A 55,790-nucleotide genomic window follows, 5' to 3' on the forward strand; every position below is an offset into this window, starting at 1 on the left:
AGCTGTACGCCTCCTCCAAGGCCATCCTCAAGGAGGCCGGCTACGTCGGCGCCGGCACCGTGGAGTTCCTCGTCGGCGCCGACGGCACCATCTCCTTCCTGGAGGTCAACACCCGCCTGCAGGTCGAGCACCCGGTCACCGAGGAGGTCGCCGGCATCGACCTGGTGCGCGAGATGTTCCGCATCGCCGACGGCGAAGCCCTCGGCTACGGCGACCCCGAACTGCGCGGCCACTCCCTCGAGTTCCGCATCAACGGCGAGGACCCCGGCCGGGGCTTCCTGCCCGCCCCCGGCACCGTCACCGCCTTCGCCCCGCCCACCGGCCCGGGCGTCCGCCTGGACGCCGGCGTCGAGTCCGGCAGCGTGATCGGCCCGGCCTGGGACTCCCTGCTCGCCAAGCTGATCGTCACCGGCGCCACCCGTGAGCAGGCCCTGCAGCGCGCCGCCCGCGCCCTGGAGGAATTCACCGTCGAGGGCATGGCCACCGCCCTCCCCTTCCACCGCGCGGTCGTCACCGACCCGGCCTTCGCCCCCGAACTCACCGGCAGCCCCGGCCCGTTCACGGTCCACACCCGCTGGATCGAGACCGAGTTCGTCAACGAGATCAAGCCGTTCGCCGTCCCCGCCGCCCCCGAGACGGAGGAGGACACCGACCGCGAGACGATCGTCGTCGAGGTCGGCGGCAAACGCCTGGAGGTCTCCCTGCCCTCCTCGCTGGGCATGTCCCTGGCCCGCACCGGACTGGCCGCCGGCGCCAAGCCCAAACGCCGCGCAGCCAAGAAGTCCGGCCCCGTCGCCTCCGGCGACACCCTCGCCTCCCCGATGCAGGGCACCATCGTCAAGGTCGCCGTCGAGGAGGGCCAGGAGGTCAAGGAGGGCGACCTGATCGTCGTCCTGGAGGCCATGAAGATGGAACAGCCCCTCAACGCCCACAAGTCCGGCACCATCAAGGGCCTGGGCGCCGAGGTCGGCGCCTCCATCAGCTCCGGCGCCGCGATCTGCGAGATCAAGGACTGACACAGCAGCACGGTCGTTCCGTACGACATCCCGAGGCGCCCGGCGGACTGGAGCAGTCAGTCCGCCGGGCGCCTCGTTTTTTCCCCCGTTCCCCCGATTTCCCCCGTCCCCCGAGTCGGTGGTCTACGCGTACTGTTCGAGCACCGTTGCGTCGTCGCGCCCCTCAAGGGGCGCGGGGCTGTGTCTATATGCGGCTCCGCCGCGATGGGGGTCCCCCCGCTCGAGCGAAGTCGAGACCTGGCTCACTCCCTTGTCGAACGCGCCGAGCGCCACGATGTCGAGCGACGGCGTCACTGTGACCGCGAGCAGACCGGTGCCGAAGAGCACGAGCCCGTCCGCGGGCGTGCGTGATGGTGTCGTGGTCATCGGAGTCCCCCTCGGCGGCCGCCCCCGAGCGGAGCGCCTCAGGCAAGTGAAGCGGCGGGACGCGGCCGACCACCATCCGTCAATTCTGACGGATCGCGCTATATCGCATCAGTCCGCATCAGTCCGCATCAGTCGCCGATCAGCCCGAGATCCAGCCCACGACGCAGCAGCGCCGCCGTGTGCCCCGCCTCCAACTTGCGGTGCAGGGAGGCGATATAACCCCGCACGGTGACCGGCGACAGCCCCATCCGCCGGGCCGCCTCGGTCGCCGTACGCCCGTCGTGGAGGTGGAGCAGTGTGCGGTGCTCCTGCTCGGTGACCCCGAACCGGCGGGCGATCGCACGCCGCCGGGCGAGGTCCTTGAGCAGGAGCAGGGCGGGCAGTCCGGGTCCGGCCGGCGGCACGTACCGCACCTCGATGTCCCGCGCGGTGAAGGATTCGCGCCGCCCCAGCCGCGGATCGTCCCGTACGACGGCCAGCAGCCCGGCGGCGACCGCGTTGAGGGCCTGCGGGTGCCCGTTCTCGTCGAGGGAGGCGACGCCGCGCGCATGGCTGCCGGCCAGCTCCAGCGCCACGGCGGCCAGCGCGCGCAGCTGCTCACGCTCACGCAACGCCCGTTCCACGAAGCCGAGTTGGAGGTGGACCAGGCCGAAGAGATCACGCTCGTGCTCGGTGAAGTCCTGCCCCGAGCGGACCAGGGCGTATCCCTCGACCACGCCGGTGTCCGAGCCGACCGAGGCCACCAGGTGCCGGCGCATCCCGAAGGGCCGGAAGTCCAGGTTGAAGCAGTGCGTCCGCTGCCACTGCCGGTCCCCGGCGACATCGCTCACCCTCCAGGCCTCCGGGGTCGGCGTCTCCAGCATGATCTCGGTGAGCGGATGATCGAGGGGATGGTCGAAGATGACCATCGGATCCTCGTGGAAGGACTCCTGCGGCAGCGACAGCGTGGACAGGCCCACCCCGTCGACCGAGAGCCGGTAGCACTGGGCCGCGTCGGCATCGATCAGCCCCAGCAGTTCGGGCAGCGCCCGCTCGTGCAACTCCTCGACGGAGTCCGACTCTTCAAGACCGTGCACGAGCGTCAACGCGCGCCGCGCGTCCGCACCGCTGATGTCCATCGCAATTCCCCCGGCGCTGCTCCCGCCTGAGAAGACGGTACGGCCTGCGGGCGGTCCGGGAGGCCCGCTCGGGCATCCTCGATGGCATGCTGGAGGCAGACGGGGGCGCACGAGAGGGCAGGTGGGAGGCATGGTGGGCACGACGTCGGCGGGGACGGCGGCGAACGGCGACACAGAGGTGACACCCGCGCCCGCGCGCGTCATGCGTGCCGACGCCCGCCGCAACTACGAGCGGCTGCTCACCGAGGCCCGCGCCGCCTTCGCCGCGCACGGCACGGACGCGTCCCTGGAGGACGTGGCCCGCCGCGCGGGCGTCGGCATCGGCACTCTGTACCGCCATTTCCCCAACCGGCACGCGCTGCTCAGCGCGGTCTTCGAGGAAGCGGTGAGCGACCTGCTGGCCCGCTCGCACCAGCTACTGGCCGCCCCCGAGCCATGCACGGCCCTGGTGACCTGGCTACGCGAGATCGTCACCCACGCAGGCGAGTACCGAGGCCTCGCCCACGCCCTGATGTCCGTAACATCCGACGACACCTCGGCCCTGTCCCGCTGCAGCGGACCGATCCGGGAAGCGGGCGGCGCGCTACTGGCACGGGCTCAGGAAGCCGGCACGGTCCGCCCGGACGTAGCAATCGCGGACCTGCTCCAGCTGACGAATGCGATCGCCCTGGCAGCGGAGGAGTCCCCGGGCGAACCGGCCTTGGCAGACCGCTTGCTCACCCTCACCCTGCGGGGCTTGAAAGCCCCAGGCTGAGGCCTCGCTTTTCAGGGGCGCGGGGAACGGCGCGACCAGCCACAAACAACCGGCACCCACAAGACGAGACGAACCCCTACGGCGAATAGGCACGAAAACAAAACCTAACGCCGCCGCAAATCCGCAACCCGAGCCCGCTCCCGCTCACCTCCGGAGGAATCAAGCACCGCCGCCGCCCGAAGGCCGGAGGCCCCTTGCCCGCGGCGAGGCCCCGGCAGGGCCACGTCCCGGCGCGCCTGGCGCGGGGGGACGGGATCAGCGCCCGAACTTCCCGACGCCCCGGCCACGGCAATCTGCACACCCTGATCGGCAAGAGCCTGCAACTCGGTGCCGGCACGGTCGTCATGGGGCGGCGGCTCGTCCGTCACCAGGCGGGTGATCACATCCGTGGGCACGGTCTGGAACATCGTGTCCGAACCGAGCTTGGTGTGATCGGCGAGCACGACGACCTCGGCGGCCGCCTGGACCAGCGCCCGATCCACCGATGCCGACAGCATGTTGGACGTGGACAGCCCGCGCTCGGCGGTGAGCCCGCTCCCGGAGAGGAAGGCCCTGGACACCCGCAACCCCTGCAGGGACTGCTCGGCACCCGAGCCCACCAGGGCATAGTTGGAACCACGCAGCGTACCGCCGGTCATCACGACCTCCACGCGGTTGGCATGGGCCAACGCCTGGGCGACCAACAGGGAGTTGGTGACGACTGTCAGCCCGGGCACCCGCGCGAGCCGACGTGCCAGCTCCTGGGTGGTGGTACCCGCCCCGACCACGATGGCCTCGCCCTCTTCCACGAAGTTGGCGGCGAGGTCGGCGATGGCCGTTTTCTCGGCGGTCGCGAGATGTGACTTCTGCGGAAAGCCGGACTCCCGCGTGAACCCGCCCGGCAGTACCGCACCGCCGTGCCGGCGGTCGAGGAGTCCTTCTGCCTCCAGTGCGCGCACGTCCCGCCGTACGGTCACTTCGGAGGTCTGGACGACGCGGGCGAGCTCACGGAGCGACACGGCCCCGTTCGCTCGCACCATTTCGAGGATCAATTGGCGACGTTCTGCAGCGAACACGAAACTGACAGTAACCCCAACGACCGTCTGCTTTCAGCTGTTTGCGCCGAATAGCAGAAGTTGTTCGCACAGGAGGGCGGGAAGTGGTATAGAGCCTACCCGCCCCGACTATGCCGTACGCATGCTCGACAACTCCCTGTGACCAGCGGGGAGTCGGTTTCGGCCGTCAGACTTCGCCACCGGTCTTGCGGGTGTGGAGCTGTCGGGCGACCTCGGCGATCGACCCCGAAAGAGACGGATACACGGTGAACGCGTTCGCGATCTGTTCGACCGTCAGATTGTTGTCGACGGCGATCGAGATCGGATGGATCAGTTCCGAAGCGCGCGGGGACACGACCACACCGCCGACCACGATGCCTGTGCCCGGCCGGCAGAACAGCTTCACGAAGCCGTCGCGGATGCCCTGCATCTTGGCGCGCGGGTTGCGGAGCAGGGGGAGCTTCACCACCCGGGCGTCGATCTTGCCGCCGTCCACGTCGGCCTGCGTATAGCCGACGGTGGCGATCTCGGGGTCGGTGAAGACGTTCGACGAGACGGTCTTCAGATTCAGCGGGGCCACCGCGTCGCCGAGGAAGTGGTACATGGCGATACGTCCCTGCATGGCGGCGACGGAGGCGAGGGCGAAGACGCCCGTCACGTCACCGGCGGCGTACACGCCGGGCGCGGTGGTCCGGGACACCTTGTCGGTCCAGATGTGCCCGGACTCGCGCAGCTTGACGCCGGCCTCCTCCAGACCCATGCCCTGGCTGTTCGGGATGGCGCCGACGGCCATCAGACAGTGCGAGCCGCTGATGACACGGCCGTCGGCGAGGGTGACCTCGACGCGGTCGCCGACCCGCTTGGCGGCGGCGGCGCGGGAGCGGGCCATGACGTTCATGCCGCGGCGGCGGAAGACGTCCTCCAGGACGGCGGCGGCGTCCGGGTCCTCGCCCGGCAGCACGCGGTCGCGGGACGACACGAGCGTGACCTTGGAGCCGAGGGCCTGGTAGGCGCCGGCGAACTCGGCGCCGGTGACACCGGAACCGACCACGATGAGCTCCTCGGGGAGCTCGGTGAGGTCGTACACCTGCGTCCAGTTGAGGATGCGCTCGCCGTCGGGCTGGGCGTCAGGCACCTCGCGCGGGTGGCCGCCGGTCGCGATGAGCACGGCGTCGGCGACGAGGGTCTCCTCGGTGCCGTCGGCGGCGGCGACGATCACCTTGCGGGAGCCGTCGAGGGCCTGCATGCCCTCCAGCCGGCCGCGGCCGCGCATGACCCGGGCACCGGCGCGCGTGACCGAGGCGGTGATGTCATGGGACTGGGCAAGGGCGAGCCGCTTCACACGGCGATTGACCTTCCCCAGATCAACCCCCACCACCCGGGCCGCCTGCTCCAGCGGCGGAGTGTCGTCGGCGACGATGATGCCGAGCTCTTCGTACGACGAGTCGAAGGTGGTCATCACCTCGGCCGTAGCGATAAGGGTCTTCGACGGTACGCAGTCGGTCAGCACCGACGCCCCGCCCAGACCGTCGCAGTCGACGACGGTCACCTCCGCGCCGAGCTGCGCGGCCACCAGCGCCGCCTCATAGCCGCCGGGTCCGCCACCGATGATCACGATCCGAGTCACGTACCCCATTGTCCCGCACCGTTCAAGGTGCTACTGCCCGGGGGCGGGGCAATGGGTTGGCAAGGGGCGACTGATACGGCCGGGGCAGGTGCGGCGGCTGCCGTACCCTTCGACGCATGTCGCTCTACGCCGCGTACGCCGGCAACCTCGACGCGCGGCTGATGACCCGCCGCGCCCCGCACTCGCCGATGCGCGCCACGGGCTGGCTGAACGGGTGGCGGCTGACGTTCGGGGGCGAGCACATGGGCTGGGAGGGTGCGCTGGCGACGATCGTCGAGGACCCCTTCTCACAGGTCTTCGTCGCGCTGTACGACATCGCGCCGCCCGACGAGGAGTCCATGGACCGCTGGGAGGGCGTCGGCCTCGGCGTCTACCGCCGGATGCGGGTGCGGGTGCACACGCTGGAGGGCGAGGAGTCGGCGTGGACGTATGTCCTCGACGGCTACGAGGGCGGGCTGCCGTCGGCGCGGTATCTCGGCGAGATCGCCGATGCCGCCGAGTCCGCGGGAGCTCCGCACGACTATGTGATGGAGCTGCGGAAGCGGCCCTGCTGAGGACAGCAGGTTCACAGTTGAACCACAGCGGCCACAAAGGTCCCGTTGTGTCACAACCTTCGTTGGAAACGACAAGACAACGATCGCCAACCCGTGAGCTCTGTCATCTACGCGCGTAGGCCCGGAGCGGCTACTCTCGACCGCGTGAACGCATCTCTTCTTCCGGACGACATCCAGGGCGCCACCCCCAATGATCCAAGGGTCGCCGCCGACGCCGCCGCCTCGCGCCTGCGCGAACTGACCGGCGCCGAGACCCACGACGTCGCCCTCGTGATGGGCTCCGGCTGGGCACCGGCCGTGGACGCCCTCGGCGCACCCGACGCCGAGTTCCAGGTCACCGAGCTGCCCGGTTTCCCGCCGCCGGCGGTGGAGGGGCACGGCGGCAAGGTCCGCTCGTACAAGATCGGTGACAAGCGGGCCCTGGTCTTCCTGGGCCGTACCCACTACTACGAGGGCCGCGGGGTCGCCGCCGTCGCGCACGGCGTCCGTACCGCCGTCGCCGCCGGCTGCAAGACCATCGTGCTCACCAACGGCTGCGGGGGGCTCCGCGAGGGCATGCGGCCCGGGCAGCCGGTGCTGATCAGCGACCACATCAACCTGACGGCGACATCCCCGATCGTCGGCGCGAACTTCGTCGACCTGACCGATCTGTACTCGCCGCGGCTGCGCGCCCTGTGCAAGGAGATCGACTCCAGCCTGGAGGAGGGTGTCTACGCCCAGTTCCCCGGCCCGCACTACGAGACGCCGGCCGAGATCCGGATGGCCCGCGTGATCGGCGCCGACCTCGTGGGTATGTCGACGGTGCTGGAGGCCATCGCGGCGCGTGAGGCGGGGGCTGAGGTGCTGGGTATTTCTCTGGTCACCAACCTTGCGGCGGGTATGACCGGTGAGCCGCTGAACCACGAGGAGGTTCTGCAGGCGGGTCGCGACTCGGCGACGCGGATGGGGTCGTTGCTGGCGCAGGTGCTCGGGCGGCTGTAGGCGCCGTTGCTGGGGGCTGCCGCCCCAAGGCCCCCGCTTCGGCCCTTGAGGGGCCTCGTCCTCAAACGCCGGACGGGCTGGGTTTGCCGACCGGCGCTGAGAGTGCGCAGCCCGGGGTACCACAGACAACACAACGAGAGGTTGACCGACCGTGCACGACGATCTCATCGCCCGGGCCACGACCTGGCTCGCCGAGGACCCCGACCCGGAGACCCGCGACGAGCTCGCCAAGCTCATCGAGGCCGGGGACGTCACGGAGCTCGCCGACCGCTTCGGCGGCACCCTCCAGTTCGGCACCGCCGGCCTGCGCGGTGAGCTGGGCGCAGGCCCCATGCGCATGAACCGTTCGGTCGTCATCCGCGCCGCCGCCGGACTCGCCGCGTACCTCGACGCCAAGGGGCAGCGCGGCGGTCTCGTCGTGATCGGCTACGACGCCCGGTACAAGTCGGCCGACTTCGCGCGCGACACCGCCGCCGTGATGACGGGCGCGGGCTTCCGGGCCGCGGTACTGCCGCGCCCGCTCCCCACCCCCGTACTCGCCTACGCGATAAGGCACTTGGGCGCGGTCGCCGGAGTCGAGGTCACCGCCAGCCACAACCCGCCCCGGGACAACGGCTACAAGGTCTACCTCGGCGACGGTTCGCAGATCGTGCCGCCCGCCGACGCGGAGATCGCCGCCGAGATCGACGCGATCGTCTCCCTGCACGACGTGCCGCGTCCGGAAGCCGGCTGGGAGACCCTCGACGGGGGCGTCCTGAACGCCTATCTGGCCCGCACGGACGCCGTGCTCGCCGCCGGTTCCCCCCGCACCGCCCGCACCGTCTACACGGCGATGCACGGCGTCGGCAAGGACACCCTGCTCGCCGCGTTCGCCCGCGCCGGGTTCCCGGAGCCCGTCCTCGTCGCCGAACAGGCCGAGCCGGACCCGGACTTCCCCACCGTCGCCTTCCCCAACCCGGAAGAGCCCGGCGCCATGGACCTCGCCTTCGCCAAGGCCCGCGAGACCGACCCGGACCTGATCATCGCCAACGACCCCGACGCGGACCGCTGCGCCGCTGCCGTGAAGGACGGCGGCGAGTGGCGGATGCTGCGCGGCGACGAGGTCGGCGCGCTTCTCGCCGCCCATCTCGTCAGGCGCGGGGCACGGGGCACCTTCGCCGAGTCGATCGTCTCGTCCTCCCTGCTCGGCCGTATCGCCCAGAAGGCGGGTCTGCCGTACGAGGAGACCCTCACCGGCTTCAAGTGGATCGCCCGCGTCGAGGGTCTGCGCTACGGCTACGAGGAGGCGCTCGGCTACTGCGTCGACCCGGACGGCGTACGCGACAAGGACGGCATCACCGCCGCGCTCCTGATCACCGAGCTGGCCTCCGAGCTCAAGGAGGAGGGACGGACCCTGCCGGACCTCCTCGACGACCTCGCCGTCGAGCACGGGCTGCACGCCACCGACCAGCTCTCGGTCCGGGTGGAGGACCTGTCGGTCATCGCCCGGGCCATGGAGCAGCTGCGCGAGCAGCCGCCGACCGAGCTGGCGGGCCTCGCCATCACCAAGGCCGAGGACCTCACCCTGGGCACCGACAGACTGCCGCCCACCGACGGGCTGCGCTACACGCTCGACGGCGCCCGCGTCATCGTCCGCCCGAGCGGCACGGAGCCGAAGCTGAAGTGCTATCTGGAGGTCGTGGTCCCCGTCGCCGCGCACGCCGGCCTGCCGGCGGCCCACGCCACCGCGAACGACCTCCTCGCGGCGATCAAGCGGGACCTGTCGGCGGCGGCCGGCATCTGAGCCACGCGTCTGAGCCACTTGACGGGGTGCCCGCGGCCATTGCCCGGGGGCACCCCTTCGAGTGATTCACCCAGGGCTGTTGACCCGGCGGCCACGCCCCGGCACCCGGGCTCCTGCTGCCCGTCGCCCTGCACCTGACCCGCACCGAGTTCCATGACTTCTGGTTCCATGCCCTCTACGGGAGCAGCAGGAGCGCGGCCGTCCAGGCCAGCGCCACCAGCACACCCAGCGGCCACAGCAGCCGGGCGCGGTCCCGCTCGCCGGCCCGGACGAGCGGCCGGTACCCGGGTTCCTGCCACATCGCGGTGATCTCGGCGGCCGTCCGCTCGTAGGGATGGATGTAGCCGAGCCTCCGCTCCAGCCGCGGCCACCGGAACCCCACCACGCCCCATTCGTCGAACGAGGCCCGGTGGCTGTCGATGTTCAGCTCGGGGCCCTTGCACCGCACGACGCGTATGTGGTCCCAGGCGATGTGCTGGGCGCGGCGGAAGCCGTTGAACCACAGGCCTTCGCTGTCGGCGGTGATGCGCCAGGCCAGCACGCGCGGCAGCAGCAGGGCGGCGACGGCCCCGAGGGCGCCGCCGACGCCGTACCGCCAGAATCCGGTCTCGCCCCAGAAGAAGTGCCCGGCCCACAGCACCGCCCCGGCGGTGGTGAGCCAGTCGGACCAGCCTGCGCGCCAGCGGCGTACGCCCTTGCCGGCCACGGCGTACGGATCGTCGGCGACGGCCTCGGCGGCCACCCGGCTGCGCTCCTCGTACTGCGCGTCGCGCTTCGCCTCGTACTTCTCCATGAGGAGCTCGCGCCGGACGCGGCCGTCCGACAGGGGCCGTACGGGCCCCACCGACCGCTCGACGACGACCGGTTCTCCCGGCTTCTCGGCGACGCTGACGATCAGCACCTCGGCGCCGTCGTACGGGGCTCCGTACAGGACGGCCTCGCGGAGCGGGCCGGGTTCGTCGTCCGCGATGCGGTCGAGGAGCTCGTCGATCTCCGCGTCGTCGAGTTTCTCCTCGTCGTCCGCGTCCTCGACGTCCACATCCGTGACGGAGACGGTGAACAGGGGCCGCAGGGCCCCGAGGTCGTCGGCGGCGAAGACCTCGGTGTCCGCCTCCACGCCCTCGCGCACCAGCACCCGCAGGACGGGCGCCGGGGCGCTGCGCAGCGCGGCGGCGCGGCGCCGGCCCAGGTGGCCGGAGAGCAGCACGGTAAGGCCCACCCCGGCGAGGCAGCAGCCGACCGCCGAGTCCAGGTTGCGGTCGTCGGGGGTGTCGAAACCGAGGGCGGCGACGGCGAGTGCGGCGCCCGCCGCGAACAGCACGGCTCCGAGCCAGAGGAACAGCTTCCCGCGCCGCAGCGGCCTGCCCGCGTCCGGCAGCACCGCCGTCACGCCGCCGGTGGCCGCCAGGGCCGCCTCCCGCTGCCGTTCACGGGCCTGCAGACGCAGCTGGGCGGTCCGCGCGAAGGCACCCGCGACCAGGACACCGCAGGGGATCACCAGCCAGGACGGCGCCAGGGGCAGCCCGGCGACCATGACGACCTGCATCGCCGCCGTGACCCGTACGACCTCGGGCCGCACCAGCAGCCACACCACCTGCAGGCCCAGGAACGCCGCGACGAAGCCGGGCACCCCCGCGGCGGCCAGCGCGCAGCCGCCGATCAGGGCGAGGGTGCCCATGGCGAGGACGAGGCGCCGGGGCACCCGCACCGGAACCCAGCGCGGCGGCAGCGCCTGCGTCCAGCGGCGGGCCCCGGCGCTGTCCCAGGCCGGGCAGCCGTCCGGTACGGCGGAGGCGGGCAGCCGCAAGGGCTGCCGGGAAGTCGTGCTCATCGTTTCCCAGACGGTCAGGACCACAGGGGTGTCAGCGGTCCTCGGTTCCGTCCGGGTGGGGGCGGCCGTCGTGGCCGAGGTGTGTGCAGGCAGAGCATGCACAGGCAAGCTGTGAAGCAGCAGCCGGGCCGTACGGCCGGGTCAGCCCAGGGCCACCAGAATCGCCAGCAGCACCGCCCCGGCCACCGCCGGCCCCGCGATCTCGTACGCCCAGCGCACGGTCACCTCGCCCTGCGTGGACTCGGCCTCGCCCCGGGCCTCCAGCAGCTCGCGCAGGTCGTCCATGACCTTGTCGGTCTCGGCGCGCGCGGGCCCCTCCGGGACGGCGGCGCCGCCCGAGAACCCTCCGGTCCCGAAGCCGCCGCCGAGACCGCCCATACGGCCCCGCCGGCCCCGTCCGCTCGCCTCCGCGGCCCGGTCGGCCGTCGCCCTGGCGTCCCGCCGCGCCGCCTTCTTCCGCGCCCGCAGCGAGACGGGGACGGCCCACAGCTGGTACTTGCCGCCGGACTTCGCGACGACCTCGTTGGAGTAGCTGGACCGCAGCGAGACGACCTGCCCCCAGGGCACCACGACGACGCGGAAGGGGTTGCGGATGCGCAGCCGCTCCTCGTTGGCGTAGACGGCGGGGCGCAGCGTGAAGGCGGCGACCAGCGGCACGATCAGGATCAGCGTGGCGAGCGCCAGCCACGGTGTGCGGCCGTGCCCGGAGACGATCGCGTCGATGCCGAGCCAGCCCGCGATGGCAAGCAGCAGAACGCCGCCCGCGATCCCCGCGGGCGACCGGTAGACCCGGTCCTTGGTCTCGGGGGCCGAGGGCTGCGGTGCTGGTGACTCGTGGTCCGGGGTCGTCATGCTGCCGATTGTGCCCGACGGCCGCGGCGATGCTCATACGTGGTGGGTGCGCACTCGATGAGCGACCGGGGGTGTACAGCCGCTACGCGCGTAGATATGCTCGTCTGGTGACCATGCCCACCACTGCACACACAGCTCACGCTCTCGCTGACGTCACCGCGTCCGACAGCACGCTGCGCCGCTTCCTCCACGGGCTGCCCGGCGTCGACGCGGTCGGCCTGGAGGCGCGCGCCGCCTCGCTCGGCACCCGTTCCATCAAGACCACCGCGAAGGCGTACGCCATCGACCTCGCCATCTCGATGGTCGACCTGACGACGCTGGAAGGCGCGGACACCCCGGGCAAGGTCCGGGCGCTCGGCGCCAAGGCGGTCCACCCCGACCCCACGGACCGTACGACGCCGGCGACCGCGGCCGTCTGCGTCTACCCCGACATGGTGCCCGCCGCCAAGGAGGCCGTCGCCGGCTCGACCGTGAAGGTCGCCTCGGTCGCCACCGCCTTCCCGGCCGGGCGTGCCGCCCTCGCCGTGAAGCTGGCCGACGTGCACGAGGCCGTCGCCGCGGGCGCCGACGAGATCGACATGGTCATCGACCGCGGGGCGTTCCTCGCGGGCAACTACATGAAGGTCTACGACGAGATCGTCGCCGTGAAGGAGGCCTGCGGGACATCGGCCCGCCTCAAGGTCATCTTCGAGACCGGCGAGTTGTCGACGTACGACAACATCCGCCGCGCGAGCTGGCTCGGCATGCTGGCGGGCGCCGACTTCATCAAGACGTCCACCGGCAAGGTCGCGGTCAACGCCACGCCCGCCAACACCCTGTTGATGCTGGAAGCCGTGCGCGACTTCCGCGCCCAGACCGGCATCCAGATCGGCGTGAAGCCCGCCGGCGGGATCCGCACCTCCAAGGACGCGATCAAGTTCCTCGTCCTGGTCAACGAGACCGCGGGCGAGGACTGGCTGTCCAACCACTGGTTCCGCTTCGGCGCCTCCTCGCTCCTGAACGACCTGCTGATGCAGCGTCAGAAGCTGGCCACCGGCCGCTACTCCGGCCCCGACTACGTGACGGTGGACTGATCCATCATGGCTTTTGAGTACGCACCCGCACCCGAGTCCCGCGCGATCGTCGACATCGCGCCCTCGTACGGCCTGTTCATCGACGGCGAGTTCACGGAAGCCGCCGACGGCAAGGTCTTCAAGACGGTCTCCCCGAGCACGGAGGAAGTGCTGTCGGAGATCGCCCAGGCCGGTCCCGAGGACGTCGACCGCGCGGTGAAGGCCGCCCGCAAGGCGTTCGAGAAGTGGTCCGCGCTGCCCGGTTCCGAGCGCGCGAAGTACCTGTTCCGCATCGCCCGGATCATCCAGGAGCGCAGCCGCGAACTGGCCGTCCTGGAAACCCTGGACAACGGCAAGCCCATCAAGGAGACGAGGGACGCCGACCTGCCCCTGGTCGCCGCGCACTTCTTCTACTACGCGGGCTGGGCGGACAAGCTCGACCACGCCGGCTTCGGCACGGACCCGCGGCCGCTCGGCGTGGCGGGCCAGGTCATCCCCTGGAACTTCCCGCTGCTGATGCTGGCGTGGAAGATCGCCCCGGCGCTGGCGACCGGCAACACAGTCGTCCTCAAGCCCGCCGAGACGACCCCGCTCTCCGCGCTCTTCTTCGCGGACATCTGCCGCCAGGCCGGCCTGCCCAAGGGCGTCGTCAACATCCTTCCCGGCTACGGCGACACGGGCGCCGCGCTCGTCGCGCACCCGGACGTCAACAAGGTCGCGTTCACGGGCTCCACGGCCGTCGGCAAGGAGATCGCGAAGACCGTCGCGGGCACCCGCAAGAAGCTCACCCTCGAACTGGGCGGCAAGGGCGCCAACATCGTCTTCGACGACGCCCCCATCGACCAGGCCGTCGAAGGCATCGTCAACGGGATCTTCTTCAACCAGGGCCAGGTCTGCTGCGCGGGCTCCCGCCTCCTCGTCCAGGAGTCGATCCAGGACGAGCTGCTGGACTCGCTCAAGCGCCGCCTGACCACCCTCCGCCTCGGCGACCCGCTGGACAAGAACACGGACATCGGCGCGATCAACTCCGAGGAACAGCTCTCCCGAATCACCTCACTGGTCGAACAGGGCGAGGCGGAGGGCGCCGAGCGCTGGTCCCCGGCCTGCGAAATCCCCTCCTCCGGCTACTGGTTCGCCCCGACGCTCTTCACGAACGTCACCCAGGCGCACCGCATCGCCCGCGACGAGATCTTCGGCCCGGTGCTGTCGGTCCTGACCTTCCGTACGCCCGACGAGGCGGTCGCCAAGGCCAACAACACGCAGTACGGCCTGTCGGCGGGCATCTGGACCGAGAAGGGGTCCCGGATCCTCGCCGTCGCCAACAAGCTGCGCGCGGGCGTCGTCTGGTCCAACACGTTCAACAAGTTCGACCCGACCTCGCCGTTCGGCGGCTACAAGGAGTCGGGCTTCGGCCGCGAGGGCGGTCGTCACGGCCTGGAGGCGTACCTCGATGTCTGAACGCTTGACTGTCTTCAAGACCTACAAGCTGTACGTCGGCGGGAAGTTCCCGCGTTCCGAGAGCGGCCGGGTGTACGAGGTGACGGACAAGAAGGGCAACTGGCTGGCGAACGTGCCCCTTTCGTCCCGCAAGGACGCCCGTGACGCGGTGGTCGCCGCGCGCAAGGCATTCGGCGGCTGGGCGGGCGCGACGGCGTACAACCGCGGCCAGATCCTCTACCGCATCGCCGAGATGCTGGAGGGCCGCCGCGAGCAGTTCGCACGTGAAGTGGCGGACGCGGAAGGGCTGTCGAAGTCGAAGGCCGCCGTGGTCGTGGACGCGGCGATCGACCGCTGGGTCTGGTACGCGGGCTGGACCGACAAGATCGCCCAGGTCGTCGGCGGCGGAAACCCGGTCGCGGGCCCGTTCTTCAACCTGTCCTCCCCCGAGCCGACGGGCGTGGTCACCGTCCTGGCCCCCCAGGAGTCGTCCTTCCTCGGCCTGGTCTCCGTCATCGCCCCGGTGATCGCGACCGGCAACACGGCGATCGTGATCGCGAGCGAGAAGTCCCCGCTCCCGGCTCTGTCACTGGGCGAGGTGCTCGCCACCTCCGACCTCCCCGGCGGCGTCGTCAACATCCTCTCCGGCCGTACGGCGGAGATCGCGGCACCGCTGGCCGCACACCAGGACGTCAACGCGATCGACCTCGCCGGCGCCGACGCCGTACTGGCGAAGGAGCTGGAGATCGCGGCAGCGGACAACCTGAAGCGCGTGCTCCGTCCACAGCCTGTGGATGAAGTCGACTGGTCGGCGACTCCGGGGATCGACCGCATGACGGCGTTCCTGGAGACGAAAACGGTGTGGCACCCGACGGGGTCACTGGGCGCGTCAGGCTCGTCGTACTGAGTAACTGAGTAATTGAGTAACTGAGTACTGGAAGTACTGGCTGACCGGCCCTGCAGACCGAGAGCCGCGTCCTCCCTCCGTCCGGGGAAGACGCGGCTCTCACTCGTCCGCCGGCGGCCCGGCGGTCCGGCTCAGACCAGGTGGCCGCCCAGCAGCATTGCGGCCGTCCCCAGCGCCGCCGGAACCGTACCGACCGGGCTCTCCTCGGCGAGGCCGGTCAGACCCGAGAGCGGGCCGGCGATGTGAGGGTTGTCCATCGGGGCGACGGTGTTGCGGGTGAGGGCGTTGCGATTCAGGCCCTGGACGGAGCCGGTGACGGACCGCACCTGGCCGGTCGGCGCCTGCAGGCTCTTCTGCGGGTCGAGCTTGCTGAGCGCGTTGGCCGCGGCGACCGGCGACACGGGCACCTTCACGGCGGCGGTGGAGTCCGCGGACGCGGTCGCCGCGCTTGCGCCCAGTGCCGCCGAGACGGTGGCGAGGGCGATCAGGGCGCGCTGGGCGTGGGGCTTGGCGGGGGAAGCGTGTCGTGCCATTGCAGTAGTCACCTTGGATTCGCTGAGTAATCAGGTCGACACGAAGGGTAGTTGAGATGTGATGCGCACTCCAAAGCCGACCCGCGGGGTCGGCAACGCGTACGGAATACGTCAAACTGGTGTCCCGTGAGCATCCATCTCCCCTCCCCCGCCCGTGTTGTGCTGCTCTGCGGCCCCTCGGGCTCGGGCAAGTCCCTTGTCGCCGCCCGCTCCGGCCTCCCCGTGCTGCGCCTCGACGACTTCTACAAGGAGGGCGAGGACCCGACGCTGCCGCTGGTGGCGGGAAGCTCCGACATCGACTGGGACCACCCGGACTCCTGGGACACGGACGTCGCCGTGGCCGCGATCGCCGAGCTGTGCCGCACGGGCCGTACGAACGTCCCGGTCTACGACATCTCCCGCTCCGCCCGCACGGGCGAGGAGACCGTCGACATCGGGCGGACGCCGCTGTTCATAGCGGAGGGCATCTTCGCGGCCGAGATCGTCGAGCGCTGCCGGGAGTTGGGGCTGCTGGCCGACGCCCTGTGCCTGAACCGCGGCCCGGTCCGCACCTTCCGCCGCCGCTTTCTGCGCGACCTCAAGGAGGGCCGCAAGTCGGTCCCGTTCCTGCTCCGCCGCGGCTGGCGCCTGATGCGCCAGGAACGCTCGATCATCGCCCGCCAGACCGCCCTGGGCGCCCACGCCTGCAACCGGGACGAGGCCCTGGGCCGCCTGGCCGCGGCCGCGGTGGGCCGCCGCCCGGCCGCCGCACCTACCAACTGAGCCCGCATATGACAGCGAAGAGCACCGCAACCATTGATTGAGGAACCACGACGGCGAGCAACCAGGTCCGCGAGAGCGGCGCCGGTTTAGGCGCAAAAAGGGGCAAGCGGGACTGGACGGACCCCCCGGCCCTCCAGCCCCGCTCTCCCCCGTTACCCCGTGGTACTTCCCCCGTTGGTCCCCCCTCGGTTACCGCTCCCCCGTGCTTCCCCCGTTACTTGCTTCCCCCCAACCCTCAGGCGACGAGCTCCCCGAAGGCGTCCTCCTCGTCACGGCCGAAGCTGAGGACCTCGTCCTCGCGCAGCCGGCGGAGCGACCGCCAGATGCTGGACTTCACCGTGCCGACACTGATGTCGAGGATCTCCGCGATCTCCGGGTCCGTGCGGCCCTCGTAGTAGCGAAGGACCAGCATGGTGCGCTGGAGTTCGGGGAGCCGGGCGAGCGCCTGCCACAGGACCGCACGCAGTTCGGTGCCGCGCATCGCGTCCGTGTCGCCGGGCGTCTCCGGCAGTTCCTCGGTCGGGTATTCGTTCAGCTTGCGGCGGCGCCACGCGCTGATGTGCAGGTTCGTCATGGTGCGGCGGAGGTAGCCCCCGACCGCGGCCTTGTCGCTGATCCGGTCCCACGCCTTGTACGTCGAGAACAGCGCGCTCTGCAGCAGGTCCTCGGCCTCGAAGCGGTCACCGGTCAGGTGGTAGGCGGTGGCGTACAGGGAGGCTCGGCGCTCCTGGACGTAGGCGGTGAACTCCGCCTCCGACAGCGAGCGGCCTTCCCCCGTGTCCTCCCTGTACGCGCTTCCCCCGTGCGGATCCCCCGTGATCCCCGTGAAGGTGTCAACCACCGTCATGTACGCGGTGTGCTGACGTCCGGTGCCGCGAGCGCACCCCCGCCCGTTCACGGCACCGGACTTCTCGGAACCCCGGCCCCCGTTCACGTCGTGCAGGCGCGTGATCACTGCGCTGGTGCTCGTGCTGTGCAGCATGTTCATCTCGCGCCCCCCGTCGTGGACTTCCGGTGTTCGGCTTGCTCAGGCGGTGTATCTCTGCGGTGCTTCCTTGCCTGTGCCGAAAAGCTTGCCCTCGCACCTTCATGGCCGTGTCCGCCGACTGTCACAGACCTGTCACAGGGGTCGGTCGCATACGGGACACAGCGCGGTCACAGAGAAGAGCGCTATGAGCACGCTGGCGGACAGGTCCGCAGCAGGAGTCGAAACCCCGACCCACCATGGGCCAGAATGAGCGCGTGCCTTCCCTGTTGCTGATCGAGGACGACGACGCCATCCGTACGGCCCTGGAGCTGTCTCTTACGCGCCAGGGACACCGGGTTGCCACCGCTGCCACCGGAGAGGACGGTCTGAAGCTCCTGCGGGAGCAGCGGCCGGACCTGATCGTGCTGGATGTGATGCTGCCCGGCATCGACGGGTTCGAGGTGTGCCGGCGCATCCGGCGCACGGACCAGTTGCCGATCATTCTGCTGACCGCGCGCAGCGACGACATCGACATCGTCGTCGGGCTGGAGTCCGGCGCGGACGACTATGTGGTCAAGCCGATCCAGGGGCGGGTGCTGGACGCCCGGATCCGGGCCGTACTGCGGCGCGGCGAGCGGGAGTCGACCGACGCGGCGAGCTTCGGCAGCCTCGTCATCGACCGCGCCGCCATGACCGTGACCAAGAACGGCGAGGACCTGCAGCTCACGCCCACCGAGCTCAGGCTGCTCCTGGAACTCAGCCGGCGGCCCGGTCAGGCGCTGTCCCGGCAGCAGCTGCTGCGGCTGGTCTGGGAGCACGACTACCTCGGCGACTCCCGGCTGGTGGACGCATGCGTGCAGCGGCTGCGCGCCAAGGTCGAGGACGTGCCGTCGTCCCCGACGCTGATCCGTACCGTGCGTGGCGTGGGCTACCGGCTGGATACGCCTCAGTGACCGAAGCGCAAGGGGGGGTTCGCGGCTGGGCCGCGGCCCGCAAGGGACATCTTTCACGGCTGCGCTTCACCAGTCTGCGGCTGCGCCTGGTCGTCGTCTTCGGGCTGGTGGCGCTGACCGCCGCCGTGTCCGCGTCCGGGATCGCGTACTGGCTCAACCGCGAGGCCGTGCTCACCCGCACCCAGGACGCGGTGCTGGGCGACTTCCGGCAGGCGATGCAGACCCGGGCGGGCACCCTGCCCGCGCACCCCTCGCAGGACGAACTGCAGCACACGGCGGGCCAGATGGCGAACAGCAGCCAGCGCTTCAGCGTGCTGCTGGTCGCCCAGGACCCCGCCGGCAAGACGGTGTACGGCAGTTCGGGCGGGCTCGACGGCTTCTCGCTGCAGGACGTGCCCAAGTCGCTGCGCACGGCGGTGAACAAGCAGCAGGACATCACCTCCGGCAACAAGTACGCGTACCACCTGTACTGGCAGCGCGTCGTCGACCACGGCACGCCCTATCTGGTGGCCGGTACGAGGGTGATCGACGGCGCGGCGACCGGCTACATGCTCAAGTCGCTGGAGCCGGAGGCCAAGGACCTCAACTCGCTGGCCTGGTCGCTGGGGATCGCCACCGGGCTCGCGCTGGTCGGCTCGGCGCTGCTCGCACAGGCCGCCGCCTCGACCGTGCTGAAGCCGGTGCAGCGGCTCGGGGTCGCCGCGCGCAGGCTCGGCGAGGGCAAGCTGGACACCCGGCTGAGGGTGTCGGGGACCGATGAACTCGCCGATCTGTCACGGACGTTCAACGACGCGGCCGAGGCGCTGGAGAAACGGGTCGAGGACATGGCCGCGCGGGACGAGGCGTCCCGGCGCTTCGTCGCCGACATGAGCCATGAACTCCGTACGCCGCTCACCGCGATCACCGCCGTGACCGAGATCCTGGAGGAGGAGCTGGAGGCGGAGTCCGGGTCGATGGACCCGATGATCGAGCCCGCCGTACGGCTCGTCGTCAGCGAGACCCGGCGGCTCAACGACCTTGTCGAGAACCTCATGGAGGTCACCCGCTTCGACGCGGGCACCGCCCGGCTGGTCCTGGACGACGTCGACCTCGCCGACCAGATCACCGCCTGCATCGACGCACGAGCCTGGCTGGACGCCGTGGACCTGGACGCCGAGCGCGGCATCCACGCCCGCGTCGACCCACGCCGCCTCGACGTGATACTCGCCAATCTGATCGGCAACGCGCTCAAGCACGGCGGGTCGCCGGTGCGGGTGTCGGTGCGGCTGTCGGACGCGGAGAGCGGGGAGGGTGCCGAGATCGTCATCGCCGTACGCGACCACGGGCCCGGCATCCCCGAGGACGTCCTGCCGCACGTCTTCGACCGCTTCTACAAGGCGAGCGCCTCCCGCCCGCGCTCCGAGGGCAGCGGACTGGGCCTGTCCATCGCCCTGGAGAACGCCCACATCCACGGCGGCGAGATCACCGCCGCCAACTCCCCCGACGGGGGTGCGGTGTTCACACTGCGGCTGCCGCGGGACGCGTCGGCGCTGACGGAGGAGTCCGAGAAGGACACGGGGAAGAACGGGAACGCCTCATGACCGTACGACGCCTGCAGGCGCTCCGCGTCCTTGCCGTCCCTGCCGTCCTGGCCACGCTGCTCACCGGGTGCGGCATCCGGTCCACCGAGGTGCCCACGGACTTCGGGGCGGCGCCCTCCCGGGTGCAGTGCTCGCTGGGCGAGCCGGAGGTCTCGACCCAGGCCTCGCGCGGGCTGCCGGTGCAGGTGTTCCTGCTGTGCAGCTCCTCGCTGGTCGCCGTGGACCGGACGGTACGGGTCCCGGACGGCACCCCGGACTCGCGGCGGCGCGTGCTGGTGGCACAGGGGCTGCTCGACCAGCTCGCGGCGACGCCTTCGGCCGCCGAGAAGGAGGCCGGGTACACCACGGACGTACGCGGCGGCATGACCGTGAGCGGCCCCCGCTCCGGCGACCCCGAGGACACGCTCCGGCTGAGCAATCCGCCCGGTGACCTCACGTCCTTCGCCCTCGCCCAGGTCGTGTGCACGTTCTCCGACTCGGCGGCGGCCGAGGGCGACGGCTCGGTCATCCTCGGCGGCCCCGGCCGCGAGCCGCTGCGCCGCTACGAGTGCACGGACGAGGTCCGCTCCCGCCCCGGCACCGAGCAGCCGCCGTCGAGCGAGGTTACGGGCGGCTGACGTACCGGTGTGGCGGAAGCCTCATACAGGTACGTACGGACGAGCCGGAACCGATCCTGCCGCAGGCCGCGTCTAGGGGGTCGTGCAGCGTCAAAGCGGAACCGGTGAAGCCCGGTGGACCACCGCGCCCCTTCAGGGGCGCGGGGCCGCGACATTTGCGGCTCCGCCGCGTGGGCGCGACCAGCGACGAACGGCCCGCGGACTCCGAACCGGCCTTCACTCGGAGCGCATCCGTATCCGTGTGACAGGGAGTGTCCTCCTCGTCGCACACCTCGCGTTCGTCGCCTGGCTCACGCTGCGCCCGCTGGATGTGCCCTGGGTGATGCCCCCCAATCTGCATCCGTTCGCCGGCATCCGGGCCGATCTGGCCCTGGGCCGGCCGGAGGCGGCCCGCCGCATCGGTGAGGGCGTCGGCCTGCTCGCGCCGCTCGGCGTACTGCTCCCGATGGCGCACGGCAGGCTCTGGGCCTTCCCGTTCGCCTCCTTCGTCCGTACGGTCGCCGCGGGCGCCCTGGTCTCCCTGGGCATCCTGCTGCTGCAGACCGGGGTGCCGGGCCGGGTCCCGGACGTCGACTCGCTGCTTCTGAACACCGTGGGCGTGGCCCTCGCCCATCTCGCCGTCGTCCCCGCGGCCCGCTCCTGGCTCCGCCGCAGGTCCGAGCGGAAGGAACGGGCGGCCGTCCGCCAGGAGGAAGCGCTTCAGGGTCGAACCCCGACGTTTCCCAGGGTCGGGATCGCACCGTAGAGCGACGCTTTGCCCCCTTCGTCTCCGTAGCGTGGAAGGCAGATGAGGCAGCCACAAGGAAGCCGCCTCGCCCCGACGCTCACGAAGGAGCCGCACATGTCCGCCCTCGTCCGCCCCACCCACGGCCGCATGATCGGCGGCGTGTGCGCCGGTCTGGCGCGGCGCTTCGGCACCTCCGCGACCACGATGCGCGTGATCTTCCTGCTCTCCTGTCTGCTGCCGGGCCCGCAGTTCCTGCTCTACATAGCGCTGTGGATCCTGCTGCCCTCGGAGGAGAAGGCGGCCCGCACCGCCTGGTGAGCTTTCTCGTAGGTACGCCGATGGGGCACACCCCGTGCCCAGGGGTGCGCCCCATCGGCGCGTTCGGGAGGCGGCTCAGCCGAGCGGCACACCGTTCACGGGCAGGCCGCGGGTGGGCACCGGCAGGCCGCCGAGCAGCCCGCTGACCGGCGCGGACGGGCCGTCGGCAATCGCACGGGCGGACGGCTGCACGGAGGACAGACCGCGTTCGAGGGCGGGCTTGCCCTGGGCCACCGCCGCCTGGGCACCCGGCAGCGCCTGGGAGACGTTCTGCGCCGGGAGCGCGCTGGTGACGGAACCCAGCGCCGCGGTGGCGTCCGGGACCGCCGGGGCCGCATTCGCGGCGCCCGCGCCCGTGGCGGCGAAGGCGGCACCGAGAGCGGCGACACCGAGGGTCTTGGCAGCAGACTGCTTCATGAAATGCGTCCTCGAAATGGGGTTGGGGAAATGTGAGCGGTGTCCACGACCGTAAACACGCGCACCGGCCCGCCGCAAACATCGAAATGCGGACGGGTTGTGAATACCCGTCCGCATTCCACACACCCCAATACCCTTCCCTACCCCTCCGAGGGCACAGAACCGCTGGTGGAAGCGGTCTGCTGGAACAGCCATTCGGACTTCAGCTCGGCATATCCGGGCTTGATCACGTCATTGATCATCGCCAGTCGTTCATCGAAAGGAATGAACGCTGATTTCATCGCATTGACGGAGAACCACTGCATGTCGTCGAGCGAATAACCGAAGGCGTCGACAAGGTGCTCGAATTCCTGGCTCATACTTGTGCCGGACATGAGTCGATTGTCCGTATTCACGGTCGCACGGAAGTGCAGTCGACGCAGCAGCCCGATCGGGTGTTCGGCGTACGACTCCGCCGCCCCGGTCTGGAGATTCGAGCTGGGGCACAGTTCGAGCGGGATCCGCTTGTCCCGTACGTACGAGGCGAGCCTGCCGAGCTTCACCGTGCCGTCGGCCTGCACCTGGATGTCGTCGATGATGCGCACACCGTGCCCGAGCCGGTCGGCGCCGCACCACTGCAGGGCCTGCCAGATGGACGGCAGCCCGAAGGCCTCTCCCGCATGGATGGTGAAGTGGTTGTTCTCGCGCTTCAGATACTCGAAGGCGTCGAGGTGCCGGGTGGGCGGGTAACCGGCCTCGGCACCGGCGATGTCGAAGCCCACCACCCCCAAGTCCCGGTAGCGGTTGGCGAGTTCGGCGATCTCCAGGGCCCGGGCGGCGTGCCGCATGGCGGTGAGCAGGGCACCGACGCGGATCCGGCGGCCGCTCTCCCGCGCGAGCCGCTCCCCTTCCCGGAAGCCCTCGTTGACGGCCTCGACGACCTCTTCGAGGGTCAGGCCCTTTTCGAGGTGCTGCTCGGGGGCGTACCGCACCTCGGCGTACACGACCCCGTCCGCGGCGAGGTCCTCGGCGCACTCGCGGGCGATCCGGACCAGCGCGTCCCGGGTCTGCATGACGCCGACGGTGTGCGAGAAGGTCTCCAGATACCGCTCCAGCGAACCGGAGTCGGCGGCCTCCCGGAACCAGACACCCAGTTTGTCGGGGTCCGTCTCGGGAAGGCGGTCATAGCCCGTCTCACGGGCGAGTTCGACGATCGTCCCCGGGCGGAGGCCGCCGTCGAGGTGGTCGTGCAGCAGAACCTTGGGGGCCCGGCGGATCTGGTCCGAGCTCGGGGTGTTCCCCATCGGGGCAGTCTGGCTCGTCATTTTCGCACTCTAACCCCTACGCGCGTAGATCGCCCGCTGTACAACTGCGCCGATACGTAACGTCGATACGCAACGGTGACCGCAAGGACGAGGCACGTACACCCACCCTTCTGACACTGTTCTGTCATGGCACACCAAGCGACGCCGGTTCGACGGGCCCGGCTGGGGAGGGCACTCGGCCCGGAGCCGACGGCGGTGAGCGGAGTGGTTCTGCTGCTCCCCGGCGGCGACGAGGAATCCGCCCGCAGACCGTCCCCCATGCTGGCGACCGCCTCCGTACGCGCACTGGGCCGCCGGCTGGCCCGCGCGGGGCGGGAGGAGGGTCTGGCCACGCATGTCGTCCACTACCGCTACCGCGGCTGGAACGGCAGCGAGGCGCATCTGGCACGGGACGCCTCCTGGGCCGCGGACGAAGCCGTACGGCGGTACGGGGACGTCCCTGTCTGCCTCGCCGGCCTCGACATGGGCGCCCGGGCCGCGCTGCGCGCGGGTGGACACGAGGCCGTCAACTCCGTACTGGCGATGGCCCCTTGGCTGCCGGAGGAGGACGTCGCGGCTTCGCCTGAACCGGTGAAGCAGTTGGCGGGGCGGCGGGTGCTGATCGTTCATGGGACGAATGACGACGTCTCCGACCCCGAGCTCTCCTTCCGGCTGGCGGCGCGGGCGAAGAAGGCGAACCGGGATGTGTGCCGGTTCGAAGTGCACTCCGACGGTCATGGGTTGCATCAGTACCGGAGTGAAGTGCAGGCGTTGGCCGAGGATTTCGTGATGGGGGCGTTGTTCGGGCGTTCGTTTTCACGGCCGGTGGAGGATGCGTTGGCGGCTCCGCCGCCGTTGGGGTTGCGGATGCCCTTGGCTGCGGGGTTTGGCAAGTCGTTGCGCCGGTAGCGCCGTTGGGGTGCGTGGTTCGTTGGCGGGTGCGGGTTCGTTGTGGTTGATCGCGCAGTTCCCCGCGCCCCTTAAGGGCGCTGCCGCTCACGTAGGGAGCAAGTTGCCCCTTCTTGAGAGTAGGAACCTCTTGAAGGCTGCCACTGGGGGTGTGTCCGGGTGGCCGTCGAGCCATGCCACGCCGATTTCCCTTGCCGCTCTTGGGGCCGTGACCGTCAGTTCCACAACTCCCGGGCGGGGGAAGGCCGGTGGTGGGAGGAGCGCGACTCCCAGCCCGGCTGCTACGAGACCCCTCAGGGTCTCCGCCTCCTCGCCCTCGAAGGCGATGCGGGGGCGGAAGCCGGCCTCCCGGCACAGGTCGTCCGTGATGAGGCGCATGCCGTAGCCGGGTTCGAGGGTGACGAAGGTTTCGTCGGCCGCCTCGGCGAGGCGGATGCGGCGGCGGGACGCGAGAGGGTGGTCGGCGGGGACGACCAGGCGGAGTTTCTGTTCGTCGAGGCGGCGGGCCACGAGGTCGGGGGCGTCGGGGACCGGTGAGGTCAGGCAGAGGTCGAGTTCGCCCGCGCGGAGCTTCTCCAACATCGCCTCGCCGTAGTTCTGGACCAGGCTGAAGCGGACGCGGGGGTGGTCGACGCGGAAGGCCTGGATGAGGCCCGGGACCGTCTCCGCGCCCATGGTGTGCAGGAAGCCGAAGGCGACCTTGCCGGTGGCCGGGTCGGCGTCGGCGCGGACCTCGTCGGCGGCGCGCCCGATCTCGGCGAGGGCGCGTTCGACGGAGCCGAGGAAGGTGCGGCCGGCCGGGGTGAGGGAGACGGTGCGGCCACGGCGGGCGAAGAGGTCGACGCCCAGGTCCTGTTCGAGCCGGACCATGGCCCGGGAGAGGGTGGACTGCGGGACCTGCATCTCCTGGGCGGCGCGTGTGACGTGCTCGGTACGGGCGACGCCGGCGAAGTGGGCGAGGCGCGGGGCGAGCAGCGAGACGATGTCCTCGGTGTCTTTTGTGTCACTGGACGGTGACAGGTGAGCTTGTGACCTCTGCTGATGCACCATGGGAACGATTATGGCGATTCCATGCATTGGACGGATGAGCGGGACCGTACGTAGCTTCGAGGCATGTCTCCCGCCAGTACCGGGGCGTCCACCGTCGTGGACGCCGTACCGTCCGTTTCCGCTTCCGACTCCATGGCCGACTCCCGTATGGCCCCGGGCGGCCCCGGCTACCGCCGGATGAGCTTCGCCCTGTTCCTCGCGGGGGTCGCGACGTTCGCACTGCTCTACTCCACGCAGGCCCTGCTGCCGCTGATCTCGGGCGAGTTCGGGGTGGCGCCGAGTGAGGCGAGCTGGACGGTGGCGGCGGCGACCGGTGGTCTGGCGGTGTTCGTCCTTCCGATGAGCGCGCTGTCGGAACGGTTCGGGCGTCGTACGGTGATGACGGGCTCGCTCGCGGTCGCGGTGACGGTGGGGCTGGTGGTCCCGTTCGCGCCGTCGCTGGGCGTGCTGGTCGTGCTGCGGGCGCTGCAGGGGGCGGCGCTGGCCGGACTGCCCGCCTCGGCGACGGCGTATCTCGCGGAGGAGGTCCGGCCGAAGGCGCTGGTCACGGCGATCGGGCTGTTCGTGGCGGGCAACAGTGTCGGCGGGATGAGCGGCCGGGTCATCACCGGGTGGGTCGCGCAGGAGTGGGGCTGGCGGGTCGCGGTCGGCGTGATCGGGGCGATCGCGGTGGCGTGTGCGGTGGCGTTCCGGCTGCTGCTGCCGGCGCCGCGGCACTTCGCGGCCGGCTCGCTGCGGCCACGGGTGCTGGCGCGGACGGTGCGCGAGCATCTCGCCGATCCGCTGCTGCGTCGGCTGTATGCGATCGGTGCGCTGTTCATGACGGTGTTCGGCGGTGTGTACACGGTGATCGGTTACCGCCTGACGGAGGCGCCGTTCTCGCTGCCGCAGGGCGTCATCGGGTCGATCTTCCTGGTGTATCTGGTGGGTACGGTGTCGGCGTCGACGGCGGGGCGGCTGGTGGGTCGTCTGGGCCGCCGTGGGGCCCTGTATCTGGCGGGCGGTACGACGGCGTCGGGCCTGCTCCTGTCCCTCGCGGGGTCTCTCGTGCCGGTGCTGCTGGGGCTGGTGCTGATCACCGCCGGGTTCTTCGCGGGGCATGCGGTCGCGTCGTCGGCGGTGAGCAAGACGGCGACGCATGGGCGGGCGCAGGCGTCGGCGCTGTACCAGTCCGCGTACTACGTCGGGTCGAGTGCGGGGAGCACGGTGGGGGCGCTGGCGTTCCACGCCGGAGGTTGGGCCGGGACGGTGGGGGTCGGGCTGCTGGCGGTGCTGGGGGTTGTGACGATCACGGTGCTCGGGTCGCGGGCGGCGCGGGTCGCTGCGCGGCGCAGCCCGGCGCCGGTCCACTGATCTTTTTCGCCCCCGCCGCCCCTACCCGTCCCGTACCGGGGGCCAGCCCCCGGACCCCCGCTCCTCAAACGCCGGAGGGGCTGATTTTCGCCGGCCGGGGCTTGATCTTTCAGCCCGTCCGGCGTTTGAGGACGAGGCCGTTCAGGCCGAAGCGGGGGTCTGGGGGCGGCAGCCCCCAGGGACGGGACGGGTAGGGGCAGCGGGGGCGAAAGCCTCTGGCCTGCGTATTCTCCCGCTCCGGACGCCATTGTCAGTCCCCTGCGGTAGCTTCCGAGGTGCTGGGCGCAAAGGCGCGACACAGACGGCCACAGGGGTGGGTGGACGATGACGACAACGGACCTCGACGTCAGGCTGGAGAAGCACCGGGTCGAGCTGACCGGCTACTGCTACCGCATGCTCGGCTCCTCCTTCGAGGCGGAGGACGCGGTACAGGACACCATGGTCCGCGCCTGGCGCAGTTACGAGAAGTTCGAGGGCCGCTCCAGCCTCCGCTCCTGGCTGTACCGCATCGCGACGAACGTCTGCCTGGACATGCTGACCGCCGGCAACAAGCGCGCCCGCCCGATGGACCTGAGCGACTCGACGCCCCTCGCCCAGGCCGCCCTCTCCCCCCGCCCCGACAACACCTGGCTGGAGCCGATGCCGGACGCCCGCGTCCTGCCGACCGTCGAGGACCCCGCGGAAGCCGCCGTCGCCAAGGAGTCCGTGCGGCTCGCCTTCATGGCGGCCCTGCAGCAACTGCCGTCCAAGCAGCGCGCGGTGCTGATCCTGCGCGAGGTCCTGGCCTGGAAGGCGAGCGAGGTCGCCGAGCTGCTCGACACGTCGGTCGCGTCGGTCAACAGCGCACTGCAGCGGGCCCGGGCCACCCTCGCCGAGCGAGAGCAGGGCGACAAGGCGGCGGCCGCGGCCGTCTCCGACCCGCTGGACGAGGAGCAGCAGAAGCTCCTGGACCGCTATGTGGCGGCCTTCGAGGGCTACGACATGACCGCGCTGACGGCGCTGCTGCACGAGGACGCCGTCATGACGATGCCGCCGTTCGACCTGTGGCTGACCGGCCACGACGACATCACCGGCTTCATGACGACGCTGGGCTCCGCCTGCGAGGGCTCCCGTCTGGTGCCGGTCCAGGTCAACGGCCTGCCGGGGTTCGCCCAGTACAAGCCGGACCCGGAGCAGGGCGGCTTCACCGCATGGGCGGTGCAGGTGCTGGAGATATCAGACGGCGGGCTCTTGGGGTTCCACTTCTTCCTCGACACGGAGCGCTGGTTCCCGCTGTTCGGCCTGTCCCTCCGTCTCGAAGCGGAGTCCGACCAGGTCGAGGAGGGCGTGTAGGGAGGGGGCGGGATCGCGGAGGCGGATCCGGCCGCCGGCCCGCCGGGCGGCCAGCTCCAGCCGCGCCAGCAGATCCACGGCACCCAGCCCCGGCGGCCCGATCGCGGCGACGTCGACCACCAGGACCCCGGCACCGCCGGCCTCCAGCAGCGCCCGCACGTCGTCACACAGCCCGGTCGCCTCGTCAGGGGTGACGGGGCCGGGGAGCACGAGTACGGCGGGTGTCGTCATGGGGTCCACGAGCGGTAGACCGGGTGGGCGGACGGAACTCATCGGGGCGACGATTGGGCCCCACGCCTGCCGGGCGTGTCCGCCGATCGGGATCATGTTGACCCGGCACCCTCCTCCCCCGGAGGGTTGGGTGTATGCCCCAAGTATCAGCGCCTCCCTGGATACCCGACGGCCTCCTCCCCGCCGAGGAGGCGCCGTGCAGGGAGTGCTGACGGGCTTCGCGGTCATCGCGGTCGTCATCGGTGTCGGCTATGTGATCGGACGGCAGGGCCACCTCGGCGAGCACGGCCGTGAGGTGCTGACCAAGCTGGCCTTCCATGTGGCGTCCCCGGCCCTCCTCTTCACGACCCTCGCCCGCGCCGACCTGTCGGTGATCTTCTCCAGCCGACTGCTCGTGACGGCGATGAGCACGGCAGCGGCGGCGGGAGTGTTCGTCGCGGTGGGTGTCGTACGCGGCTGGGGCGTCGGACGCACCACCATCGGCGCCCTGTGCTCCAGTTACGTCAACTCGGGCAACCTCGGCATCCCGATCGCCGTGTATGTGCTGGGCGACGCCTCGCTGGTGGCGCCGGTGCTGCTGTTCCAGATCATCGCGGTCACACCGATCGCCCTGACGATCCTGGACCTGTCCGGCAAGGGCGAGAAGGGACCGCTGTGGCTGCGGCTGCTCACACCGCTGCGCAACCCGATCGCCGTCGGCTCCCTCGCCGGTGTCGCGGTCGCGGCGGCAGGCGTCCATGTCCCGAACCCCGTCATGGACCCTCTGACCCTGATCGGCAACATGTCGGTCCCGGCGGTCCTGCTGGCCTTCGGCATCTCCCTGTGCGGCAGCACGATGCCGGGCCGGGGCGCCGACAAGCACCCCGTGTTCCTGTCGGTGGCGCTGAAGTCGGTGGGCCAGCCGGTGGCGGCGTGGGCGCTGGCGGTGGGGGTGTTCGGGCTGCACGGCGCCCACCTGCTGGACGTGGTGGTGACGTCGGCGCTGCCGGCCGCGCAGAACCTGTACACGTACGCGAGTCGCTATCGGGTGGCCGAAGGGCTGGCGCGGGACTCGATCCTGCTGTCCACGGTGTTGTCGGTGCCGGTACTGGTGGTCGTCGCCGCCCTGCTCGGCTGAAGCCGCCCAGAACGCAGGGGCCGGCCCCGAAGGACCGGCCCCTGGCAGTCGCTCATGGACGTCAGGCGATACGCTCCAGCACCACCGGCGTGGCCGCGAACGCCGTGCCCGCCGCCCCGATGTCGTAAGAGCCCTGCACCGCCTGCAGCGCGTACTCGAAGCGCTCGGGGGTGTCGGTGTGCAGCGTCAGCAGGGGCTGGCCCTCCGTCACCGTGTCGCCCGGCTTGGCATGCATCTCCACGCCCGCGCCCGCCTGCACCGGGTCCTCCTTGCGGGCACGCCCCGCGCCCAGGCGCCAGGCGGCGACACCGATGTCGTACGCGTCGAGGCGGGTGAGGACACCGCTCGACGGCGCCTTGATGACGTGCTGTTCCTTCGAGGTGGGCAGGGCCGCGTCCGGGTCGCCGCCCTGAGCTGCGATCATCCGGCGCCAGACGTCCATCGCCGAGCCGTCGGCGAGGGCCTTCGCCGGGTCCGCGTCCTTCACTCCGGCCGCGTCCAGCATTTCGCGGGCGAGCGCGATCGTCAGCTCGACCACGTCCGCAGGTCCGCCGCCCGCCAGGACCTCGACCGATTCCCTGACCTCCAGGGCGTTGCCCGCCGTCAGGCCCAGCGGGGTCGACATGTCGGTCAGCAGGGCGACCGTCTTCACTCCGTGGTCGGTGCCCAGGCCCACCATCGTCGAGGCAAGTTCCCGCGCGTCCTCGATGGTCTTCATGAAGGCGCCCGTGCCCACCTTTACGTCCAGGACCAGGGAGCCGGTGCCCTCGGCGATCTTCTTCGACATGATCGAGGAGGCGATCAGCGGGATCGCCTCGACCGTGCCGGTGACGTCGCGCAGCGCGTACAGCTTCTTGTCCGCCGGGGCGAGGCCGTCGCCCGCCGCGCAGATCACCGCGCCGGTGGTGTCGAGGACGTGCAGCATCTCCTCGTTCGAGAGGAGGGCGCGCCAGCCGGGGATCGACTCCAGCTTGTCCAGGGTGCCGCCGGTGTGGCCGAGGCCGCGGCCCGACAGCTGCGGGACCGCGGCACCGCAGGCCGCGACCAGGGGCGCCAGCGGGAGGGTGATCTTGTCGCCGACGCCGCCCGTGGAGTGCTTGTCGGCCGTCGGGCGGGACAGGGACGCGAAGTCCATGCGCTCGCCGGAGGCGATCATCGCGGCCGTCCAGCGGGCGATCTCACGGCGGTTCATGCCGTTGAGCAGGATGGCCATCGCGAGCGCGGACATCTGCTCGTCGGCGACCTCCCCGCGGGTGTACGCGTCGATGACCCAGTCGATCTGCTCGTCGCTGAGCTCACCGCGGTCCCGCTTGGTGCGGATGACGGAGATGGCGTCCATGGCCATGGCGTGCGTTCCTTCCGAGGTTCATGGAAGTGTGCGGCCCCTCCGAGCCGTCAAGCTCAACTCGGAGGGGCCGTACGGGAGTTACTTGGTGAGATGGTCCGGGCCGAAGGCCTGGGGCAGCATCTCCGAGAGCGGGAGGATGCCCGCCGGGGTCTCCAGCAGCAGGTCGGGGCCCCCGAACTCGTACAGCAGCTGGCGGCAGCGGCCGCACGGGACCAGGATCTCGCCCCGCCCGTCGACGCATGTGAAGTGCGTCAGGCGGCCGCCGCCCGTGCGCTGCAACTCCGAGACCAGACCGCACTCGGCGCACAGGCCGAGACCGTAGGAGGCGTTCTCGACATTGCAGCCGGAGACCGTACGGCCGTCGTCGACCAGGGCGGCGACCCCGACGGGGAAGCCCGAGTACGGGGCGTACGCGTGCGACATGGCCTCACGGGCCAGCACACGCAGCGCCTCCCAGTCGACGGCGGCCGGGGTGGTCACTTGCCCTGGCCCTTCCGGTAGCGCATGCCGTCGGCCTTGGGCATCCGCAGGCGCTGCGCGGACAGCGACAGCACCAGCAGCGTGACGACGTACGGGGTGGCACCCACGAAGTCGCTCGGGACCTCGTCGGTGACCAGGTACCAGACCAGGACACCCGCGCCGACCATCAGGCTGATCCCGCCCTGCCAGTGCGCCTTCTTGTACAGCTTCCAGCCCGCGAGAGCGACGAGAAGCACGACCAGCAGGAGCAGCAGCGCGTGGACGGTCTGGCCGCCGTTGCGCAGCTGCAGCGCGTCGGAGTAACCGAACAGGCCCGCGCCCATCGCGAGGCCGCCGGGGCGCCAGTTGCCGAAGATCATGGCGGCGAGACCGATGTAACCGCGTCCGCCGGTCTGGTTCTCCAGGTAGGTGTGCGAGGTGACCAGGGCGAGGAAGGCGCCGCCGAGGCCCGCGAGGCCGCCGGAGACGGCCACGGCCGCGTACTTGTACTTGTAGACGTTGACGCCGAGGGACTCCGCGGCGATCGGGTTCTCACCGCAGGAGCGCAGGCGCAGACCGAACGAGGTGCGCCACAGCAGCCACCAGCTGCCGACGAACAGCAGGGCGGCGAAGAGCGTCACCACGGACAGGTCGGTGACCAGGCCGCCGAGGATGCCGGCGATGTCGGAGATCAGGAACCAGTGGTGGTTCTCCAGGGACTTGAGGCCGCTCGACAGGCCCGGTACGTCGATGGTGGGCAGCGAGTCCACCGGCGGGGACTGCTTGGGGTTGCCGCCCGCGTCGGCCGCCTTGCCGTTGGTGAAGAAGAGCTTGGCGAGGTACTGGGTGGTGCCGAGTGCGAGCAGGTTGACCGCGACACCGGAGACGATGTGGTCGACGCCGAAGGTGACGGTCGCGACGGCGTGCACCAGGCCGCCGAGGACGCCGAAGGCGATACCCATCAGCAGGCCGAGCCACGGGTTGGACTGCCAGCCGATCCAGCCGGCGCCGAAGGTGCCGAGGATCATCATGCCCTCAAGGCCGATGTTGACCACACCGGACCGCTCGGACCACAGGCCCGCCAGACCGGCGAGACCGATCGGCACCGCAAGGCCCAGTGCGGCGGAGACCTGGCCCTCGGAGGTGAGCTGGTCGGAGCCGGTGATGACGCGGACCGCGGCGACGAGCAGCAGCGCACCGGCGACGATCATGAGGATCTGGCCGATGGAGCGGCCCGAGCGGGCGCGTTCGGTGTCCGCCTTGGGAGCCGCGGGGGGCGGCGTGTCGGTCATCGTGGCAGTCATCACGCCACCTCCTGCTTCTGGGTCGGGGCGGCCTGGGCGGCGAGCTCGGCGCCGACCCGCTGCTGCTGGCGCCTGAGGCCGTAGCGGCGTACGAGTTCGTAGGCGATGACGACGCTCAGGACGATGACGCCCTGGATGACGCCGAGGATCTCCTTGTCGTAGCCCTGGAACTCCAGGTGGTTGGTGGTGCGCTCCAGGAAGCCCCACAGCAGTGCGCCGAGGGCGATGCCGATCGGGTTGTTGCGACCGAGCAGCGCGATGGCGATGCCGGTGAAGCCGATGCCCGTCGGGAAGTCGTTGCTGAACTGGTGGCTGTCGTTGAGCAGGGTCGGCATGCCGATCAGACCGGCCACCGCACCCGAGATGACCATGCTGGTGGCGATCATCTTCTTGACGGAGACACCGCTCGCGGTGGCCGCGCTCTCGGACTGGCCGACGGTGCGCAGGTCGAAGCCGAACCGGGTGCGGCCGAGTACGAACCAGTACGCGATGCCGATGATCACGGCGATGACGATGAAGCCCCACAGCACGCCCGACGGGCCGGTGTCGATGCTGAAGAAGTACGAGGACTCCGGCAGCGGCTTGGTGGAGATGACCGTGCCGCCGCTCTGCAGCTCGGCGAGCTTCCCCGGCTGCAGCAGGTAGGCGATGATCGCGGTCGCGATCGAGTTCAGCATGATGGTCGAGATGACCTCGCTGACGCCGCGGGTCACCTTGAGAACACCCGCGATGCCGGCCCACACGGCACCGGTCGCCATGGCGCACAGGATGATCAGCGGGATGGCGATCCAGCCGGGAACGGTCAGCGCGCCGCCGAGCACGGCGGCGAAGAACGCGGCGATGCGGTACTGGCCGTCGACGCCGATGTTGAACAGGTTCATGCGGAAGCCGATGGCCACCGCGACACCCGCGAGGTAGTACGTCGTCGCCTTGTTGAGGATGTAGACCTGGCTGTCGCTCGCGGTGCCGTAGGTCAGCATGTCACTGAAGGCGGAGCCCGGGTTCTTGCCGGTGGCGAGGATGACCAGGGCGGTGACGACGACCGCTGCGACGATCGCCAGCAGCGGCGCCGCGATGCCGAGGAGCAGCCGCTCCTTGTCGATGCGTTGGGTCAGCTTGTTCATCGGGCGTCGTCCTCTGTGCTCTCCGGGCCGGAGGCCTCTGTGTGCTCCAGGTGGCCGGTGGCCGCACCCGTCATGGCGGAGCCCAGCTCCTCGGGGGTGATCGTGGCGGGGTCGGCGTCGGCGACCAGGCGGCCGCGGTACATCACCCGCAGGGTGTCGGAGAGCCCGATGAGCTCGTCCAGGTCGGCGGAGATCAGCAGCACGGCCAGGCCCTCGCGGCGGGCCTCGCGGATGTGGTCCCAGATCGCGGCCTGCGCGCCGACGTCCACACCGCGGGTGGGGTGGGCGGCGATGAGCAGCTTGGGCGCGTGGCTCATCTCGCGGCCGACGATCAGCTTCTGCTGGTTGCCGCCGGAGAGCGAGGCGGCGGTGACGTCGATGCCGGGGGTGCGGACGTCGTACGCCTCGATGATGCGCTCGGTGTCGGTGCGGGCGGCCTTGATGTCGAGGAGCTGGCCGCGGGAGTTGGGCCGCTCGGTGACATGGCCGAGGATGCGGTTCTCCCACAGCGGGGCTTCGAGGAGCAGGCCGTGGCGGTGCCGGTCCTCGGGGATGTAGCCGACGCCGGCCTCTCGGCGGTGGCGGGTCGGGGCGTGCGAGATGTCGGTGCCGTCGAGGGTGACGACGCCGGCGGCGGGGTCGCGGATGCCCATGATCGCCTCGACCAGCTCGGACTGGCCGTTGCCCTCCACGCCGGCGATGCCGAGGACCTCGCCCTTGTGGATGGTGAAGGAGATCTCGTCGAGGATGATGCGCTCGACGCCGTCGAGGTCGACCTGGCTCAGGTGCAGGCCGTCCACCTTGAGCAGCGGCACGTCCGTGATCGTCGACTCCCCGGTCTCCGGGGTGGGCAGTTCGCTGCCGACCATCAGCTCGGCGAGCTGCTTGGGGGTGGTGCCGGCCGGCTCGACCGTGCCGACGGTGGTGCCGCGGCGGATGACGGTGATCTCGTCGGCCACGGAGAGGACTTCGCCCAGCTTGTGGGAGATGAAGATGACGGTGAGGCCCTCGGCCTTGAGCTCCCGCAGGTTGTCGAAGAGGGCCTCGACCTCCTGCGGGACGAGCACGGCGGTCGGCTCGTCGAGGATGAGGGTCTTGGCTCCGCGGTAGAGGACCTTGAGGATCTCCACGCGCTGGCGGTCGGCGACGCCGAGCTCCTCCAGGAGGACGTCGGGCCGGACGTTCAGGCCGTACGCGTCCGAGATCTCCTTGATCTTCGTACGGGCCTTGCCGCCGATGCCGTACAGCTTCTCCGCGCCCAGGACGACGTTCTCCAGGACGGTGAGGTTGTCGGCGAGCATGAAGTGCTGGTGCACCATGCCGATGCCGCGGGCGATGGCGTCGGCCGGGTTGTGGAAGGTGACCGTCTCGCCGTTCACGGTGATGGTGCCCTCGTCCGGCTGCTGCATGCCGTAGAGGATCTTCATCAGGGTGGACTTGCCGGCGCCGTTCTCACCGCAGAGGGCGTGGACGGTTCCGGTACGGACAGTGATGTCGATGTCCTTGTTGGCGACGACGCCAGGAAATCGCTTGGTGATGCCGCGCAGTTCGACGGCAGCGGGAGGGCTGGACGCGTTGATGGCGCACTCTCCTCGGGGAAAAGGGGCTGCGTAGGGGAGGGCAGGCGTCGGCGACGCTAGCGCGGCAACTCCATGCTACACGCGTAGAGTTGACACATTGTTATGGCTCGACGAGGGGGTGGACGAACGCCCCCTCGCCGAGCCGAGGTTCCGGCGGGAACCCTCAGGTCAGCTGGTCTTGACCGTGACCGTGCCGTCGACGATCTTCTTCTTCGCGGCATCGAGCTGGGTCTTGATGTCGTCGATGAAACCACCGCTGGTGGCCAGGCCGACACCGCCCTTGGCGAGCGAGTAGATCTGGTTGCCGGTCAGCGGCTTGCCGTCGTGCACGGACTTGATGAAGTCGTAGACGCCGACGTCGACGTTCTTGACCATCGAGGTCAGGATCGAGTTCTTGTACTTGGCCAGACCCGGGATGTTGTACTGGTCCGAGTCCACGCCGATGGCCCAGGCGCCCTTGGTGCCGGCGACGGCCTCGATCGAGCCGTTGCCGGAGGAGCCGGCGGCGGAGTAGATCACGTCGGCGCCGTTGTCGAGCTGGCCGGACGCGGCCTCCTTGCCCTTGTCGGGGCTGGAGAAGCCGGACAGGTCGGAGCCGTGGGTCAGGTACTGGACGTCGACCTTGACGCTGGACTTGGTGTCCTTGACGCCCTGGACGTAGCCCGCCGCGAACTTCTTGATCAGCGGGGTGTCGACGCCGCCGATGAAGCCGACGTGGTTCTTCTTGGTCTTCAGCGCCGCGGCGACACCGGCCAGGTAGGAGCCCTGCTCCTCGGTGAAGGTGATGCTGTCGACGTTCTTGGCGGTGGCCACCGAGTCGATGAGGCCGAAGCTGACCTTCGGGTACTCCTTGGCGACCTTGTCGATCGAGGTGGCGTAGGAGAAGCCGACAGCGACGATCGGGTTGTAGCCCGCGTCCGCCAGGTCGGTCAGGCGCTGCTCGCGGTCGGCCTCGGTGTCGGAGGTCTTGGCGGTCAGCTCCTTGATGGAACCGCCGAACTCTTTCTCGGCCTTGTCGGCGCCGCGCGCGGCGGAGTCGTTGAAGGAACGGTCGCCACGGCCGCCGACGTCGTAGGCGAGACCGATCTTGATGCCCTTGCTGCTGCCCGAGGAAGAGGACGAGCTGCCAGTGTCGGACGAGGTGCTGCCACAGGCTGTGGCAGTCATTGCGAGAGCTGCGGTGGCGATACACGCAGCGGAAAGCTTGGCTACCCGGCGCACGGGAGGCTCCTTCACCTGACCTGAGCGCCTTGTCGGCGCTTCATGTGAGCACCATGCCAGTGCTCGGGCCTGGACGCCCCTGCGGCGTCGGCTTCGCGGCATCGTAACGCGCGTAGATGTCAGAAAAAGACCTACTCCAAAGCCGTTATCGATTCGAGGCAAACGGCCTCTGAACTCGGCGTCTGAAGCCCTCACACCGGTGGATTTCGATGAGCGCACGATTGGCTTACGAGCATGTTGCGCCGGGCGGCGGAACGGCCCCCGAGGGGGCCGTTCGGCACGCTCGGATCACTTCCCCGCGTCCAGCAGTGCCGCCGCTGTGAACAGCTCGACACCGACCGTGATCGCCGACTCGTCCGCGTCGAAGTCGCCCTGGTGCAGGTCGCGGACCGTGCGCTCGCCCGGGGTGCGGACGCCGAGGCGGGCCATGGCGCCGGGGACGTGCTCCAGGTACCAGGAGAAGTCCTCGCCGCCGAGGCTCTGCTCGGTGTCCTCGACGGAGTGGGCGCCGCGGCGGGTGGTCATGGCGTCGCGCAGGAGGTCGGTGACGTCCGGGTCGTTGACCACGGGTGGGACTCCGCGCACGTAGTTGATCTCCGACTTGGCGCCGTGCAGGTTGGCGACCTCGTCGATGGCGGCGACCACCAGGTCCGGCGCCTGCCGCCAGGCCTCGATGTCGAGGCAGCGCACGGTCCCGGAGAGCTCGGCGTGCTGCGGGATGACGTTCGGGGCGTGCCCGGACTCGATGCGGCCCCAGGTGATGGCGACCCCGCTGCGGGTGTCCACGCGCCGGCCGACGAGCGCGGGCACGTCGATGGCGACGCGGGCGGCGGCGGTGACCAGGTCGGTGGTGAGGTGCGGGCGGGCGGTGTGCCCGCCGGGCCCGTCGAGGGCGACCTCCAGCCGGTCGCAGGCGGAGGTGATGGCACCCTGTCGCAGTCCGATACGCCCCGCGTCCACCCTGGGGTCGCAGTGCACGGCGATCATCCGCCCCACACCGTCGAGCACCCCGCACTCGATGGCGTCGGTGGCTCCTCCGGGCAGTACTTCCTCGGCGGGCTGGAAGAGCAGCCGCACGGGCCGCGGGAGCTTCCCCTGCTTGTGCAGTTCGGCCAGGACCAGCCCGGCGCCCAGCACCACGGTCGTATGCACGTCGTGCCCGCAGGCGTGCGCCCGGTCGGGCACGGTCGACCGGTACGCGCACTCACTCTTCGTGTCCGGAATGGGCAGGCCGTCGATGTCGGCGCGCAGGCCGAGCATGGGCCGCCCGCCGTCCCACTCCCCGATGTCACAGATGAGCCCGGTACCGGTGGCGAGCACGCGCGGCCGAAGGCCCGCCGCCTCCAGCCGCGCCTTGATCGCGGCGGTGGTACGGAACTCCTGGTTGCCGAGCTCGGGGTGCATGTGCAGGTCGCGCCGGAAGGCTACGAGTTCGGCACGCAGCGCCTCGGGCAGCGTGCCGGGAAGCACGGCTTCCCCGGGTTGGTCGGCCTCGGACTCCAGTGACATCAGTTTGTTCACCCTCTGAAGGGTAGGACGCCGGGGTGGCCAACTGACCCTCGATCAACAAAAGTTCAACCCCTCAGGGGAAGAAAAATTGGCCGCTCGACGCATGGGTGTCGGTTGAGATGGGTAAACCACTCTTTTCTCTACGCATACCACGCCACGCACCTCCCCGGCGGTTCTGTTCCGCCTGTCGGGACCGCACTTTGACATCCTCCCCCTCAAACAAGGGGGATTCCAACCGGGGTGGGTTGAGGTTCACGGGCGCTCGAACGGCCGGTGGCCGCTGTCACCCCTCCGGTACCGGCTTGGCGCCGGGGGCGGGGGATCCCACCCTGTCCTACCGCGACATTCCTTGAGGCGTTCGTGTCGGCGTTGCAGGTAAAGCCGCAGGACACGCAGACGAACTCGGCTTGGCTCTTGCGCGAGTTCTTCTCGATCCATCCGCAGGCACTACATCGCAGACTGGTGTACGGGGCCGGGACGTCTTCCACGCGTCCCGGCGCCTTGTGCTCGGTGCGCTGCCGAAGTAGGCCCCAGCCCTGGGCGAGGATCGCCCGGTTCAGCCCGGCCTTCTGCCGGACCTGCCTACCCGGCTGTTCAACCGTCCCCTTGGCGGAGGCGGTCATGTTCTTGATGTTCAGCTTCTCGAACCGCACCAAGCCACAGGTGCGGGCAAGCATGGTGCTGGTCTTCTCGCACCAGTCCTTGCGCCGGTTCGTCTCCCGTGCCTTGAGTCGGGCGGCCTTCGCGTACTCGGCGGTCTTGTGCTCGCTGCCCTTGGGGGCGCGGGCGGCGCGCCGCTGGTGCTTGCGGATCCGGGCGCGTTCCTTGGTGGTGAGCTGGGGGCAGTTCAGCTTCCGCCCGTCGGACAGGGCTGCGGTGATCGTCACGCCCCGGTCGATGCCGATGACCTCGCCGGTTGCGGGTGCGGCGATCGGGTCGGGGATGACCGCGAAGGCGATGTGCCACTGGTTGTTGCGGAACGTGATGCGGAAGGTTTTCGCGTCCGGGAGTTCGGTGCGGGTGAGGCGGAAGCGGACCCAGCCGCAGCCGGGCACCTTGACCTGAGCCCACCGGCGGTTGAGCTTGTGGATCACGACGGAACGCCCCATGACCTGCTTGCCCTTGGCGTTCAGCTTCGGGGAGCCGTCGCTCTCGAACTCCGGCACCCGGTCGGTGCCGATGACGCGGAAGCCCTCGTGCCGGTACTTCCTGCGCCAGGTCGGCTCGCCGAATCCGGAGGTGAATTTGGCGTTCTTGGCCTTCGCGAAGTCCTTGAGCGCCTGTTGCTGCACGTCCGCGTTCCCGGCACCGAGCCATGCGTTCTCACGACGGGCCTCGGTGAGCTGGTGGCACTGCTCCGCGAATCCGGGAGCCCCGTACTGCCTGCCGTCGGGACGATAGTGCGCCTTGTCCTTGCGCCGGTGCGCGTGCTGCTCGACCGCGAGGTTCCACACGTACCGGGCGTGCGCGCAGTGTTCGAGCATGACACTCGCCTGCTCGCCCGTCGGGTACATGCGGAATCTGGACATGGGACCAATGTAGCTCAATAGTGGTCCCATGAAGCATGTGAACTTGAGACTTCCCGACGATCTGCACGAAGAGGCCAGGGCGGCTGCCGCTGCGGATGACCGCTCCCTGAACTCCTGGCTGGTCACCGTCGTTCGACGTGCGGTCGCCTCGGGCGAGATGCCGAATCGCCCTGGCGGTGATCCGGCTCCTCCTGCCCCGCTCCGCGGGAGCGGGCATTCGCCGCGGTCCTGAAGGACACCCCGCCCTGAAACCCGGTGGAACAAACGGGCCCGGATCCCGGAATCATCACCACCGCGCGACGGTTACGCCACGCAGCGCACACGGTCGCCGATCGCGGGCACCCTGCCTCCATGGAGGCGTGCGGCTGCGGTGAGGACCAGATCCCCTGGATGCTGGCGAAATTCGGGTTCCTCGGGATGGCAATCCTGGTCCTGGGGGGCCTGGTCGTGATGACCCTGGCGGGCTGGCTCCTGGTGCTGGCGGTGTCGCTGTACCGGCGGTGGCGGTACCCGCCACGGTCGGCCGAGCTCGGGGAAAGGTCCGGGGAGACGTTCGAGGAGACATCGCAGGACTCTCTCGGCGGTTTCACCTGGACGACGGACGACCCCCGGTAGCCGCTAGTAGGGTGCGGGCCCGTGAGCTCCGCGATACCGGGCAGCCCGGAATTCCTGCATGCCACCCGATCCTCGTACGACGCGATCGCCGGCCCGTACACCGAGCAGTTCGCCGACTGGCTCAGCGACAGACCGCTGGACCTCGCCCTGGTCACCGCCTTCGCCGAGCTCGTACGTACGGCCGGTACGGCTCCGGTGGCCGACGTCGGCAGCGGGCCCGGTCATGTCACCGCCCGGCTCGATGCGCTCGGTGTGCCGGCCTTCGGGGTCGATGTGTCGCCCGGCATGGTGGCGCTGGCCCGGCAGGCGCATCCCGGGCTCCGGTTCCACGTCGGTTCGATGACCTCGCTGGACCTGCCGGACGAGACGCTGGGCGGTGTGCTCGCCCTCTTCTCGATCATCCACGTCCCGGACGACCACCTGCCGACGGTCCTCGCCGAGTTCCACCGCGTCCTGGTCCCCGGCGGCCATGTGCTGCTCTGCTTCCAGAGCGGGGACGAGGACGGCAGCATGCACCTGACGGAGCGGTTCGGGCAGGAGATCTCGCTCGACTACTACTTCCGTACGCCGGACTCCGTCGCCGAGCAGCTGGTCAAGGCGGGGCTACGGCTGCAGGCCCGCGTCCTGCGCGAGGCGGACGGCGAGGAGCAGCGGCCGCGCGCGTTTCTGCTGGCGCGGAAGGACGTCTGAGGGTTCGCTCCGCGGGTTGTGCAGCTGTGGGTTGTCGATCGTCTGCGGCGCCGTCGTGGCTGGTCGCGCAGTTCCCCGCGCCCCTTTACGCTGCGGTGACCGCCGACAGCCGCGTCACATCCCGCGCCGTCCCCGTCACCCCCGACAGAAACCCCTGCGCCCGCGGCGAGGCGTTCTCCGTCAGCCAGCCGGGGTCGATGTCGCAGACCGCGACCCGGACCTCCGTGCCGGTCAGGGCGAGGGGCAGGGTGTGGACGACGGTGGAGGGGAAGCTGAGGATCGTGCGGCCGATCGGGCCGCGGCGGGCGATCAGTTCCAGGGGGAGGTCGGGGCGGACGATCTCCAGGCCCGTCTCGGCGGCCAGCCGGTGGAGCTTGTCGGTGCTCTCGCGGCGGTGTGCGAAGTAGCGGGTGGCGCCGTGGGTCTTCGCCAGGGTGCGGACGGCTTCCAGGTAGCGGTCGCCGTCGACCACGCCGGTCTCCACGAGTGAGGTGCCCACCATGTCGGCGCCCTTGGTGATGCGGGGCGGGCCGAAGCGGAAGCGGGTCCAGGAGAAGTCGTTGGTGTGGACGGTCACGCCGGGCGGGATCTCGTCCATGGGCATGGAGGAGAAGATCGCCACCTTGCGTTTGGAGCTCGGGGTGAGGCGGCGGCGGGCCTTGGAGGACACCGGCGCGAAGATCAGGTCCCGGGGGCCCGGGCGGCCGCCCTTGCGGTGCCAGCGGACAAGACGTTCACCGCGGGCCAGCTGGGCGACGAACTCCATCGTGGCCGTGCCGTCGTCGACGACGACCAGGTCGCGGGCCTTGGTGATGGTCAGCAGGAGTTGTACGTAGCGGGAGAAGGGGTCGCCCAGGACGATGCGGTCGGCCCTGCGGAGCATGCCGGTCAGGCCGCCGATGGTCTGGAAGGGGGCCGCCGGGCCACCCCGGGCCTCCTCCCAGCGGACCGTGTGGCCCTCGTCGCGGGCGAGTTCGGCCATGCGGCGCAGCTGGCCGCGGGTCATGGGGTCGGTCGGGGACAGGACGACGAGGGTGAGCGTCGCGCCGGGCGCCTGGGCATGCGCCCACTCCAGCACGTTCAGAAGCTGTACCGGGCTCTCGACGAACGCGAGAGTGGAGGTGCTGCCGGCGGATCCGGCGCGGCGGCTCATCGACGTATGACCGTCCCCTAAGTGGTGGTGACTCAGACCGAGACCGGCTCGCCCGCGGCCGCGGCGATCTCCGCCTCGGCGACGACGCCCGTGACGCGGCGCAGCTTCTTCATGGGGCCGAGCTCGGAGTCGTAGACCTTCTTGACGCCGTCGCCGAGGGAGGCCTCGATGGTGCGGATGTCACGGACGAGGCGGGTGAGGCCGCCCGGCTCGACGGAGGCGGCCTGGTCGGAGCCCCACATCGCGCGGTCCAGGGTGATGTGGCGCTCGACGAAGGTGGCGCCGAGGGCGACCGCGGCGAGGGTGGTCTGCAGGCCCGTCTCGTGGCCGGAGTAGCCGATCGGGACGTTCGGGTACTCGTCCTGCAGGGTGTTGATGACGCGGAGGTTGAGCTCCTCGGCCTTCGCGGGGTAGGTCGAAGTGGCGTGGCAGAGCAGGATGTTGTCGCTGCCCAGGACCTCGACCGCGTGGCGGATCTGCTTCGGGGTCGACATGCCGGAGGACAGGATGACCGTGCGGCCGGTGGCGCGCAGGGCGCGCAGCAGCTCGTCGTCCGTGAGGGAGGCGGAGGCGACCTTGTGGGCGGGGACGTCGAACTTCTCCAGGAAGGCGACGGCCTCGGTGTCCCACGGGGAGGCGAACCAGTCGATCCCCTTCTCCTTGGAGTACTCGTCAATCTGGCGGTACTCGTCCTCGCCGAACTCCACGCGGTGGCGGTAGTCGATGTACGTCATCCGGCCCCAGGGGGTGTCGCGCTCGATGTCCCACTGGTCGCGCGGGGTGCAGATCTCGGGGGTGCGCTTCTGGAACTTGACCGCGTCGCAACCGGCCTCGGCGGCGGCGTCGATCAGCTTGAAGGCGTTCTCGAGCTCGCCGTTGTGGTTGATGCCGATCTCGCCGACGACATAGACGGGCTGACCCGGGCCGGCGGTCTTCGAACCGAACGTGCGCAGACGGGAGTTGGTGCTCATGGCAGGAACTGTCCTTACTTGGTCAGAGAGTCGAGAGAGGGGCCGAGGATCCAGCTGGCGATCTCTCGGATCGCGCCGTCGCCACCAGGGACGGTGGTGACCGCACGTGCGGCGCCGCGTACCACGTCGTGGGCGCTCGCGACCGCCACGGGCCAGCCCACGAGGGCGAAGCACGGGAGGTCGTTGACGTCGTTGCCGACGTAGAGCACGCGCTCGGGCGCGATGCCCTGCTCCTCGCACCACTGCTTCAGTGCGAGGTCCTTCCGGTCGATGCCGTGCAGCACGGGAATCTGCAGCTTCCGTGCGCGGGCGGCGACGACCGGGTTCTGCTCCGAGGAGAGGATCAGCATCTTCAGGGCGCTCTTGCGCAGCGCCGCGATGCCGAGGCCGTCCCCGCGGTGCACGGAGACGAACTCCTTTCCATCGGCGTCGATCAGCACCCTGTCGTCGGTCTGGGTGCCGTCGAAGTCGAGTACGACCGCGTCGATGTCGTCGGCGGTCGGGAGGGCTCCGGGCCGGTCCGCGTCGAAGAGCGGAGCCAGCGCGCGGGCCCGCGCCAGGTCGTGCGGGTCGTCGATCTCCAGCACGCGCGCGGGGTCGGTCCGTACGAGCTCCGTACGGCCGAAGAAGCGGTGCTGGTGCTTGCGGAAGCCTGCCGCGTCCATCGCGTAGGCGGCGCCGGTCTCCAGGAGGTCCTGGGGGCGGTCCTGGCGGCGCGGGCGGTAGGACTTGTCGTGGTTGACGCCGTAGCCGCCGCCGGTGGCCGCGTCGGCCTCCGCGACGGTGCCCGCGGTGGCCTCGTCCTCGGCGTCGCGCCAGATGAAGCCGTGGAAGGGGGCCACGGTGACGGCCGTGTCGGCGCCGTTCTCGGCGACCGCGGCCGCCACTCCGTCGATGTCCTCGCGGATGATGAACGGGCTGGTGCACTGCACGAACACCACCACGTCGACCGCCGCGCCCTGGAGGGCCTCGTGGGCGTCCATGGCGTGCAGGACCGCGGCCTCCGAGGTCGCCGTGTCCCCGGCGATGGCGGCGGGACGCAGCACGACCTCGGCGCCGGCCTCACGCGCCGCCGCGGCGATGGCCTGGTCGTCGGTGGACACCACGACATCGGTCACCAGGCGGGTCGCCCGGCACTCGCGCACCGCCCGCGCCACCAGCGGCACACCGCCGACGGGGGCGAGGTTCTTCGCGGGCACGCCCTTGGAGCCGCCGCGCGCGGGAATCACCGCGAGCACCCGGCGCACCGAAGCGCCTTGGCCCGCTTGCGGGTTGGACATGGGCTGCACTCCTTGGGCTCCTTGCGGAGGTATCGGCGCGACTGCGGCTCGCGCTTGTGTGGGTTCTGGGGCCGCCGGGGCCGGCAGACCGATCGCGTCCGTCTTCGCAGAGGACACGGCTCGTGCTACCGCCGCTTCCGCGGCCCGTAGGGGCGCGGGGCTGTATCGCATGTGCGGCTGCCGCCGCGCGGGCGCGACCGGCCCCGACGGCGCCGCAGCCGCTCGACGACCTGAAGCGGCACTTCCCGGGGCGCTCACAGCTCCCCCATCCGCCGGATCACCGGGGCCACGCGCTGCACCCCGTGCCGGTAGGCACCGCGCGCCGCCCGGCGGACGATCTGCCGGACCGGCCCCGGCTCCTTGTCGACCGAGGGTGCCCCCGGCAAAACGCTGCCGTCGGGGCCGAGGTGGTGGCGGGCGAGGATGCCGGGCAGATAGCCGGGCGCCGTCGCGGGCGTGTAGTACGGGGTCAGCGGCGCCGGGCCGCCGGGGCGGTCGAGCAGCTTGGCGATGCGTTCGCGGGCCGCGTCGAAGGCGGTGGCGTAGGAGCCGTCCGCGGCGACGCCCTGCCGGGCCACCCACTCCTCGTCGGCGGTCGGCCGGTGGCCGGCGTCCAGCTGGTCCCAGGAGGCGAGGCAGCCGGAGCCCACGAAGTGGTGGTTGCCGAGCACCTCGCGTACGCCCAGGTCGGTCAGGACGACCGTCGGGACACGGCGGTGCAGGGACTCCAGCGCGGCCGTGGAGCTGATGGTGACCAGCAGGTCGGTGCGGTCGAGGACCTCACCCATGTTCCCGTACACCAGGTGGAAGTTGGCCGGCGGATCGAGCCGCTGGACCAGCTTCTGGTAGGGCTGCTCCTCGATGTGCGTGGTGTGCTCGCCCGGCTTGGAGCGCAGCTTCAGCAGCACCTCGCGCTCGGGGTGCAGCCGGGCGTGCTGGACCAGCCGGTTCAGCAGGTACATACGGTCCTTGCGGCTGTCCGGCACGGACGGCTGCACGGCGAACACCACGGTGTACGGGTCGTGTTCACCTTCGTAGGCCGCACCGCCGAGGAAGGGGAGTGCCACCTCGGTCACCGACGAGGCGTCGGCGCCCACCCCCTCGTACACGGCTCTGAAACGCTCCGCGTCCTGGCGGGAGTTGGCGAGGACGAGGTCCGCGCCGTGCCGCAGCAGGAGGCCGTCGGCGAGCTTCTCGTAGACGACGCCGACATAGCCGGTGACGACGACGGGGCGCCGCTCGCTGCCCTCCCACACGCGCGCCAGGCCGTGCAGCATGGCCTGTACGCCGCCGCCGACGAGTGCGAGCACGACGACGTCGTACGACTCCTCGGCCATGGCGCGCAGAAACTCGACGGCCGTGACCTCCCTGAGGGAGTCGGCGCGCACACCGACCTCCGCCAGCTGGCGGGCGGTCGGCGTCGCCCGCCCGCGCAGCAGGAATCCGCTCAGTTCGAGACCGACTTGCGCGTCCTCGTCGGGTGCGGCTTCCATGGACGGGCCCGGGGCGATACGAGCCGCGGTCAGCGCACCCCATTTCCAGCGGGTGTCGGAGTCCGCGAGTACGGCGATTCGCGTGGGCTTCGAGGTACTTGGTGGCACGACGAAGACGCTAGGAAGCAATTCCGAGGCGCGGCCCAACCGCACCTCAACAGAAAGTTAACAACACCCCGCCGAAAGCCGAACTGGCTCGCCAAACCCCCGGAGCTACAGTCGATGCACCGTTCCGACACATCGAGTTCACCCTCTGTACGGCCGCCGGAAAGTTACGCCGCCGGACTGCCTCTTACTCTCTCTTACGTGCCAAAGCTTTCCGTGATCGTGCCGTTCTACAACGTGCAGCAATATGCCCCGGACACCCTCAAAAGCCTTCGCTTGAACGCGCGACGGGATTTCGAGTTCGTACTGGTCGACGACCATTCGAAGGACGAAACTCCGGCGATTCTCGAACGCGCGGCCGAGGAGCTCTCCGACGTGGCGCAGGTGCGGTATATCCGCCATGAGAAGAACGGGGGACTCGCCACCGCCCGCAACACCGGCCTGGACGCGGCGCAGGGCGAGTACCTGACGTTCCTGGACGGCGACGACTGGCTGGCTCCCGGCTATTTCGCCGAACTGGTGGATGCCATCGAGGGGTTGGGCGTCGATTTCGTGCGCACCGACCATGTGCAGGCGACCGCTCGCGCGCGCAGCGTGAGCAGGGTCCCCTACGGGCGCCGCTGGGAGGCGCTGAACCCGCGCGAGGCGATTCTGCCCGCCGACCGTTCGACCTCCGTGGACTACGCCTTCGCGTGGGCCGGCGCCTACCACCGCCGGCTCCTCGACAAGGGCCTGCTGCACTTCACCGACGGGCTGCGTACGGCTGAGGACCGGCCGTGGATCTGGAAGCTGCACCGCGAGGCGGAGTCGTTCGCCGTGGTGAGCCTGCTCGGCGTCTTCTACCGGCGCGGGGTCGCCTCGTCCCTGACGCAGATCGGCGACGTCCGCCAGCTCGACTTCATCCGCGCCTTCGACCAGGTCATCGAGGAGACGGCCAAGGACCCGGACGCGGACCGGCTGCTGCCGAAGGCGGTGCGCACCTACTGCGCGATCATCGCCCACCATGTCTCGGACGAGGAGAAGTGGGAGCCGTCCGTGTACCGGGAGCTGCGGGCGAGGAGCGCGGCCGCGATCCAGCGCCTGCCGCAGGACATGCTCGGCGACGTACTCGAAACGATGGACATGCACCGCTCCTCCAAGCTGCGGCGGCTGCGGCGCCGGATCACGACAGCGAAGGCGGCTGCCTGATGCCCCGTACGACCCGCATCTACTGCGTCTCGACTCTCTACGGCGCCGCCACCCTGGCCGCCGCGATCGACTCCGACTGCTTCGAGCCGGAGGACCGCAGCATCCTGCTGGTCTTCAACAACTCCGCGACCCCGGAGATCACTTCGCCGGTCGACGAGATGCCCGGTTTTGAACCGTTGCGCCACCACTTCGACGACGTGTTGTCCTGGAACGAGGCCATCCGCCCCTTCCACCCGGGCGCCTGGACCCCGCGCCAGGACGACATCCCGCTCTTCGAGCGCTACCTGCGGCTCCTGTGGGACCTGGGTGACGACCGCGTGGAGCTGGTCCTGGAGTCCATCCAGGTCGCCCCGGCCCTCAGCCTGGCCCAGCTGTTCACCGACGCCCCCGTCGACGTCTACGCCGACGGCCTGATGAGCTACGGCCCCACCCGCAACAAGCTCGACCCGCTGGTCGGTACACGGGTGCGCCGGCTGCTCCATCTCGACCTGGTCCCCGGCCTCACCCCGATGCTGCTGACCGAGTTCGACGTGCCCGCGCAGGTCCTGCCGACCGAGGCCTTCCTGAAGGTGATGGGCGAACTCACCGCCTCCGTACCGGAGTTGCCGGTCCTGCCGGACAACTCGGCGCTGCTGCTCGGCCAGTATCTGTCCGCGCTGGGCATCCTCTCCCCCGAGGAGGAGGAGGACCTGCATGTGCGGATGATGCGCGGGGCGGTCGAGCGCGGCCACCGGGCGATCGTCTTCAAGCCGCACCCCACCGCGCCGGCCCGCTACAGCCGTGCGCTGGAGACGGAGGCCGAGAAGCTCGGCATCGACCTCACGGTCATCGACCTGCCCGTCCTCGCCGAGCTGCTGTTCGAGAAGTCGCCGCCCGGCCTGGTCGTCGGCTGCTTCTCCACGGCGCTCTTCACCGCGTCCGCGTTCTACGGCCTCCCGGTCGCCCGCATCGGTACGGAACCGCTGCTGGACCGCCTCACGCCGTACCAGAACAGCAACCGGGTCCCGGCCGTCCTGGCCGACGCGCTGCTCCCGGACCTGGAGGGCGGGAAGGGCGAGGCCGTCATCCCCGCCGACAAGCTGGACGGCCTGGTCACCGCGGTCGGCTTCAGCATGCAGCCGCAGATCTACCCGAATCTGCGCCCGGCGGCGGAACGCTACCTGGCCCGGCACTTCGCCGACCGCACCCGCCGCTACTTCAAGCGCAAGCGGCTCACCTCGCTCGGCCTGCCGGGCGGCATCCCGCAGCGACTGGCCTTCCTGCCCCGCAACGCCACGGCCCGCAGGGTGGTCCGGCGGGCACGGGCGATCAGGAAGGCCGTGCAGGGCTGAGCGCGGCCACCACGTAGATCACGGACGGCACCCGGCCGCCGCCCACCGCAGAGGTGGGCGGCGGCCGTTTCCGTGTGCAACGTCAGCCCTACGGCATGTGGCGTGCCTCGACGCCCGCGACGATCAGCGCCAGTCCCTCATCGAAGTGCCGGTCGTAGTCCTCGAAGATCTCCCGCCCGGCCGCGGCCGCGAGGGGGAAGTCGGCCAGCAGGCGGGCGCGATCCTCGACGTCGTAGCCCTCGCGGCGCTCGCCGGGCAGGGGCCGGACGCCCTGCTCCTCGGTGACGAAGCCGATGGTGTACGCGTACGCGGTCCGGTTGGCCCGGACGGCCTCGGCGAGCCCGAAGCCGGCGGCCGTGAAGAGCCGGAGGTTGGACTCCATCTCACGGGCGTGATCCGTCCCCGTGAAGCGCGACCCGCTGTAGACCTTCGCGCCGTCGCGATACCCGAGCAGAGCGGCCCGCAGCCCCCGGTTCGCCTTCACCATCCGCTCCTGCCATGCATCGCCCGGATCAAGATCCGCCCCCGCGACCATCCGGCGGTACATCTCCGTCGCCATCTCGTCGAGCAGCGCCTGCTTGTCCTTGAAGTGCCAGTACAGAGCGGGCGCCTTGACGTCCAGCTCCTTGGCGATGGCCCGCAGGGTCAGCCCGTCCAGACCGACCTCGTTCAGCAGCTTCAGGGCGGTGTCGGCGACCCGTTTGCGGTCGAGGGGGGCGCGTTTCTCCGTACTCACACTTGACAGCTTAACAGCGTTAAGGGCACGCTCGGAGCCAAGAGAACTTAACAACGTTAAGGAGAGTGGATCATGAGCACGGTGGACGTGGTGATCGTGGGGGCGGGCCCGACCGGTCTGGCCCTCGGTGTCGACCTCGCGCGGCGGGGAGTGGACGCGCTGGTCGTGGAGAAGGCGGAGGGGCTGTTCCCGGGTTCGCGCGGCAAGGGCATCCAGCCGCGCACCCTGGAGGTCCTGGACGACCTCGGGGTGCTGGACGCGATCCTCGCGGGCGGTGGGCGCTACCCGGTCGGCATGATCTGGCAGAACGGCGAGCGGGTCGGCGAGCACCGGATGTTCGACGCGGACGAGGTGAAGGAGGCGGCCGGGGACTCCGCGTTCACCGAGCCGTGGATGGTGCCGCAGTGGCGGACGCAGGAGATCCTGTTCACGCGGCTGGAGGAACTGGGAGGGCGGGTGGCCTTCGGCCGGGAGGTCGTCGGGCTCGACCAGGACGAGGACGGCGTGAGCGTGCGCTTCGCGTCCGGGCCGGACCTGCGCGCCCGGTACGTCGTCGCCGCCGACGGCGGGCGCTCGGCCGTGCGGCGCGCGCTGGGCATCGGCATGACCGGCGAGACGGTCGACCCCAACCCGGTCCTGGTCTCGGACGTCCGGATCACCGGCCTGGACCGCGACAACTGGCACATCTTCCCGCCGCACGGGGACGGTGACGGCTACCTCTCCATCTGCCCGCTCGCCGGTACGGAGGACTTCCAGCTGGTCGCCCAGTTCCCGGAGGGGACCCCGGTGGACCTGTCCCTGGACGGCATCCGCAAGGTCGCCGCCGCGCGCACGCATCTCGTCCCGGACGACGTGACGGAGGTCCGCTGGGCCTCGGAGTTCCGCCCGCGCGCGGCCCTCGCGGACCGCTTCCGGGCCGGGCGCGTCTTCCTCGCCGGGGACGCGGCGCATGTGCACTCCCCCGCCGGCGGCCAGGGCCTCAACACCAGCGTCCAGGACGCCTACAACCTGGGCTGGAAGCTGGGTGCGGTGGTGCGCGGCGGGGCGCCGGCCGCTCTCCTCGACACCTACGAGGAGGAGCGGCGGCCCATCGCCGAACGGATGCTCGGGATCTCGACCGGCGTGCACCGGGGCGAGGTGCGGCGCGGGGCGGCGACGGTCCAACTGGGGTTGGGGTACCGGGAGTCGTCACTTTCGCGGGAGACGCGGGCGGCTGCGGGTGCGGTGCGGGCGGGTGACCGGGCGCCGGACGCGGTGGTGGGGGGTGTACGGCTCTTCGACGCGTTCCGGGGGCCGCATTGGACGCTGGTGGCGCTGGGCGTGGAGGCGCCCGACCTGGGCATGGCGTCGGTGCGGGTTGTCCAGGGCTCCGCCCTGGAGCCGTACGGGGAGGGATTGTTCCTCGTACGGCCGGATGGGTATGTCGGGTGGGCGGGAGACTCGGCTGCGGAGCTTCGCGACTACGTCACCGGGCTAGGACTCCGCTGATAGTGCCACGATCGGTCGTCTATCGACTGCCGCGCCGTCGTGGCTGGTCGCGCAGTTCCCCGCGCCCCTTTAGGGCGCTAGAACGCGTCCGAGGGGATATAGGTGCCCCAGATCTCCCGCAGCGCGTTGCACACCTCGCCCACCGTTGCTCGCGCCCGCAGGGCGTCCTTCATCGGGTACAGGACGTTGTCCTCGCCCTCGGCGGCCTTCTTGAGGGCTGCCAGGGCCGCGTCCACCGCCGGCTGGTCGCGTTCGGCGCGGAGTTTTGCCAGGCGCTCTGCCTGCTGGGCCTCGATGGCCGGGTCGACTCGGAGCGGCTCGTACGGCTCCTCCTCGTCCAGCTGGAAGCGGTTGACGCCGACCACGACGCGCTCGCCGGAGTCGGTCTCCTGGGCGATGCGGTAGGCGCTGCGCTCGATCTCGGACTTCTGGAAGCCGTGCTCGATCGCGTTGACCGCGCCGCCCAGCTCCTCCACCTTGGCCATCAGCTCTACGGTGGCCGCCTCCACGTCGTCCGTCATCTTCTCGATGACGTACGAACCGGCGAACGGGTCGACGGTCGCCGTCACGTCCGTCTCGTAGGCCAGCACCTGCTGGGTACGGAGGGCGAGGCGGGCGGACTTGTCGGTCGGCAGGGCGATTGCCTCGTCGAAGGAGTTCGTGTGGAGGGACTGCGTGCCGCCGAGGACCGCGGCCAGGCCCTGGACGGCGACCCGGACCAGGTTCACCTCCGGCTGCTGGGCCGTCAGTTGGACGCCCGCCGTCTGCGTGTGGAAGCGCAGCATCAGGGACTTCGGGTTCTTCGCGCCGAACTCCTCCTTCATCACGCGGGCCCAAATGCGCCTGGCCGCACGGAACTTGGCGACCTCTTCGAGGATCGTCGTACGGGCCACGAAGAAGAAGGAGAGACGCGGTGCGAAGTCGTCGACGTCCATGCCGGCGGCAACCGCCGTGCGGACGTACTCGATGCCGTCGGCCAGCGTGAAGGCGATCTCCTGCGCGGGGGAGGCGCCCGCCTCGGCCATGTGGTAGCCGGAGATCGAGATCGTGTTCCACTTCGGGATCTCGGCCTTGCAGTACTTGAAGATGTCGGCGATCAGGCGCAGGGAGGGCTTCGGCGGGAAGATGTACGTCCCGCGCGCGATGTACTCCTTCAGCACGTCGTTCTGGATCGTGCCGGTGAGCTGGGAGGCCGGGACGCCCTGCTCCTCGCCGACCAGCTGGTACATCAGCAGCAGCAGGGCCGCCGGTGCGTTGATCGTCATCGAGGTCGAGACCTTGTCCAGCGGGATCCCGCCGAACAGCACCCGCATGTCCTCGACCGAGTCGATCGCCACGCCGACCTTGCCGACCTCGCCGTGTGCGATGGCGGCGTCGGAGTCGTGGCCCATCTGGGTCGGCAGGTCGAAGGCGACCGACAGACCCATCGTGCCGTTGGCGATGAGCTGCTTGTAGCGGGCGTTGGACTCCACCGCCGTACCGAAACCGGCGTACTGGCGCATGGTCCAGGGGCGGCCCGTGTACATCGACGGATAGACGCCGCGGGTGAAGGGGTACGAGCCGGGCTCGCCCAGCTTCTCCGCCGGGTCCCAGCCCGCGAGGCCCTCGGGCCCGTAGACCGGTTCGATGGGCAGTCCGGACTCCGACTCACGCGCCATTGGTGTGATGCCTCCCGCTGAGCAATTACGCCGATTGCTCTGTTCACTCGCCAGTTACTCGCCAGTACAGACCGACCCTCCTGCGGACTGTAGCGGTGCGCGTGCAGTCGGTGGAGGGGAGCACGCTGGGACCTTCCTCACAGCAGTTTGGCGGTCCCCGTCACAACCATGCACCGCGGTTCGCAAGCAGTCATCCGCGGGCACCATCTCAGATGACACAGGCGGGGCTGTCGGTTCCATCGGTGAGGACGGCGGGGGTCGCAGTGCGTATGAAGGGCATGGGGAGATCGATCGCCGCTGCGGCGGCACTCGCGGTCCTGGCCACCGTGTGCGGCTGCACCGTGCAGGGCACGGACGGCAAGGGGCACTCGCCCGTGCACATCGAGCTGCCGGGCAGCAAAACGCCCTCGGCCCCCTCTTCCAAGGCCGGCTCCCACGGCGAGCCGAGCGCGTCTCCCTCGACCACCGGTCCGGCCGTCCTTTGGTCCCGCGGCGACTCCTCCGACGGCGTGCGCGAACTCCAGGCCCGGCTGCGGCAGGTCGACTGGCTCTTCGACGGCCCGACCGGGACGTACGACGACCTGACCGAGAACGCGGTCAAGGGGTTCCAGGGCAAGCGCGGGCTGCCGAAGACCGGGCGGACGGACACCGTCACCTGGCAGCGGCTGCTGAAGATGACGCACGAGCCCGGGACGTGGGAGCTGTATCTGATGGGCGGCCAGCCCGCCGGCCCGGCGGATCCGCGCTGTCTGACCGGGCGGGTGCTGTGCATCGACAAGACGACCCGCACCCTGCGCTGGATGATCGACGGGCAGACGGTGTCGACGATGTCGGTCCGCTTCGGCGCGACGGGCACGCCCACCCGCGAGGGCGTCTTCGATGTGTACTGGAAGTCCCGCCACCACTGGTCGACGCTCTACGACTCGCCCATGCCGTACGCGATGTTCTTCAGCGGCGGCCAGGCCGTGCACTACTCGTACGACTTCGCGGCCCGCGGTTACGCCGGCGGCTCGCACGGCTGCGTCAATGTCCGGGACGAAGCGGCCATCTCCGACCTGTACGGGCAGGTGAGGAACGGCGACAAGGTCGTCGTGTACCGGTGAGGCCGAGCGGCCTGAGAGGTGTGGGGCGCGGGCGGGACCGGGGGAACGTGTCCCGCCCGCGCCGAGGTGCACGAGCCGTGGGTACGGGGGGAACCCCGGCTCTGTGCGACGGCCGATGACCAGTCGGCTCACTCAGTACTGCGCGGGTACGGCCGAAAACGTTACTGGCGGGGCCAAGAAATTTTCGCGGACCGTAAAACCGCAGGTCAGAGCGCGCTGTACGTCGGGGTCGGCGTCGGCGACGGGGTCCGCGCCGGCAGCTGCTGCCTCGGCAGGAGGGGCGGGAAGGGCGTGAGAGGGGACGGCGTGACGGTGGGGCGGCCTGGGGCTATGTGATGGCCGTCGCCGTCACCGCCCTGGTCTCCCTGGTCGCCGCCCTTGCCGTTCTTGTTGCCCTGGTCGCCCTGGTCGCCCTTGCTCTTGCCCTTGTCGTCCTTGTCGTCGCCGCTGCGGGCCGTGCCGTCGGTGCCGGCGAGGACGTTCTGGCAGTACTTCCAGACTCGGCCCGTACCGGAGCCGCCGGCCGCGCCCTCCAGGGCCCGCTTGCGGTCGCCCGTGAGCCGCTTGCCGTCGCGCACGTCGCGGCAGGCCGACGTGGCCCCCAGCCACCAGCCGCCGCCGGTCGCCTGCCCGTCCTCGGTGCCGGAGCCGGGCTTGGCCGACTTGCCGCCGCCGGCCGAGCCGTGCGGGGTCGTCGGGACGGTGGAAGGGGAACTGGAGCCCTCGGGTTCGGGATCGCCCAGGGCGCTGTTCGGCGAGGGCGACACCAGCGGGCGGTCCGGGCTCACACCGGCCGAGACCGAGGCGGCGGGGCCGGGATCGTCGTGACGGAACGGCGTCGGGAGCACTCCGGTCGTCGTCGCGAACGCGACTCCGCCGACCATGCCGGCCGCCAGCACGGCCGTCAGCCCGAAGCGGGCGGGCCGGGCCCAGCGGGAGCGCCGGGAATCCGGGACCGGGCCGCCGATGCGGACGAGCCCGGCATCGGAGGTCCGAGGGCGGGCGCGGTGGCTGCCGGCGGGGTCCTGCCCGGCGTGCGCACCGGACCGGGCCGCGCGGAAGGCGGCCAGCGCGGCGGCCTCGCCGGGGAGTTCGGCGCTGCTCAGCGAGGGCTCGACGACCAGCCCTTCAAGGGTCTTCGCGAGCCGTTCGGCCTGGTCACGGGAGGCGGCCTCGACAGCTTCGAGTGACTCTCCGCGCAGCAAAAGCTCCGCTGTTTCGCGGTCCAGCCACCTGCTGTGCTCGTCGGCCATCACATGTCCTTCTGCGTCCGCGCAACGCTTTGCGTCACACTCGCGGACGTCACCGCGCGGCCGCGCGGTTCTCTCTGGGGCGGCAGCCCGTCCAGGCCGCCGGTCGATTCCGGATCCGCGCCGAGCAGTTCCGCGAGCCGCTTCAGACCGCGGTGCGCCGCCGTACGTACGGCACCCGGGCGCTTGCCGAGGGTCTCGGCGGCGGTCTTGGCGTCGAGGCCCACGACGACGCGCAGCACGACGGCCTCGGCCTGGTCCTGCGGCAGCCGGGCGATCAGGGAGAGTGTGTGGTCGGTGGCCAGGGACTCGATGGCCTCACCGGCGGTGTCGGACTCGGCGGGCCTGCCGGTCAGTTCCGTCTCGTCGCCGCCGATCGCGGGGCGGCGGCCGCGCATACGTATGTGATCGAGCGCACGGTTGCGGGCTATCCGGGCGGCCCAGCCGCGGAAGCGGTCCGCGTCGCCGCTGAACCGGTCGAGATCACGGGCGATCTGCAGCCAGGCCTCGGACGCGACGTCCTCGGCGTCCGGGTCGCCGACCAGTGTCCGGACATATCCGAGCAGGCGTGGGTGCACCGCCCGGTACACAGTCCGGAACGCGGTCTCGTTCCCGTCCTGTGCCGCAAGCACCGCGGCGGTCAGCTCCGCGTCGTCCCCCAGCACCCGATGGATCCTCGTTAGATGGTTGCGGCTGCAAGGCCGCCGATCATTGCGATGGTCATGCGTCTGCGATGGTCGTACGTCTGCGATCGCCGTTCGTCTTCCCGCGCCCGGCGCGAAAGGCACGTTACGACCTGAAACCGCTGCTCGTCCACGTCCGTACAACCTCTACCCACCCTACGACGGGGCAGGCTGTACCCGGGGTGTGACAGAAACCGCACTCACGGCGCTGTAGGAAGTACGGGCCGCCGCGCGGCCCGACCGCGCGACGGCCGGGGCCTCTCCTGTGGGGGGTGGCGGCCCCGGCCGTTGCTTCGGTTTCGGGGCTTCCCGGACATCGGCCTTCGGCCCCCTTCGCCCCGACGCTGACCGTGGTGGGCTGTGTTGTGACCCGGTGAGTGGTGCCCACGTTCGCGGAGACCTCCACGAGGTTCTCCCCCGCGTCCAGGTCGTCGGTGACCTCTCAGTGACGCCAGTCGTGGATGCGGAACTTTTCGGGGAGGTTGATATTCCGTGGACGGGTTCTCGACGA

53 protein-coding genes are annotated in these 55,790 nt (G+C 70.4%); 25 read left to right on the forward strand and 28 right to left on the reverse strand.

Going from position 1 to position 55,790, the window contains the following annotated elements:
• Window positions 1–1,016: ATP-binding protein (locus tag P2Q00_RS26195; protein ID WP_275775205.1), on the forward strand; the 1,016-nt coding region annotated here is incomplete at its 5' end.
• A gap of 123 nt (window positions 1,017–1,139) precedes the next feature.
• Here P2Q00_RS26195 and P2Q00_RS26200 read toward each other — a convergent pair.
• Window positions 1,140–1,382, reverse strand: a complete 243-nt coding sequence (locus P2Q00_RS26200) for a hypothetical protein (RefSeq protein WP_275775206.1) — start codon at window positions 1,380–1,382, stop codon at window positions 1,140–1,142.
• Between the two features lie 128 nt (window positions 1,383–1,510).
• Entirely contained in the window at window positions 1,511–2,500 is a 990-nt protein-coding gene (locus P2Q00_RS26205) for a helix-turn-helix transcriptional regulator (RefSeq protein ID WP_275775207.1), read from the reverse strand.
• Between the two features lie 202 nt (window positions 2,501–2,702).
• Here P2Q00_RS26205 and P2Q00_RS26210 point away from each other — a divergent pair, with 202 nt between their 5' ends.
• Entirely contained in the window at window positions 2,703–3,254 is a 552-nt protein-coding gene (locus P2Q00_RS26210; RefSeq protein ID WP_275775674.1) for a TetR/AcrR family transcriptional regulator, read from the forward strand.
• Between the two features lie 104 nt (window positions 3,255–3,358).
• Here the strand turns inward: P2Q00_RS26210 and P2Q00_RS26215 are convergent, their stop codons facing one another.
• On the reverse strand, window positions 3,359–4,309 hold the full coding sequence (locus P2Q00_RS26215; RefSeq protein ID WP_275775209.1) for a DeoR/GlpR family DNA-binding transcription regulator: 951 nt from the start codon (window positions 4,307–4,309) through the stop codon (window positions 3,359–3,361).
• Window positions 4,310–4,475: 166 nt separating this feature from the next.
• Window positions 4,476–5,924: an NAD(P)H-quinone dehydrogenase gene (locus P2Q00_RS26220; RefSeq protein ID WP_275775211.1), complete on the reverse strand. Its 1,449-nt coding sequence runs from the start codon at window positions 5,922–5,924 to the stop codon at window positions 4,476–4,478.
• A gap of 107 nt (window positions 5,925–6,031) precedes the next feature.
• On the opposite strand from P2Q00_RS26220, the gene P2Q00_RS26225 reads away from it, so the two are divergent.
• From P2Q00_RS26225 to P2Q00_RS26235, 3 genes are all read left to right on the forward strand, one after another.
• A complete protein-coding gene (locus tag P2Q00_RS26225) occupies window positions 6,032–6,469 on the forward strand; it encodes a gamma-glutamylcyclotransferase family protein (protein WP_275775213.1) in 438 nt (145 codons plus the stop codon).
• 144 nt (window positions 6,470–6,613) lie between these two features.
• Complete coding sequence (locus tag P2Q00_RS26230) at window positions 6,614–7,450, forward strand: purine-nucleoside phosphorylase (protein WP_275775216.1); 837 nt, start codon at window positions 6,614–6,616, stop codon at window positions 7,448–7,450.
• 151 nt (window positions 7,451–7,601) lie between these two features.
• Window positions 7,602–9,233: a phospho-sugar mutase gene (locus P2Q00_RS26235; protein ID WP_275775217.1), complete on the forward strand. Its 1,632-nt coding sequence runs from the start codon at window positions 7,602–7,604 to the stop codon at window positions 9,231–9,233.
• 175 nt (window positions 9,234–9,408) lie between these two features.
• On the opposite strand, the gene P2Q00_RS26240 is transcribed toward P2Q00_RS26235, so the two are convergent.
• Together P2Q00_RS26240 and P2Q00_RS26245 are read right to left on the reverse strand one after the other, a co-directional pair.
• The gene (locus tag P2Q00_RS26240) at window positions 9,409–11,064 is read right to left on the reverse strand and encodes a hypothetical protein (RefSeq protein WP_275775219.1); all 1,656 of its coding nucleotides are present in this window, start codon (window positions 11,062–11,064) and stop codon (window positions 9,409–9,411) included.
• A gap of 141 nt (window positions 11,065–11,205) precedes the next feature.
• Window positions 11,206–11,916, reverse strand: coding sequence for a PH domain-containing protein (locus P2Q00_RS26245; RefSeq protein WP_275775221.1), 711 nt, complete (start codon window positions 11,914–11,916; stop codon window positions 11,206–11,208).
• 113 nt (window positions 11,917–12,029) lie between these two features.
• Here P2Q00_RS26245 and deoC point away from each other — a divergent pair, with 113 nt between their 5' ends.
• Genes deoC through P2Q00_RS26260 form a run of 3 tightly spaced genes read left to right on the forward strand, consistent with a single transcriptional unit; the run spans window position 12,030 to window position 15,312 of the window.
• A complete protein-coding gene (gene deoC / locus P2Q00_RS26250; RefSeq protein ID WP_275775676.1) occupies window positions 12,030–12,989 on the forward strand; it encodes a deoxyribose-phosphate aldolase in 960 nt (319 codons plus the stop codon).
• A 6-nt stretch (window positions 12,990–12,995) separates the two neighbouring features.
• On the forward strand, window positions 12,996–14,426 hold the full coding sequence (locus tag P2Q00_RS26255) for an aldehyde dehydrogenase family protein (protein WP_275775222.1): 1,431 nt from the start codon (window positions 12,996–12,998) through the stop codon (window positions 14,424–14,426).
• A complete protein-coding gene (locus tag P2Q00_RS26260; RefSeq protein WP_275775223.1) occupies window positions 14,419–15,312 on the forward strand; it encodes an aldehyde dehydrogenase family protein in 894 nt (297 codons plus the stop codon). The genes P2Q00_RS26255 and P2Q00_RS26260 overlap by 8 nt, the downstream gene beginning before the upstream one ends.
• 131 nt (window positions 15,313–15,443) lie before the next feature.
• On the opposite strand, the gene P2Q00_RS26265 is transcribed toward P2Q00_RS26260, so the two are convergent.
• The gene (locus P2Q00_RS26265) at window positions 15,444–15,845 is read right to left on the reverse strand and encodes a hypothetical protein (protein WP_275775224.1); all 402 of its coding nucleotides are present in this window, start codon (window positions 15,843–15,845) and stop codon (window positions 15,444–15,446) included.
• Window positions 15,846–15,971: 126 nt separating this feature from the next.
• On the opposite strand from P2Q00_RS26265, the gene P2Q00_RS26270 reads away from it, so the two are divergent.
• Complete coding sequence (locus P2Q00_RS26270; RefSeq protein WP_275775225.1) at window positions 15,972–16,607, forward strand: uridine kinase family protein; 636 nt, start codon at window positions 15,972–15,974, stop codon at window positions 16,605–16,607.
• Window positions 16,608–16,842: 235 nt separating this feature from the next.
• Here the strand turns inward: P2Q00_RS26270 and P2Q00_RS26275 are convergent, their stop codons facing one another.
• On the reverse strand, window positions 16,843–17,595 hold the full coding sequence (locus tag P2Q00_RS26275; protein ID WP_275775226.1) for a SigE family RNA polymerase sigma factor: 753 nt from the start codon (window positions 17,593–17,595) through the stop codon (window positions 16,843–16,845).
• A 254-nt stretch (window positions 17,596–17,849) separates the two neighbouring features.
• Here P2Q00_RS26275 and afsQ1 point away from each other — a divergent pair, with 254 nt between their 5' ends.
• The 5 genes from afsQ1 to P2Q00_RS26300 all read left to right on the forward strand — a co-directional run bounded on the left by afsQ1 (window position 17,850) and on the right by P2Q00_RS26300 (window position 21,769).
• Window positions 17,850–18,527 (forward strand): two-component system response regulator AfsQ1, encoded by a 678-nt coding sequence (gene afsQ1 / locus P2Q00_RS26280; protein ID WP_046261189.1) that lies wholly within the window; start codon window positions 17,850–17,852, stop codon window positions 18,525–18,527.
• Window positions 18,524–20,107, forward strand: coding sequence for an ATP-binding protein (locus P2Q00_RS26285; protein WP_275775228.1), 1,584 nt, complete (start codon window positions 18,524–18,526; stop codon window positions 20,105–20,107). Before afsQ1 ends, P2Q00_RS26285 begins: the two co-directional genes overlap by 4 nt.
• Window positions 20,104–20,724, forward strand: a complete 621-nt coding sequence (locus P2Q00_RS26290; RefSeq protein ID WP_275775230.1) for a hypothetical protein — start codon at window positions 20,104–20,106, stop codon at window positions 20,722–20,724. Before P2Q00_RS26285 ends, P2Q00_RS26290 begins: the two co-directional genes overlap by 4 nt.
• Window positions 20,725–20,965: 241 nt before the next feature.
• Window positions 20,966–21,469 carry a VanZ family protein gene (locus P2Q00_RS26295; protein ID WP_275775231.1) on the forward strand — a complete coding sequence of 168 codons (504 nt, stop codon included), beginning with the start codon at window positions 20,966–20,968 and terminating at the stop codon, window positions 21,467–21,469.
• 96 nt (window positions 21,470–21,565) lie between these two features.
• Window positions 21,566–21,769 carry a PspC domain-containing protein gene (locus P2Q00_RS26300; protein ID WP_030929945.1) on the forward strand — a complete coding sequence of 68 codons (204 nt, stop codon included), beginning with the start codon at window positions 21,566–21,568 and terminating at the stop codon, window positions 21,767–21,769.
• Window positions 21,770–21,844: 75 nt separating this feature from the next.
• On the opposite strand, the gene P2Q00_RS26305 is transcribed toward P2Q00_RS26300, so the two are convergent.
• Entirely contained in the window at window positions 21,845–22,186 is a 342-nt protein-coding gene (locus tag P2Q00_RS26305; RefSeq protein WP_275775233.1) for an ATP-binding protein, read from the reverse strand.
• Window positions 22,187–22,326: 140 nt separating this feature from the next.
• Window positions 22,327–23,490 (reverse strand): adenosine deaminase, encoded by a 1,164-nt coding sequence (locus P2Q00_RS26310; RefSeq protein ID WP_275775234.1) that lies wholly within the window; start codon window positions 23,488–23,490, stop codon window positions 22,327–22,329.
• Window positions 23,491–23,616: 126 nt separating this feature from the next.
• On the opposite strand from P2Q00_RS26310, the gene P2Q00_RS26315 reads away from it, so the two are divergent.
• The gene (locus tag P2Q00_RS26315) at window positions 23,617–24,378 is read left to right on the forward strand and encodes an alpha/beta hydrolase (RefSeq protein WP_275775235.1); all 762 of its coding nucleotides are present in this window, start codon (window positions 23,617–23,619) and stop codon (window positions 24,376–24,378) included.
• A gap of 87 nt (window positions 24,379–24,465) precedes the next feature.
• Here the strand turns inward: P2Q00_RS26315 and P2Q00_RS26320 are convergent, their stop codons facing one another.
• Complete coding sequence (locus P2Q00_RS26320; protein ID WP_275775236.1) at window positions 24,466–25,428, reverse strand: LysR family transcriptional regulator; 963 nt, start codon at window positions 25,426–25,428, stop codon at window positions 24,466–24,468.
• A 63-nt stretch (window positions 25,429–25,491) separates the two neighbouring features.
• Between P2Q00_RS26320 and P2Q00_RS26325 the strand changes: the two genes are divergently transcribed.
• Window positions 25,492–26,781: an MFS transporter gene (locus tag P2Q00_RS26325; protein ID WP_275775237.1), complete on the forward strand. Its 1,290-nt coding sequence runs from the start codon at window positions 25,492–25,494 to the stop codon at window positions 26,779–26,781.
• 324 nt (window positions 26,782–27,105) lie between these two features.
• Window positions 27,106–28,113, forward strand: a complete 1,008-nt coding sequence (locus P2Q00_RS26330) for a sigma-70 family RNA polymerase sigma factor (protein WP_275775238.1) — start codon at window positions 27,106–27,108, stop codon at window positions 28,111–28,113.
• Here the strand turns inward: P2Q00_RS26330 and P2Q00_RS26335 are convergent.
• On the reverse strand, window positions 27,997–28,386 hold the full coding sequence (locus P2Q00_RS26335; RefSeq protein WP_275775240.1) for an STAS domain-containing protein: 390 nt from the start codon (window positions 28,384–28,386) through the stop codon (window positions 27,997–27,999). The genes P2Q00_RS26330 and P2Q00_RS26335 overlap by 117 nt on opposite strands.
• A 154-nt stretch (window positions 28,387–28,540) precedes the next feature.
• Between P2Q00_RS26335 and P2Q00_RS26340 the strand changes: the two genes are divergently transcribed.
• Window positions 28,541–29,461 carry an AEC family transporter gene (locus P2Q00_RS26340; protein WP_275775242.1) on the forward strand — a complete coding sequence of 307 codons (921 nt, stop codon included), beginning with the start codon at window positions 28,541–28,543 and terminating at the stop codon, window positions 29,459–29,461.
• Between the two features lie 61 nt (window positions 29,462–29,522).
• On the opposite strand, the gene P2Q00_RS26345 is transcribed toward P2Q00_RS26340, so the two are convergent.
• From P2Q00_RS26345 to P2Q00_RS26380, 8 genes are all read right to left on the reverse strand, one after another.
• Entirely contained in the window at window positions 29,523–30,800 is a 1,278-nt protein-coding gene (locus P2Q00_RS26345) for a thymidine phosphorylase (RefSeq protein ID WP_275775677.1), read from the reverse strand.
• A gap of 87 nt (window positions 30,801–30,887) precedes the next feature.
• Window positions 30,888–31,289, reverse strand: coding sequence for a cytidine deaminase (locus P2Q00_RS26350; protein WP_275775244.1), 402 nt, complete (start codon window positions 31,287–31,289; stop codon window positions 30,888–30,890).
• On the reverse strand, window positions 31,286–32,572 hold the full coding sequence (locus P2Q00_RS26355) for an ABC transporter permease (protein ID WP_275775246.1): 1,287 nt from the start codon (window positions 32,570–32,572) through the stop codon (window positions 31,286–31,288). The genes P2Q00_RS26350 and P2Q00_RS26355 overlap by 4 nt, the downstream gene beginning before the upstream one ends.
• Window positions 32,572–33,696: an ABC transporter permease gene (locus tag P2Q00_RS26360; RefSeq protein ID WP_275775248.1), complete on the reverse strand. Its 1,125-nt coding sequence runs from the start codon at window positions 33,694–33,696 to the stop codon at window positions 32,572–32,574. Before P2Q00_RS26360 ends, P2Q00_RS26355 begins: the two co-directional genes overlap by 1 nt.
• Complete coding sequence (locus P2Q00_RS26365) at window positions 33,693–35,276, reverse strand: ABC transporter ATP-binding protein (protein WP_425579603.1); 1,584 nt, start codon at window positions 35,274–35,276, stop codon at window positions 33,693–33,695. Before P2Q00_RS26365 ends, P2Q00_RS26360 begins: the two co-directional genes overlap by 4 nt.
• 168 nt (window positions 35,277–35,444) lie before the next feature.
• Window positions 35,445–36,497 carry a BMP family lipoprotein gene (locus tag P2Q00_RS26370; RefSeq protein WP_275775249.1) on the reverse strand — a complete coding sequence of 351 codons (1,053 nt, stop codon included), beginning with the start codon at window positions 36,495–36,497 and terminating at the stop codon, window positions 35,445–35,447.
• A 288-nt stretch (window positions 36,498–36,785) separates the two neighbouring features.
• Window positions 36,786–38,006, reverse strand: coding sequence for a M20 family metallopeptidase (locus P2Q00_RS26375; protein ID WP_275775682.1), 1,221 nt, complete (start codon window positions 38,004–38,006; stop codon window positions 36,786–36,788).
• Between the two features lie 215 nt (window positions 38,007–38,221).
• Complete coding sequence (locus P2Q00_RS26380) at window positions 38,222–39,535, reverse strand: RNA-guided endonuclease InsQ/TnpB family protein (protein WP_275775250.1); 1,314 nt, start codon at window positions 39,533–39,535, stop codon at window positions 38,222–38,224.
• A gap of 28 nt (window positions 39,536–39,563) precedes the next feature.
• On the opposite strand from P2Q00_RS26380, the gene P2Q00_RS26385 reads away from it, so the two are divergent.
• The 3 genes from P2Q00_RS26385 (at window position 39,564) to P2Q00_RS26395 (ending at window position 40,840) form a co-directional block, all read left to right on the forward strand.
• Window positions 39,564–39,767, forward strand: coding sequence for a YlcI/YnfO family protein (locus P2Q00_RS26385; RefSeq protein ID WP_275775251.1), 204 nt, complete (start codon window positions 39,564–39,566; stop codon window positions 39,765–39,767).
• Between the two features lie 119 nt (window positions 39,768–39,886).
• The gene (locus P2Q00_RS26390) at window positions 39,887–40,150 is read left to right on the forward strand and encodes a hypothetical protein (RefSeq protein WP_275775252.1); all 264 of its coding nucleotides are present in this window, start codon (window positions 39,887–39,889) and stop codon (window positions 40,148–40,150) included.
• Between the two features lie 21 nt (window positions 40,151–40,171).
• Entirely contained in the window at window positions 40,172–40,840 is a 669-nt protein-coding gene (locus tag P2Q00_RS26395; protein WP_275775253.1) for a class I SAM-dependent DNA methyltransferase, read from the forward strand.
• Window positions 40,841–40,925: 85 nt separating this feature from the next.
• Here P2Q00_RS26395 and P2Q00_RS26400 read toward each other — a convergent pair whose 3' ends face one another.
• The 4 genes from P2Q00_RS26400 to P2Q00_RS26415 all read right to left on the reverse strand — a co-directional run bounded on the left by P2Q00_RS26400 (window position 40,926) and on the right by P2Q00_RS26415 (window position 45,845).
• Window positions 40,926–41,993: a hypothetical protein gene (locus P2Q00_RS26400; RefSeq protein ID WP_275775256.1), complete on the reverse strand. Its 1,068-nt coding sequence runs from the start codon at window positions 41,991–41,993 to the stop codon at window positions 40,926–40,928.
• Window positions 41,994–42,025: 32 nt separating this feature from the next.
• Window positions 42,026–42,964 carry an N-acetylneuraminate synthase family protein gene (locus P2Q00_RS26405; RefSeq protein ID WP_275775258.1) on the reverse strand — a complete coding sequence of 313 codons (939 nt, stop codon included), beginning with the start codon at window positions 42,962–42,964 and terminating at the stop codon, window positions 42,026–42,028.
• A 14-nt stretch (window positions 42,965–42,978) separates the two neighbouring features.
• Window positions 42,979–44,244: an acylneuraminate cytidylyltransferase gene (locus tag P2Q00_RS26410; RefSeq protein WP_275775260.1), complete on the reverse strand. Its 1,266-nt coding sequence runs from the start codon at window positions 44,242–44,244 to the stop codon at window positions 42,979–42,981.
• 254 nt (window positions 44,245–44,498) lie between these two features.
• Entirely contained in the window at window positions 44,499–45,845 is a 1,347-nt protein-coding gene (locus tag P2Q00_RS26415; RefSeq protein WP_275775261.1) for a DUF6716 putative glycosyltransferase, read from the reverse strand.
• A gap of 198 nt (window positions 45,846–46,043) precedes the next feature.
• On the opposite strand from P2Q00_RS26415, the gene P2Q00_RS26420 reads away from it, so the two are divergent.
• Both P2Q00_RS26420 and P2Q00_RS26425 read left to right on the forward strand, forming a co-directional pair.
• A complete protein-coding gene (locus P2Q00_RS26420) occupies window positions 46,044–47,030 on the forward strand; it encodes a glycosyltransferase family 2 protein (RefSeq protein WP_275775262.1) in 987 nt (328 codons plus the stop codon).
• Window positions 47,030–48,361, forward strand: coding sequence for an alpha-2,8-polysialyltransferase family protein (locus P2Q00_RS26425; protein ID WP_275775263.1), 1,332 nt, complete (start codon window positions 47,030–47,032; stop codon window positions 48,359–48,361). The genes P2Q00_RS26420 and P2Q00_RS26425 overlap by 1 nt, the downstream gene beginning before the upstream one ends.
• Before the next feature lie 88 nt (window positions 48,362–48,449).
• Here P2Q00_RS26425 and P2Q00_RS26430 read toward each other — a convergent pair whose 3' ends face one another.
• Window positions 48,450–49,097 (reverse strand): TetR/AcrR family transcriptional regulator, encoded by a 648-nt coding sequence (locus tag P2Q00_RS26430; protein ID WP_275775264.1) that lies wholly within the window; start codon window positions 49,095–49,097, stop codon window positions 48,450–48,452.
• Window positions 49,098–49,169: 72 nt separating this feature from the next.
• Here P2Q00_RS26430 and P2Q00_RS26435 point away from each other — a divergent pair, with 72 nt between their 5' ends.
• Window positions 49,170–50,585, forward strand: coding sequence for an FAD-dependent oxidoreductase (locus P2Q00_RS26435; protein WP_275775265.1), 1,416 nt, complete (start codon window positions 49,170–49,172; stop codon window positions 50,583–50,585).
• A 77-nt stretch (window positions 50,586–50,662) separates the two neighbouring features.
• Here the strand turns inward: P2Q00_RS26435 and P2Q00_RS26440 are convergent, their stop codons facing one another.
• Entirely contained in the window at window positions 50,663–52,243 is a 1,581-nt protein-coding gene (locus tag P2Q00_RS26440; protein ID WP_275775266.1) for an acyl-CoA mutase large subunit family protein, read from the reverse strand.
• Between the two features lie 278 nt (window positions 52,244–52,521).
• Here P2Q00_RS26440 and P2Q00_RS26445 point away from each other — a divergent pair, with 278 nt between their 5' ends.
• Window positions 52,522–53,346, forward strand: a complete 825-nt coding sequence (locus P2Q00_RS26445) for a L,D-transpeptidase family protein (RefSeq protein ID WP_275775268.1) — start codon at window positions 52,522–52,524, stop codon at window positions 53,344–53,346.
• Window positions 53,347–53,552: 206 nt separating this feature from the next.
• Here P2Q00_RS26445 and P2Q00_RS26450 read toward each other — a convergent pair whose 3' ends face one another.
• Entirely contained in the window at window positions 53,553–54,599 is a 1,047-nt protein-coding gene (locus tag P2Q00_RS26450; protein ID WP_275775270.1) for a hypothetical protein, read from the reverse strand.
• Window positions 54,599–55,261 carry an RNA polymerase sigma factor gene (locus tag P2Q00_RS26455; RefSeq protein WP_275775271.1) on the reverse strand — a complete coding sequence of 221 codons (663 nt, stop codon included), beginning with the start codon at window positions 55,259–55,261 and terminating at the stop codon, window positions 54,599–54,601. Before P2Q00_RS26455 ends, P2Q00_RS26450 begins: the two co-directional genes overlap by 1 nt.
• Between the last annotated feature and the right edge of the window lie 529 nt (window positions 55,262–55,790).

Origin of the sequence: Streptomyces coacervatus (genome assembly GCF_029223485.1) — a bacterium.
In the GTDB taxonomy this organism is placed as follows: domain Bacteria; phylum Actinomycetota; class Actinomycetes; order Streptomycetales; family Streptomycetaceae; genus Streptomyces; species Streptomyces coacervatus.

Bases quoted from the DNA above. Each gene is read 5' to 3' on its own strand.
- P2Q00_RS26360 (WP_275775248.1), bottom strand. From the start codon at position 33,696: ATGAACAAGCTGACCCAACGCATCGACAAGGAGCGGCTGCTCCTCGGC.
- P2Q00_RS26380 (WP_275775250.1), bottom strand. From the start codon at position 39,535: ATGTCCAGATTCCGCATGTACCCGACGGGCGAGCAGGCGAGTGTCATG.
- P2Q00_RS26245 (WP_275775221.1), bottom strand. From the start codon at position 11,916: ATGACGACCCCGGACCACGAGTCACCAGCACCGCAGCCCTCGGCCCCC.
- P2Q00_RS26210 (WP_275775674.1), top strand. From the start codon at position 2,703: ATGCGTGCCGACGCCCGCCGCAACTACGAGCGGCTGCTCACCGAGGCC.
- P2Q00_RS26355 (WP_275775246.1), bottom strand. From the start codon at position 32,572: ATGACTGCCACGATGACCGACACGCCGCCCCCCGCGGCTCCCAAGGCG.
- P2Q00_RS26255 (WP_275775222.1), top strand. From the start codon at position 12,996: ATGGCTTTTGAGTACGCACCCGCACCCGAGTCCCGCGCGATCGTCGAC.
- P2Q00_RS26200 (WP_275775206.1), bottom strand. From the start codon at position 1,382: ATGACCACGACACCATCACGCACGCCCGCGGACGGGCTCGTGCTCTTC.
- P2Q00_RS26445 (WP_275775268.1), top strand. From the start codon at position 52,522: ATGGGGAGATCGATCGCCGCTGCGGCGGCACTCGCGGTCCTGGCCACC.
- P2Q00_RS26265 (WP_275775224.1), bottom strand. From the start codon at position 15,845: ATGGCACGACACGCTTCCCCCGCCAAGCCCCACGCCCAGCGCGCCCTG.
- P2Q00_RS26400 (WP_275775256.1), bottom strand. From the start codon at position 41,993: ATGAGCCGCCGCGCCGGATCCGCCGGCAGCACCTCCACTCTCGCGTTC.
- P2Q00_RS26240 (WP_275775219.1), bottom strand. From the start codon at position 11,064: ATGAGCACGACTTCCCGGCAGCCCTTGCGGCTGCCCGCCTCCGCCGTA.
- P2Q00_RS26205 (WP_275775207.1), bottom strand. From the start codon at position 2,500: ATGGACATCAGCGGTGCGGACGCGCGGCGCGCGTTGACGCTCGTGCAC.
- P2Q00_RS26300 (WP_030929945.1), top strand. From the start codon at position 21,566: ATGTCCGCCCTCGTCCGCCCCACCCACGGCCGCATGATCGGCGGCGTG.
- P2Q00_RS26290 (WP_275775230.1), top strand. From the start codon at position 20,104: ATGACCGTACGACGCCTGCAGGCGCTCCGCGTCCTTGCCGTCCCTGCC.
- P2Q00_RS26320 (WP_275775236.1), bottom strand. From the start codon at position 25,428: ATGGTGCATCAGCAGAGGTCACAAGCTCACCTGTCACCGTCCAGTGAC.
- P2Q00_RS26310 (WP_275775234.1), bottom strand. From the start codon at position 23,490: ATGACGAGCCAGACTGCCCCGATGGGGAACACCCCGAGCTCGGACCAG.
- P2Q00_RS26405 (WP_275775258.1), bottom strand. From the start codon at position 42,964: ATGAGCACCAACTCCCGTCTGCGCACGTTCGGTTCGAAGACCGCCGGC.
- P2Q00_RS26375 (WP_275775682.1), bottom strand. From the start codon at position 38,006: ATGTCACTGGAGTCCGAGGCCGACCAACCCGGGGAAGCCGTGCTTCCC.
- P2Q00_RS26450 (WP_275775270.1), bottom strand. From the start codon at position 54,599: ATGGCCGACGAGCACAGCAGGTGGCTGGACCGCGAAACAGCGGAGCTT.
- P2Q00_RS26225 (WP_275775213.1), top strand. From the start codon at position 6,032: ATGTCGCTCTACGCCGCGTACGCCGGCAACCTCGACGCGCGGCTGATG.
- P2Q00_RS26260 (WP_275775223.1), top strand. From the start codon at position 14,419: ATGTCTGAACGCTTGACTGTCTTCAAGACCTACAAGCTGTACGTCGGC.
- deoC (WP_275775676.1), top strand. From the start codon at position 12,030: ATGCCCACCACTGCACACACAGCTCACGCTCTCGCTGACGTCACCGCG.
- P2Q00_RS26345 (WP_275775677.1), bottom strand. From the start codon at position 30,800: ATGGACGCCATCTCCGTCATCCGCACCAAGCGGGACCGCGGTGAGCTC.
- P2Q00_RS26390 (WP_275775252.1), top strand. From the start codon at position 39,887: ATGGAGGCGTGCGGCTGCGGTGAGGACCAGATCCCCTGGATGCTGGCG.
- P2Q00_RS26425 (WP_275775263.1), top strand. From the start codon at position 47,030: ATGCCCCGTACGACCCGCATCTACTGCGTCTCGACTCTCTACGGCGCC.
- P2Q00_RS26325 (WP_275775237.1), top strand. From the start codon at position 25,492: ATGTCTCCCGCCAGTACCGGGGCGTCCACCGTCGTGGACGCCGTACCG.
- P2Q00_RS26275 (WP_275775226.1), bottom strand. From the start codon at position 17,595: ATGAACATGCTGCACAGCACGAGCACCAGCGCAGTGATCACGCGCCTG.
- P2Q00_RS26440 (WP_275775266.1), bottom strand. From the start codon at position 52,243: ATGGCGCGTGAGTCGGAGTCCGGACTGCCCATCGAACCGGTCTACGGG.
- P2Q00_RS26305 (WP_275775233.1), bottom strand. From the start codon at position 22,186: ATGAAGCAGTCTGCTGCCAAGACCCTCGGTGTCGCCGCTCTCGGTGCC.
- P2Q00_RS26330 (WP_275775238.1), top strand. From the start codon at position 27,106: ATGACGACAACGGACCTCGACGTCAGGCTGGAGAAGCACCGGGTCGAG.
- P2Q00_RS26410 (WP_275775260.1), bottom strand. From the start codon at position 44,244: ATGTCCAACCCGCAAGCGGGCCAAGGCGCTTCGGTGCGCCGGGTGCTC.
- P2Q00_RS26385 (WP_275775251.1), top strand. From the start codon at position 39,564: ATGAAGCATGTGAACTTGAGACTTCCCGACGATCTGCACGAAGAGGCC.
- P2Q00_RS26315 (WP_275775235.1), top strand. From the start codon at position 23,617: ATGGCACACCAAGCGACGCCGGTTCGACGGGCCCGGCTGGGGAGGGCA.
- P2Q00_RS26335 (WP_275775240.1), bottom strand. From the start codon at position 28,386: ATGAGTTCCGTCCGCCCACCCGGTCTACCGCTCGTGGACCCCATGACG.
- P2Q00_RS26220 (WP_275775211.1), bottom strand. From the start codon at position 5,924: ATGGGGTACGTGACTCGGATCGTGATCATCGGTGGCGGACCCGGCGGC.
- P2Q00_RS26435 (WP_275775265.1), top strand. From the start codon at position 49,170: ATGAGCACGGTGGACGTGGTGATCGTGGGGGCGGGCCCGACCGGTCTG.